Genomic DNA, 56,797 nt, shown 5'->3' with positions numbered 1-56,797 from the left:
GCCGAGCACGGTGACCTTGCGGATGTCGATGCTCATTGTCATTGCCTCCCTAGGGATGTGAAGAATCCAGCGATTATCTGTGCGATCTGCGCCCGCAGATCCGCCATGGCGTCGTGGCCGGGATGCGCCCCGGTGGACGGTTGCACCAGCGCCAGGTGCAGGACCGCGAAGATGCTGCGCCCCGCCAGCCTGGCCTGCTCTTCCCAACGCGCCGAAGTGGTTTCGTCGCCGGGCGGTGTGCCGATCCCGTCGCGGCGCGCGTCGGCGATGAGCCGCTCGGCGATCATGGACTCCAGCCCGGCCACCAGGGCCAGGCCCTCGGCGCGGTAGGTGTCGGTGGGTGAGCCGAACAGCAGCTCACGCTGGTAGACGATGGTGTTCTCGGGCCGCTGCTCGGCCGCGCGCAGGAGCGGGCGCAGCAGGGCCGTCACCGCCTCGACGGCATCGGTCTGCGTGCGGGCCGCGGCGGCGCCGTCCGCCAGCGCGGTGCGTAATTCCTCGTTGTAGACCATCAGCAACAACTCACCCTTGCTGGCGGCGTAGCGGAACAGTGTCCCGGCGGCGATATCCGCCCGATCGGAGATTTGCTGAGTGGTAACTCTATCGAATCCGTGCTCGGCGAACAGGGCGGCGGCGGCCTCGAAGATGCGTGACTGCTTGTCGTGCATCTTGCGCTGGCGTCGGCCGACCTCCAGTGGCCTGACCTGCGTGACCATCGGACACCTCCAACCCGGATCGGAAAACTGAGTGGACTCAAAAATGAGCGTACTCCGAGTTATCGATTGCGCAACCCGGCTGGGCCGCTGGATCTGTGTGGACCGCCCGCCGGATCTGCGTGGACCGCCCGCGAGTAGTCGCGGTACGGCTCATCGGCCGCGTAATCCGTTACCGCGCAGTGTTTTCGACATGGCTGTGCAGCTGTTCCCGAGCCGCACCGGGGCGTCGCCGAACGAGCCGGCCGGGTCTGCCGGGCGTATGTTGGTCGAATGGCCACGCATCTCACCCACTGGGGCGTTTTCGAGGCGAGCAGCGATGGGAACCGGCTCACCGCGGTGCGACCCTGGCGAGGTGATCCGGAACCCACCCCGCTGATCGAGAATGTGGCCTCGGCCCAACATCATCCGGCGCGCATCTCGCAGCCCTACGTACGGAAGGGCTGGCTCGAGAACGGTCCTGGACCCGCGGCGCGCGGCGCCGACGAGTTCGTGCCGGTGTCCTGGGACACCGCGCTGGATCTGCTGGCCGGTGAATTGTCCAGGGTGTACCGCGAATTCGGACCGACGGCGGTGTACGGCGGTTCCTACGGCTGGGCCAGTGCCGGGCGATTCCATCACGCGCAGAGCCAGGTTCACCGCTTCCTGAACTGCCTCGGCGGGTATGTCTCGCACCGCAACAGCTACAGCCTGGGCGCGTCGACGGTGTTGCTGCCGCACATCCTCGCGGATATGGGCACGATCATGTCGCGCGCAACGACGAAATCGGTGCTGGCGGAGCATTCGAGGCTGGTGGTCTCGTTCGGGGGACTGTCGCCGAAGAACACAGCGGTGTCGCCGGGCGGAGTCTCGCGGCACAACGGTCGCGGCTGGATCGAGACGGCGCGGAAGAACGGCTGCCGGTTCGTCACCGTCTCGCCGCTGCGCGACGATATTCCGGCCGAAGCGGACGCCGAATGGATCGCCGCCCGGCCCGGCAGCGATACCGCCCTGATGCTCGCGCTCGCCCAGGTGCTGGATGCGGAAGGCTTGGCGGACAACGCGTTCCTGGACCGCTACACCGTCGGCTACGAGCGCTTCGCCGGCTATCTGCGCGGTGCGGTCGACGGCGTCGTCAAGGATCCGGAGTGGGCCGAGCCGATCACCGGCATTGCCGCGGAACGGATTCGCACGCTGGCGCGGGAGATGGCGGGCACGCGCACGCTGGTCACGGTGAGCTGGTCGCTGCAACGCGCCCGATACGGCGAGCAACCGCTGTGGCTCGGTGTGGTCCTGGCCGCCATGCTCGGCCAGATCGGTTTGCCCGGAGGCGGATTCGGCCACGGCTACGGGTCGGCCGCGAATGTCGGTCTGGCCGTGCGACTCACGTCGCCGCCGCGCCTGCCCCAGGGCGTCAACGGCGTCGATGACTTCATTCCGGTCGCGCGTATCGCGGACATGCTGCTGAATCCGGGCGCGCCTTACGAATACAACGGCGAGCACCGGACGTATCCGACCATCCGGCTGGTCTACTGGGCCGGCGGCAATCCTTTCCATCACCACCAGAACTTGGCCCGGCTGCGCACCGCGTTCGGCCGTCCGGACACCGTGGTGGTGCACGATCCGTTCTGGACGGCCACCGCCCGGCACGCCGACATCGTGCTCCCGTCGACCATGACGATCGAACGCGACGACTACGGCTCCGGCGAGGGCGACCGCTTCCTGTTCCCGATGCCGGCCCTGACCCGTCCGCACGGCGAGGCCCGTGACGACTACTGGATGTTCGGCGAGCTGGCCGAAAGATTGGGCTTCGGAAAGGAATTCACCGAGGGGCGGACAACGCGGGAGTGGCTGCGCCACCTCTACGACGAATGGCGCGAGCGGCTGTACGACCGCGGTCACGAGGTGCCGGACTACGACTCGTTCTGGGCCGGGGAGTCGATAGACCTGCCCATCGAGGCCGAGGAGCACATCGCGTTCGCGGACTTCCGGGCCGACCCGTCGGCGCACCCGCTCCGCACCCCGAGCGGCCGGATCGAGATCTTCTCCTCGACCATCGCGGGCTTCGGCTACGACGATTGCCCGGGACATCCGGTCTGGCTCGAGCCCGACGAGTGGCTGGGCAGCCCGCTGGCGGCGCGGTTCCCGCTGCAGCTGGTGGCCAACCAGCCCCGCACCAAGCTGCACAGTCAGCTGGATATCGGCGCGCACAGCCAGTCCACGAAAATCTCCGGCCGCGAACCGGTCCGGCTGCATCCCGACGACGCCGCCGCCCGCGGACTCGCCGCGGGTGGCATCGTCCGGATCTTCAACGACCGCGGCAGTTGTCTGGCTGGACTGGTTATCAGCGATGCGGTACGTCCCGGCGTCGCACAGCTGTCGACCGGCGCCTGGTACGACCCCGACCCGGCCGACCCGGCCTGCTGCCGCCACGGAAACCCGAACGCGCTGACCGATGATCGCGGCACCTCCCGCCTGAGTCAGGGCTGCACCGGTCAGCTGTGCCTGGTGGAGATCGAGCCCCATACCGGCCCGGTCCCGCCGCTGACCGTCACCGGCCCGCCCGCGATCGCCGGTTCCTGAGTCCATCGTCCGTGAGGGCCTCGATCACGGTGCGAGCCGCATTGGACGGCGTGCGCTGGGCGGCATGGCCGACACACAGTTTCCAGGGCAGCGGCCGGGGTGCGAATTCGGAGTGGGGCACGCCGGGGGAGAGCAGCGCGACGGATTTCGGGATGAGGACCATCCCGAAGTCCTTGGCGGCCAATTCCAGTGCGAAGGCCTGGTCGGCCACCTCGATCACGGGAACGCGGCCCGGAAACAGCTCGTCGGCGATGGTGCGGATGCCCCAGCCCGGAGGGAAATCGATGTAGCGCACGCCGTCCAGGTCGGCGGCCCGGAACGGACGCCCCGCCAGCGGATGGTCCGGCCCGGTGCAGAGCACGAGGGTCTCCTCGGCGATGAGATGCGTGGTGATGCCCGGAAATTCGCTGCTCATGCCGGCCAGCAGCGCCAGCTCGAGCGAATTGTCGCGCAGCCCGGCCACATTGCCCGCGACACCGGAGATGCTCTGCCGCATCTGCAGGGTCACTGCCGGAAACCGCTGGTGCAGTTGGGCGATGATGCCCGCCAGGTCGAAATTGTGGATGTTCATGAGATTGCCGACGACCACCTCGCCGCGGATCTCGCCGCGGGCGGCGTCGATGGCGTCCACGATGTCGCGCCGGGCGCGCAGCAGCGTCCGGGCGGGAGCGACCATGGCCCGGCCCGCCTCGGTGAGCTCGAGGGTGCGCGGCGTGCGGTCGAACAGGCGCACCCCGAGTTCGTGTTCGAGCTTGCCGACGCTGGTGGAGACCGCCGATTGGACCAGGCTGAGAGCGCGGGCCGCGGCGGTGAAGGACCGATGGTCGCAGCAGGCCAGGAAGCATTCGATCTGACGCAACTCCATACTCCGAGCCTACCGATGCCATCTATCTCAGAGATGACAGTATCGAAAACCATCGCTTTTGTTGATCCATCGCCGCACCCACCATGGACTGGTGACTGATTCGATGACCGTGGCCCCCACCCGGCCCGCGCCCGGCACCGCGACCACACCCGGCGCGGCGCTGACCCGGACGACCGTGCTGGTGTTCGCCGTGACCGCGGGCTCCTCCGCGGCCGGCAACTACTATCTGCAACCCCTGCTGCACCAGGTCGCCGGGGATCTGAGCATCTCCACCGCGACGGCGGCCCTGCTGGTCAGCGCCGCGCAGATCGGCTACCTGTGCGGCCTGGCCCTGCTGGTGCCGCTGGGTGACTTCCTGCGCCGCCACCGTATGGTCCCGGTGCTGCTGCTGGCCTCGGTTGCGGCCCTGCTGGTTTCGGCCTTCGCACCCAATTTCGCGGTGCTGTTCGCGGGGGTGGTGGCCACCGGTGTCGCGGCCTCGGCCGCGCAGGTGGTGGTGCCGTGGGCCTCGGCGCTGGCCGATCCGGCCCGGCGCGGGCAGGTGGTCGGCACGGTGATGAGCGGACTGCTGCTGGGAATCCTGTTGTCGCGGGTTTTGTCCGGGGCGGTGGCGCAGCTGGGCGGCTGGCGGGCGGTGCTGCTGGTGGCGGCCGGACTGCAGGTGGTGATGGCGGTGAGCGTGTACCTGCTCGCGCCCGCCACGCCGCGGGCGGCCACGGGCGAGAGCTACCCGCAGGTGCTGGCCTCGATCCTGGGTCTGATCCGCCGGCACGCGGTGCTGCGGCAGCGCATGATGCTGGGTTTCATCCTCATGGCCTGCTTCTCGGCGGTGTGGACGGCCATCGCGTTCCTGCTGTCCGGGTCGCACGGAAGTGATTACCACTACGGCGAATTCACCATCGGTCTGTTCGGTCTGGCGGGTGTGGTCGGGGCGCTGGGCGCGCCGGTGGTCGGGCGGATGGCCGATCGCGGGCACCTGCGCCGCGTCACCACGCTGACCTGGCTGGTGCTGCTGGCGAGCTGGGCGCTGATGGCCTGGGGCGGGCACAACGTGGTCGCGTTGATCGCCGCGCTGGTGATCTTCGACTTCGGCATCCAGGGTGCGCATCTGACCAATCAGAGCGCCATCTACACCCTCGATCCCGCCGCGCGCAGCCGCCTGACGACCGCGTACATGGTCACCTACTTCCTGGGCGGTGTGGCCGGTTCGGTGACCGCCGGGGTGGCCTACGAGGCGGGCGGCTGGGCGCTGGTGTGCGAGATCGGTGTCGCCGCAACCATGCTGGGCCTGCTGCTGTGGGCGGTGTTCGCACTCCGCCCACAGCGCGCCGGTGTGCGTCAGCCCATTATGTCGGCGGGCAGCTGACCGGACATGGCAATCGCCTCGGCGAGCAGGTCGGCCGTCGAGAGCAGTTGCTGCCGAGTGTGTTCCGAGGTGATGAAGAAGCGGAGCCGCTCCTTGCCCACCGGGACCGCCGGGGCCGAGATGGCCCCGGCGTACACGCCGTGCTGGAGCAGGTGGGCCGAGACGAATCCGGCCCGGATCTCGCCCGGCACGATCACCGGCAGGATCGGGGTGCCCTGGGAGTCACCGAGATTCAGCCCCCGCTCCCGCAGCGCGGCATCGAACAGGCGCGCGTTCTCCCACAGCCGGGTGACCCGCTCCGGCTCGGCCTCCAGCACCTCCAGCCCGGCCAGCGCCGCGGCGATGCCCGAGGGCACGGGCCCGCCGGTCAGCATGGCCACGCCGGGCGCGCTCGACTTCATCGCCCCGATGAGATCGGCGTCGGCGGCGATGAACCCGCCGACGCTGCCCAGCGCCTTGGACAGCGTGCCCATCCAGATGTCCACATCCGCGCCGGCCATGCCGTAGTGCTCGCGAATGCCGTGCCCGGTGGATCCGAGGACGCCGAGCGAATGGGCCTCGTCCACCATGACCGCACAGTCGAATTCCCGTGCGACGGCGGCCAGTTCGGCAACGCGGCCGACGGTGCCGTCCATGGAGTAGTGGCCTTCGATGACCACCAGCGCCCGGTCGAATCCGGTGCGCGACATCTTCAGCACCGACCGCAGCGAGTCCGGGTCATTGTGCCGGAAGTTGATCCGGCGGCAACCCGCCCACTGCGTGCCCGACACCACGCTGCCGTGAATCAGGCTGTCGCAGAAGGCCACATCGCCCTCGCGCAGCAGGAAGCCGATGACCCCGGCATTGGTGAGATAGCCGCTGGTGGTCACCATGGCGTCGCCCACGTCGTAGATCCCGGCCAGCCGCTGTTCGAGTTCGCCGTAGAGCGGGATCTCGCCGGAGACGATCCGGCTGGCCGACGCGGACGCGCCGTACTGGTCGAGCGCGTCCTTGGCGGCCCGCACCACCCGGGGGTGGCTGGACAACCCGAGGTAGTTGTAGGCGCTGAAATTCACCAGGTCGGTGTCCAGAGCCCGGATCACGGTGTCGTTCGGGCTGGTTCGCGGCAGGAACACCGGGTTCGGCATCCCCGACTGCCCGTAGAGCGCGCCGATGGCGGCGCGCTTCACCACGGCAGCGGCGACGTCCGGGTGATCGGCGAACTGACGGCCGGGACCGCGTGGGGTGCGCGCGGCCGCGGCCCGGCCCGGCGGTGCGATCCCGGTGGACACCGGGTGCGGTGCCGCGGTACCCGTGGCCGTCGTCTCCTTGATCCCATTGCCCGCCAGGAGTTTCCGGGCCAGATCGCGTGCGGACTCGGTCATGCCGGCACCGCCTGTCCGCTGGCCGCCGCGTCGCCGCCGATCAAGAGTTCGGCCGCGCGGGCGCCGGCCTGCTGGAGGGTGAAGGACCGGCCGACCTTCATCGACATCAGGTCCACGCCGAGCGTCTTGCTCACCAGCGCACCGAATTCCACCGCCATCAGCGAGTCCAGGCCCAGTTCCGGCACCGGTACGGTCAGATCGATGGAGTCGGCGTCGACGCCCATGACCACCGCCAGCTGTTCGGCCAGCATGTGCGCCACCACGTCGGCGCGCTTCTGCTCGTCGAGCTCGCGCAGCGCCGCCACCAGATGCGACGCGGCCGAATTGTCCTCGACCGCGGCGGCGATGCGCTCGGCGGTGCGCCCGGTCATGGCGTACCAGGACACCGTGGCGGCCACGCGGGACCAGTCGATGGGAATGATGGAGGCGTGGTGGTGGATGCCGAGTTCCAGTGCCTTCTCCAGGTATTCGGCACCCTCCTCCATGCTGATCGGATCGAATCCGGCGGTGCGCAGGTAGCGGGACACGTACTCGTCCTCGGCCATCCCGCCGCCGGACATGTGGCCCCAGCCGACCGACAGCGCGGTGCCGCCCCGCCGCGCCACCACGTCCGCGGTGGCATCGAGCGCGAGATTGGCGGCGGTGTAGGCGTATTGGCCGATGCTGCCGAAAATGGAGCTGCCGGAGGAGAACAGCACGAACATGTCGAGCTCGGCCCCGGCGGCCTCGATGCCGCGCCGCAGCGCGATCACGCCCTCGGCCTTGGGCCGATACACGGTGGCGAGGCTGTCCCGGCTCATATCGGGTACGCGCTTGTCGTCGAGGCTGCCCGCGGTGTGGAAGACGCCGCGCAGCGGGTGCTCGGCGGTGTGCGCCCGCGCGATCACCGCGGTCATCGCGTAGGCGTCGGTGACGTCCACCCGTTCCTCGACCACCTCGACGCCCTGTTCCCGCCAGAGTGCGAGCTGGGTCCGGGCGGCCTCGGTCCGCGGGCCGCCGCGCCCGAGCAGGGTGAGCCGCCGGGCGCCCAGCCCGACCAGCCAGCGGCCCATGGCCAGGCCGAAGGCGCCGAAGCCGCCGGTGATCAGGTACTGCGCCGCCGGATCCACGGTGACCGCCGGAATCATCGGGCGCACCTGCGGCGCTTCGGATTCCAGACTCACCGCGATGCGGCCGAAGTGCGCCGACCGGGCCACGTCCTCGAAGGCCTTGGCCACGTCGGCGCTGTCGTACAGCTCGTAGGGCAGATACCGGTAGATCCCGGCGGCCAGCTTCTCGTGCACGCCCTGCACGAGTTCTCCGGTGAGCCTGCGCTTGAACGCGAGCATGCGGTCCAGGTCGAAGGAGTGGTAGGAGAGGTTCTTGTCGAAGTACCCCAGGTCGAGCACGCCGCCGGTGTAGATGTCGGCCTTGCCGATCTCCACGATGCGCCCGAACTCGGCCACCGCCTTGAAGTTCCGGCGCAGGATCTCCCCGGGCGCGGTGCTGATCACCACGTCCACGCCGCGGCCGTCGGTGAGGCCGAGGACGTCGTCGGCGAAGTTCAGCGACCGGGAGTCCAGCGCGTGGTCCGCGCCCTGCGACAGGACGTAGGCCCGGCGCTCGTCACTGCCCGCGGTGCCGATCACGGTGGCCCCGTGCAGTTTCGCGATCTGCACCGCCGCCGAGCCGACGCCGCCCGCCGCGCCGTGCACCAGCACCACATCGCCGGCCCGCACCCGCGCCAGCTCCAGCAGCGAGTGCTCGGCGGTGGCGAAGGCCACGGTGCTCGTGCACTGGCCGACCTCGGTGCTGTCGGAAACCGGGGTGATCAGGTCCGCGTCGGTGGTGTGGAAGCGGGAGATCATGGCCTTGGAGGTCAGGAACACCCGATCGCCGACGGCCACATTGTCGACCTCCGCACCGACGCGGACGACGACGGCGTCGGCCTCCATGCCGGGTTCGGTGCCGTAGAAGGTGCCCGCCATCTCGCGCTCGCCGAGCACGCCGATGACCTTGAGCGGGTCCTTGTAGCCCAGGCCGATGGCCAGGATCCGCACCTCGACCTCGGTCGGCCCCGGGGCGCGCCGGTCGCAGCGCCGCCACGCCAGCCGGGACAGCACCCGCGACTTCGGCAGCTCCAGACGGAAATTCGCCTCCGGATCGGTGAGCGGTTCGGCCCGGTCCAGGGCTTCGAGCCGGTCCGGCAGGGTGGCGGCGACCACCGTCACCCAGCGCAGGCCATTGCGCAGCACCACCTCGTCGGAATGGTCGTAGGTGAAGGCGCCCGCGATGGCGAGCTCGGCGGCCAGATCCGCCTCGGCCACCTCGGGATCCACATCGATCAGCCGCCAGCGCAGCCGCGACTGCTCATTGAGCAGCACCCGGCGGGCGCCGGCGAGGGCGGCGTGGGACGGGTCGGGCGCGGCATCCTCGTCCGGGTGCGCGAAGGCGCGCTCGGTGACCAGGGAGACGTGGATGGAACCGTCACCGGTCATGGGGATTTCGTCGCCGCGCTGCTGCAGCCAGTCCTCGAGGAAGCCCTCGATCGTCACCGCGATCCGGCGCAGCGTCCAGAGCGCGTCCAGGTCGGTGTATTCCGAACCCGCCACCAGCACGACGTGCGTGCGCTCGACGCCGCTCAGCGCCACGATCTGCTGAAGCCGTTCGCGCACCACGGCTTCCAGGTCCTCGCGGGTCGGATCCCCGACCGCGAGCACCTCACCGTGGGCCGTCGTGCCCGCGATGAAACCGGCGCGCGGACCGGCCTCGGTGGCGAGGTCGATGGCCAGGGTGTACGCCGTCTCCGGGGACGGCAGCGCGCTGGTGTCCACGGGTTCCCGCATGTCCCAGCGGTCTTCGTAGAAGTAGTCCGTGAGCCGTTGCAGCGCACCGCGATCCGGGTTGATGGCACCCAGCCGCAGCCCGATGATCCGCATGACCACGTTCCGCTCGGCGTCGAGCAGGTCGTAGTCGCAGGTCAGATTGTCACCACTGTGCAGCCGCGCCACCACGGTCACCTGGTCGGGGATGGGCGCGAACACCCGCACCCCCTCCACCGCGACCGGAACCAGCGCGCCCCGGTCGGTATTCGGCGCGGCGGCGAGGACCGCGCCGAAGCACTGCACGGCCGCGTCGACCACGGCCGGGTGGGCGAGGTGGCCGCTGTCGCGGGCGATGGCGCCGTCCAGGGTGGCGACCACGGTATTGCCGGACACCCGCAGCTCGGTGGCGCGGCGGAAGGCCGGGCCGTAGTCCAGGCCGCGTGCGGCGAAGGCGGTGTAATAGGCGTCCGGGTCGATGGCGAGCATCTCCTCGAGCGCCGGCAGGTCGGCCTTGCTCGGCTCGTACACGCCCTCGACCAGCCGGCCGGTGGCATTGATGGTCCAGTTGAGGCTAGCGGGCTCGCGGGAGCGAATCGTGAACCGCCGCGTGGATTCCTCCACGTGCAGCTCCACCACCGGCGCCATGCCCTCGTCCACCACCAGCGGCGCGAGGAAGCGGACATCCTCGACGGCCACCCGGGTGGACTCGGTGCGCAGCGCCGCCGCGCTCAGCGCCGCGTCCAGATAGGCCGCGCCGGGCAGGATCCGGGAGCCGCCCACCACGTGGTCGGCCAGCCACGGCAGATCGCCCACGCTGAGCTGGATGCGCCAGGCCGTGGTCGGGTCCTCGAGCGTCGGATCGCCGAGCATGCGGTAGCCGCCGGGGGTGCCGTACTTGAGCTGTTGCACGCCCAGCAGTTCGACGCGCAGCCGGGTGCGCTGCCACGGATAGCGCGGCAGGTCCACGTGCGGGGTGACGACCGCGCCGAATAGGGCGTCGATATCCAGCACGCCCGCGGTGTAGAGGCCCGCGACGGTCTGCCGGACGCTCTCGTAGTCGGCCTGCTTGCGATTGAGGGTGGCGACGGTGGTCCCGGTCTCGCCCGCCCCGATGAGGATCTCGCGAATGTTGGCTCCCAGCACCGGATGCGGGCCGACCTCCAGGAACACCCGGCTGCCCGCGCCCACCAGCTCGGTGACGGCGTCGGCGAAGCGCACCGGCTGCCGCACATTGGCGCACCAATACTCGGCATCCCAGTCACCCGCGCCGACGCGGGTCCCGGTCACGGTGGACCACAGGGGAATTCGCGGATCGGCGAGCGCCAGATCGGCCAGCGCCGTGCGCAGCTCATCGAGGATGGGGTCCATCAGATAGCTGTGGTAGGGCACCTCGACCTGTAGTCTGCGCGCGAAAATGCCCTGCTCGGTGAGGGATTCGGCGATCTCGTCGAGCCGTTGCTCATTGCCCGCCAGGGTCACCGCGCTCGGGCTGTTGACCGCCGCGATGCTGACCAGCTCATCACCCTCGATCAGCTCCAGGGCCGCGGCCCGCGGCAGGCCGATGGCGAGCATGCCGCCCGAACCGGCCGTGGTGGCCTGCAATCGCGCCCGGTGATAGCTGACCAGCAGCGCGTCCCGCAGCGAGAGCATCCCGGTGACGTAGGCGGCCGATACCTCGCCGACACTGTGGCCGACCACGGCGGCGGGCCGGATGCCGAGCTCGTCGAGCAGCGCGACCAGTGCCACCTGGATCAGGAAGTTGGCGGGCTGGGCGACCGCGGTCGAGGTGACCCGCGATTCCTCCTCTGGTCGCAGCAGTTCCCCGACGATGGACCAGCCCGAGATCTCCCGGAACACGGCGTCGATCCGTTCGGCCGCGGCGGCGAAAGTGCCACCGGCGGTGAGCAGTTGGCGGCCCATGGCCCACCACTGCGGTCCCATGCCGGTGAAGACGAAGACCGGCTCGGGCACCTTGCGGGTGATCACCTTGGCGGTGCGGCCCTCGCCATTGGCGAAGTCCACCAGGGCCCGCACCAGCTCGGCGTCGTCACCGAAGGTCAGGCCGGCGCGCACGGGGTGATGGTGGCGGCGCGTCCACGCCGCCTCGGCCAGCCGGGCGGGGTCGGCGCCCGCCGCGATCAGTTCGGCGAAGCCGCGTGCCAGGGCGCGAGCGGCCGCGTCGTTGCGGGCCGAAATCGGCAGTACGCCATGGTGTCCGGGCTCATGGACGGGCGCCTCCGCCGGGATGTACTCCTGGAGGATGGCGTGCGCGTTGGTGCCGCCGTATCCGAAGCCGTTGACCGCGATGGTCATTCGCGTCTCCGGCGCGACCGGCTGTGCCTCCAGCTGCAGCGCCAGGCCGAGCTCGTCGAAGGGGATGTCGGGGTTGGGCTCGTCGAGCCAGCCCTGCGGGGCGATCGTGCGATGGGTGATGGCCAGCGCCGACTTGATGACACTGGCGATGCCCGAGGCCGCCTCGGTGTGCCCGAGCTGCGCCTTCACCGAGCCCACGCCCAGCGGACCGGTGCGCTCCGCGACCCGTCCGTAGGCGCGGCCGATGGCCCGCAGCTCGAGCGGATCACCGACCGGCGTGCCGGTCCCGTGCGCCTCCACGTAGGTGACCTCGTGCGGTGCGATGCCCGCCCGCTCGGTCACCGACTTCGCCAGGGCCTCCTGCAAATCGGCATTGGGCACGGTGATGGCGGTGGTGCGCCCGTCCTGATTGGACCCGGTAGCCTTGACCACCGCGTAGATCCGGTCCGCGTCCCGCTCGGCGTCTTCGAGCCGCTTCAGGACCACCATGCCCGAGCCCTCGCCGCGCCCGTAGCCGTCCGCGCTCGCGTCGAAGGGCTTGCTGCGGCCGTCGGCGGCCAGGAAGCCGCCCTTGCACATGGACACGAACGTCTCGGGCTGCAGCATCAGGGTGACGCCGCCGGCCAGCGCCACGGTGCAGTCGCCGTTCTCCAGCGCCTGGCAGGCCAGGTGGAAGGCCACCAGCGAAGACGAGCACGCGGTGTCCACCGTCAGGGCGGGGCCGATCATGTTGAGCGCGTACGCGATCCGGTTGGAGATCATGGTGTACGACGCGCCCGCGGGGGTGTGCATGTCCACCCAGGGCAGCGTCGCATTGGTCAGGGACGTGCCCATCTGGTCGAGGGTGAAGGCCCCGACGTAGACGCCGATGGGCGCACCCGAGACGTGACCGGCGATGCCCGCGTCGTCCAGTGCCTCCCAGGCGACCTCGAGCACCAGCCGCTGCTGGGGGTCCATGGCGGCGGCTTCGCGCGGTGAGATGCCGAAGAACTCGGGGTCGAAGGCCCACGGATCGCCGGTCATGAAGGCGGCGCGCTTGGTGTACATGCGCCCCGGCGTGCGCTTGTCCGGGTCGTAGAAGCGGCGGTAGTCCCACCGATCGGACGGGATCTCCACGACCCCGTCGCCCTTGTTGATGATGAAGTCCCAGAACGATTCCGGTGAATCGATACCACCGGCGTAGCGGCACCCGATTCCGACAATGGCAATGTCAGACACTACGTCTCCTCGGCAAAACTGAAACGAACCTGGCGATCCCCCCGAGGCAATGCGGAGCCGCCCGGGTCGTGATCCACGATCCGGGCGTCCGCTGCCCACGTCAGCCGGCGCTGACGCGCGTCGGCTGACGCAGCACGAAGTTCATGTCCGGACCACTACTCCCGATTCGGGTCCGGCTGACCTGCTCGAAATTGATCGCCTCGTAGTAGGCGACGTTCTCGTCCTTGCAGATTCCGCACAGCGCGCGCCCGTGCGCGTCGGATTCGGCGGTGAGCCGCGCCAGTAGCGCGCGCCCCACACCCGCCCGCTGCGCCTGGGGTTCCGCGCCCAGATAGACCAGATAGTTGTGCGGTTCGACGGGTGCGGTACGGGCGATGGCGGCATCCACCTCGATACCGCGCTTGGTCGCGCCGACGCCCATGGCCCACAGCAGCTGGGGGCCCGAAATGGCTTCCCGCCATGCCGAATTGCGGTAGCCGTCCGGAATCCACAGCGACACGCCGACGATCCGGTCGTCCACCTCCGCCACCAGCGCGCCGTCGGCGGGCAGGTAGCGGTGTTTGATCAGAACGCGAAGCATGCCGGGCGCGCGCCGACGGCGGACCACGGGATCGGGGAAGACATAATCCTCGATCGGATCGTCGGACTCGAAGGCCAGGGCGAGCACCCGGACCATGTCCTCGATGTCGGCTTCGGTGGCGCGGCGAACGACCGGTGCATCCGACTGAACCAAAACAGTCCCTTACATTTTCATGCCCGTCGGCGCCCGACCCCGATGATGGACAGTCTGCTGGTGTCCAGTGGTGCCTGCGTGTCCCCTACTGGACGATAGCCCCGCAGGCTACTGTCGAGTAGGGTACTCGTAAGTTACTGATCATGCGACCGATTCGTGTTGTGGCATAAAACGATTCACCGGGGTATGGCCTGACGCTGTGACATGTCCTAAGGTTCGCGCGCGTAAAAGCGATATCGCTTCGTTTCGCCCGGGTGACCCATGGTTCCCATAAAGTGGGAGCGTGGCCGCACTTCTAACCCAAGGGCAGACAGGTGAACTGGGCGTCGCGGATATCACCGTGACGGTGCACTTCAGCGCGGGTATCGATCTGGCCGCGCTGCTTCTCACCGATCTGGGCGCCGTCCGAGACGACAACGACCTGATCTTCTACAACCAACCCGCGGGCCCCGGCATCCAGCTGGTGCCCGGGCAGAACGCCGTCGCCGTCAGCCTGGCGTCGGTACCGCAGGGGGTGGCGCACATTCGCATCGTGGTCACCCTGGACGACCGCGACGGCCGCCTCGGCGACTATCCCGCACCGCACATAGGCATCGCCGACGAACGCGGAATCCCGTTGTACGAGTACGTGATCGACGGCCTCGGCAACGAGTCGACGGTGGCCGCAGTGGATCTGGACCGCGGCGCCGACGGCTGGTACGCCCGGGCGGTCGGCTTCGGCCATCCCGGCGGCTTCGCGGCACTGCTCGCCGATCACGGCGTGTCGATCAGCACCTCGCCGCAGCCGGTGCGCTCGGCCGCACCCGTCATCGCGCCGGTGCTGCGGGTCGGCGACACCGTCGCGCTGCGGCGGCAGGGCGCCGACCTGAGCTTCGTCAAGATGGGGCTGGGCTGGGATCCCGTCCATGTGCAGCACAAATGGGGTTCGCGCCCGGTCGAGATCGATCTGGACGCCTCGGCCCTGGTGTACGCCGGGCATGATCTGGTGGACGCGGCGTACTACGGTCAGCTGGTGACCAAGGACGGCGCCATCCGGCACTCCGGCGACAATCTCACCGGTGAGGGCAAGGGCGACGACGAGGTCATCACGGTCGACCTGACCCGGGTCGGCTCGCACGTCACCGCCATCGTCTTCGTCATCACCTCCTATGCGGGGCACACCTTCGAGCGGGTGCGCAATGCCTTCTGGCGCTTGATCGACGGCACCAACAGCGCCGAGCTCACCCGTTCCAACCTGAGCTCGGGCGGCCCGCACACCGGCATGGTGGTGGCGAAAGTGCACCGCGAGGACGGCATCTGGAAGGTGCAGGCGCTCGGTCACCCGATCCAGGCCGGACATCCGGTCGAGGCGGCGTCACAGGTCGGTAAGTTCCTCTGAGTTCCGGACCTCGGCCGGTTCGCCCGGCCGAGTTTTCCGGCGAGTCGCCGGTGTGCCGCGGGTGAACAGGTTCATCCGGGGGGCGCAGGGCGACAACTTCGTGGTGCTGCGTTACGGCGCCTGATTCCCGGTTCGGTTCGGGCGGGGCGCGTCCAATCCGGGCGCGCCCCGTTTCCGGCGGGCGTTGTGCTCTCAGGAGATGGTGATGAACCGGCCCAGCTGCGGGACGGCCTCGCCCGGATGCTTGGCCTGGAAGCCCTCTCCGATGGCCTGCAGGGCCCACTCGCCGTTCGCGCGGAACACCTTGGCCATGGCGATCGCTGTGAACGGCATGCCACCCGCCAGCGCGTACCGGGCCAGCTCGGCCTGCGTGGTGTCGTCCACCAGCCGGCAGTAGGCATTGCTGACCTGCTCGAAGGTGTGGCCCTGGTACGAGGTGACGATGAACAGCAGGGTGTTCACCTGGCGTGGCACCCGGCTCAGGTCGACCAGGATCACCTCGTCGTCCCCGGCGGCGCCCTCACCGGTCAGGTTGTCGCCCGAGTGCCGGATGGAGCCGTCCTTGGACGTCAGCTGCCCGTAGTAGGCCACGTCCACCAGGTGCCGGTCGGCGAACATGGCCACCCAGGCGTCCAGGTCGATGTTCACCGGTCGCCGCCCGAACAGACCGCCCTGCCGGGCGGGATCCCAGCCGAGCCCCATCCGAATCCGGGTCAGCGCGACACCGCCGTCCTTGCGCAAGGTGACGCGCTGGCCCTTGGACAGATTCACCGGTCGCCCGCGTGAGAGTCCGCCGTCACCGGCCGGCGGTGCGGGGTTCGGGGGCGGCGGGACCTGATAAGCCGAATTCTGCTGGGGCTGAGCGGGATACGGTGAATGTGGTGGCGGTTGAGTGCTATATGCCGAGTTCGGCGGCGGCTGAGTGGGATACGGCGAGTTCGGCGTGACATAGGTCGGCTCGACCGGCGGCGGGTAGGCCGTGGGGGACGGCGGCGGGGGCGGGGGAGCGGTGCGGGTCTCGGCGGGCGGCGCTTCCTCGACGGTGACCCCGTGATCGGTGACCAGGGCCGCGAAGCCGCCCGCATAGCCCTGGCCGACCGCGCGCACCTTCCAGGTGCCGTAGCGCCGGTACAGCTCGACCGCGATCACGATCGATTCGCTCTGCAGATCCTCGATCTTGTACTCGTACAGCGGGTTTCCGTGTTCATCGGAGACCAGCGCGATCGGCGGCGCGATGCGGCCGAAGGTGGACCCGGCCTCGTCGAGGGTGATCACCGCTCGGATCTGGGTGATGTCGGCGGGCACCTGGGTCAGGGCCACCGACAGTTCGGCGGGCTGCCCCGCCTCCCCGTTCCGCAGCCGCACCCCGGGCCCGGCCGGTTGGTTGTAGAACACGAAATCCGCGTCCGAGCGCACCTTCCCGTGCTCGGTCACCAGCAGCGCGGACAGCGCGGCGGCCGCCGCGACCCGGACGGAAACCACCAACTCCGGCGCGGTGAGCGGTCCGTTCTGACCCTTCACAAGCGTTGTTGACAAGGCCGATCCTCCCGTATCGAGACGCCCACTTGCCACTGTAGGAGACCGGGGTGCCCTCAGCAGCCGAGCTGATCGGCCAGGTCGAGGAAATCCACTGCATTGATATCGAATTCATCCGAGAACTCCGCATCGCCGAGCTCGGGATCGCCGTACTCCAGGGGACGCGTGATGAACGCCGTCCGGAATCCGAGCTCGCCGGCCGCCCGGATGTCGTACTTGTGGCTGGCCACCATCATGATCTCGGCGGGTTCCAGCCCCAGATACCGTGCCGCGAGGCGGTAGGTCCGCGGATCCGGCTTGAACACCCCGGCCATCTCCGCCGCGAACACGGCATGCCACGGCAGCTCCCCGTGCCGCGAAATCTCCACCACGGCACTGACATCCGCATTCGACAGCGTCGCCAGCGTGAACCGCTCCCGCAAGCGCCGCAGCCCCGCCACCGTATCCGGCCACGGGTCGAGCCGAGCCCAGGCCCGGGCCAGCTCGTCCCGCTCCGGCGCCCCGATCGAGATCGCCCTCGCCTCGAGCAGCGGGTCCAGCGTCTGCCGGTACACCGAGGCCACGCTCACCCAGGGCCCGTGCTCCGGCCGCTGCGACGTCGCCGCGAAATACGCGGCCCGCCACTCGTTCACGAACGCGCCCCAGTCCTCTCCCGGCCGCTCACCCCCGAGCGCGGCCTCGGCCGCCCGCCGGATGGTCGAATGGAAATCGGTAGCGGTCCCCTGTACGTCGAACAACAGCGCCTTCGGGCTCGATACGTCCACAGCCGAAGACTAGGCGAGTTGTTTGTCATAGTTCCGACGGCCGGGGACGGTTCTAGGCTGAGCCCATGGAGACGGGTAGGGCGAGTAGGACGGCGTTGGCCACCGCGTATGCGCGGGCCCATCACCAGCTTTCGGGGGAACCTCGGGTGTTCACCGATCCGCTGGCTGCGCGAATTCTGGGGATGACGGCGGATCGGATCGGGGATCTGGATACCGCGACCCTGGATCGGCCGGGCGGTAACGATCCGCGGCAGCGGGTGCGCCGGTATTTCCTGGCGGCTCGGGCTCGATTCGCCGAGGACGTGGTGGCCGCGGCGGTGGCCGACGGGACCACGCAGGTGGTGATTCTGGGGGCGGGGCTGGATACGTTCGGGTATCGGAATCCGTATCCCGGTTTGCGGGTGTTCGAGGTCGACCATCCGGACACGCAGGAGTGGAAGCGTGAGATGCTCGCGCAGGCCGGGATCGAGATTCCGGAGTCGCTCACGTTCGTGCCGGTGGATTTCGAAACCGGCACGCTGGCAGGGGGATTGGCTGCCGCCGGGTTCGATCGGGAGCGGTCGGCGGTGTTCGTCTGGCTCGGTGTGGTCATGTATCTGACCCGGGCCGCCATCGAGGAGACCCTGCGGTTCATCGCGGGTCAGGGGCAGCCGGTGCATGTCGTGCTCGACTACCTGAGCGGGGGGAACACGGACGAGGAGCGCGCGGAGGTGCGGGCGCGGGCCGAGCGGATCGCGGCGCTGAACGAGCCGTGGCTGAGTTTCTTCGAACCCGAGGAGATCGAGAACCTGCTGCGCTCAGTGGGTTTCGATACGGTCGAATTGCGGTCGCTGTCGGGATTGTTCGAGGAGTACCTCGGCGAACCGCTGGCCGATCTGCCGCCCGGGAGGGGTCGCGCGCCGCTGCTGCACGCGGTTCGCGGGCCGGCCGGGGACTGAAGATTGCCTGAAACTCCGCGCCGGGCCCGCCGAGCGGGCGCTCGATACCCGGGGACATTGGGCAAGTCTGCGGAGTGGCCTGTCCGGCCTGTGGCGCGACCGCACCCTCGCCATTGTGCGCGGGGTCGGGTATCCAGAACCCGACCACAGCCACTTCCGTTCCATGGACATCTGGCAGACGGCCTGAAGGACCTCGCCACGCATCCGCGCGGCCGCGATGTGGTGCTGATGGCCTACAGCGAGTTCGGCCGCCGGGTGGCCGCCAATGCTTCGCAGGGCACCGATCACGGCACCGCCGGACCCGTCTTCCTGGCCGGGGCGTCGGTGGCGGGCGGCTTCCACGGCGACGAGCCCAGCCTCACTGATCTCGACACCCGTACGTGTTGCCGACCGGCCCGGAACGCGGTATTCACTTCGCTCGTGTGGGAAGGCGAATCGAGGCTGAGAGTAGGAACCGGTGCGCGCCGATGTTTCTGCGGTGGGCCGGGCGAGAAACACGCATGGCCGCCGCCACCCACGGATCCGACTGCTGTCCCAGCTGCTGGCCGCAGCGGCGGAGGGTAATCCGTCCGGGATCGCACTGCGCGCGGGCGCGCAGTCGCTGACCTATGCCGAGCTCGACGAGCGATCCACCCGCCTGGCGCGGGTGCTGGTGGCTCGGGGGCTGGGTCCGGGCGATCGGGTGGTGCTGGCGCTGCCGCGTTCGCCCGAGGCGGTGGTCGCGGTCTGGGCGGTGGCCAAATCGGGGGCGGCCTTCGTACCGGTCGACCCCGGCTATCCGCCGGATCGGGTGGCGCACATGCTCGCCGACGCGGGCGCGCGCTGCGGGCTCACCCTGGCCGCACTGCGCGACCGGCTCGGCGCTGCCCTCGACTGGCTCGAACTCGACGCGCCCGACTGCGCCACGCTCGTGGCCGACGCCTCGGCGGAATCCCTGCACTTCACCGAACGCACCCGCCGCCTGCACGGCGGGGACATCGCGTATGTCATCTACACCTCCGGCTCGACCGGGGCCCCGAAAGGCGTGGCCGTCACACATTCCGGCCTCGCCGGGCTCTGCGCCGAGCAGTCCCGCCGCTTCGCCGTCACCGCCGAGTCCCGCACCCTGCACTTCGCCTCCCCGAGCTTCGACGCCGCCGTGCTCGAACTGCTGCTGGCGGTCGGAGCCGGCGCGACCATGGTGCTCGCGCCCGCGGACTGCTACGGCGGTGGCGAACTCGCGGACCTGCTGCGCGCCGAGCGGGTGACGCACGCCTTCCTGACCCCGGCCGCCCTGGCGGGATTGGAGGCGAGCGGGCTGCCCGATCTGGCGGTGGTGATCGCGGGCGGCGAGGAGTGCCCGCCGGATCTGGTCGCACGCTGGTCGCCGGGACGGTCGTTCTTCAATCTCTACGGCCCGACCGAAACCACCGTCGCCGCGACCATCAGCGCCGCGCTGACCACCGCGGATACCGTCGATATCGGCGGCCCGATCGCCGGGGGGACCGCGCTCGTCCTGGACGCCCGGCTCCGGCCGGTGCCGACGGCGGTGGCCGGTGAGTTGTACCTGGCCGGGCCGGGTCTGGCACGCGGGTATCACGAGCGTCCCGGGCTGACCGCCGCACGCTTCGTGGCGCACCCGAATGGCAAGGGGGAGCGCCTCTATCGGACCGGTGATGTGGTGCGGTGGATCAGCGGCCGTGCCGGTGTCCCGGTGCTGCAATACCTGGGCCGCAACGATTCGCAGGTGCAGCTCCGGGGCATCCGGGTGGAGCTCGATGAGATCGACGCCGTCCTGTCGGCACACCAATCCGTGGCCTTCGCAATCACTCTCGTGCGCCGGCTGCGCAGCGGGGCCGATGGTGTGGTGTCGTACGTGGTGCCCGCATCGGACGCGGTCGTGGATACCGCGAGCCTGGCCGAGTATGCGCGGCAACAGCTTCCACGTCACGCCGTCCCCGCCGCCCTCACCGTGATCGACGCCGTTCCGCTGACTCCGTCCGGCAAGCTGGATCGGGCCGCCCTGCCCGAGCCCACCGTCGCCGCGCGCCCGTACCGGCCGTCGTCGACCGCCACCGAACGTGCCGTGGCCGCCGCCTTCACGGAACTGCTCGGGGTGGGCCGGATCGGCGCGGCCGACGACTTCTTCGAACTCGGCGCAAACTCCCTGCTCGCCATCCGATTGGCCGGACGCCTGGGTGCGGATCGGGGCACCCGGGTGCCCGTGCAGTTGATCTTCGAGTATTCGACGGTGGCCGAGCTGGCGGCGGCCGTCGACGGGCTCGACGCCGGCGACCGGCGGCCGCTGACGGTGCGGTCGAACCGCGCGACCCGGGCGCCGCTGTCGCCGGCACAGCAGCGCCTGTGGTTCCTGGCGCGCCTGGACCCGGGATCGGCGACCTACAACATCCCGTTCGCACTGCGCCTGTCCGGCGAACTCGACACGGCGGCTCTGGAACTCGCCATGCGTGATCTACTCGACCGGCACGAGGCGCTGCGGACGAGCTATCCCGAGCACCACGGCACCGGCCATCAGGACATCCGGCCCGCCGCCACGGTCCAGTGGGATCTGGCGCCGGTCGACATCGTCGAGTCCGAGGTACGGCGGCGGCTGATCGCGTTGGCGGGCACGGGATTCGACGTCGCCGCCGAGGTCCCGGTGCGTGTGCGGCTGTTCCGGATCGCCGACCACGAGCATGTGCTGGCCGTCGTGATCCACCACCTGTCCGCGGACGGCTCCTCCATGGTCCCGCTCACCCGCGACCTCATGACCGCCTACGCCGCCCGTACCCGCGGTACGGCGCCCGGCTGGCCGCCACTGCGCGTGCAGTACGCGGACTACGCGATCTGGCAGTGCGAATTGCTGGGCGTGGCATCGGATCCCGGCTCACTGCTGGCGACTCGACTGCGGTACTGGCGCGAGGCGCTGGCGGGCCTGCCCCCACTGCTGGACCTGCCCACCGATCGCCCGCGCCCGCCGGTGGCGTCGCATCACGGTGCGGCCCAGCACTTCCGGGTGGATGCCACCCTGCACCGGGCGCTGGAGGAACTGGCCCGTGCGCGCGGCGCCTCGGTGTTCATGCTGCTGCACGCGGCGCTGGCGGTCGTGCTGGCCCGGCTGGCCGGGACCACGGATGTGGCGGTGGGCACGCCGGTCGCGGGCCGCGGCGAACCCGAACTCGACGATGTGGTCGGCATGTTCGTCAATACCCTGGTCCTGCGCACCCGAATCGACCCGGCGGAGAGCTTCGCCCGCCTGCTCGACCGGGTGCGCGACATCGACCTGGCCGCCCTCGCCCATGCCGAACTGCCCTTCGAACGGCTGGTGGCCGACCTGGACCCGCCGCGCAGCCGGGCGCATCACCCGCTGTTCCAAGTGGCTCTGTCCTTCCAGGAATTCGGCGCTCAGGTGCTGCGGCTGCCCGGTCTGACGGTCACCGCGGCCGATCTCGGTGAGACCTTCTCACCTGTCGATCTGCAATTGACCGTCGTTCCGCAGCGCGACGCCGAAGGCGCTGCGGGACTGAACTGTTCGTGGCGGTACGCCGTCGATCTGTTCGACGATCCGACCATCGTCCGGCTCGGCCGGCGGTTGACCGTGCTGCTCGCCGCGGTCGCCGCCGACCCGGAGCGGGCAGTCGGGGACCTGCCGCTCACCGAGGCTGCCGAACTCGCGACCTTCGCGACGGCCGGGCCCAATCACGCAGTGCCACACAGGTTCATGTTCGACCGGTTCACCGACCAGGCCCACCGAACACCCGACGCGATTGCGGTGACCGGAGACGGTGTGGCACTGACCTACCGTGAGCTTGCCGAGCGGTCGAATCGCCTGGCACGCAAGCTGATCGGGCTGGGCGTCGGTCCCGGCGCCAGGGTCGGCGCGGCGCTGGATCCCGGCCCCGATCTGGTGGTATGCCTCTACGCCATCGCGCAGGCCGGTGGCGCGTTCATGCCGATCGACCCGGGCCAGCCCGCCGACCGGATCGAGGCCATGCTGGCCGCGGCCGCGCCGGTGTGCACGGTGACCGCCGATATTCTGAATTCCGCTGAACTGTCCGAGTTCTCCGCCGATCCGGTGACCGACGCCGACCGGTTGCGGCCGCTGCGCGATCAGGACCTCGCCTATGTGATCTTCACATCCGGGTCCACCGGCCGCCCGAAGGCCGTCGGCGTCCCGCATGCCGCCCTCACCGGCTACATGGCGTTCTTCACTGCCGAGTACCAGCTGACCGAACGCGATACCTATCTCCAGTTGGTGCCCGCCACCTTCGACGCCTCTCTGATCGGTGCCACGGTCCCGCTCGCCGTGGGCGCGCACCTGGTGATCCCGTCGGGTCCGGGCCGCACCGATCCCGAGCACCTGGCCGATCTCATGGCACGCCACCGGGTGTCGGCCTTCCTCGCCGTGCCGTCTCTGCTGCGCGCGCTGCTGGACCATGCTCCGGCGGGAGCCTTCGCGGCACTGCGTGTGGTGTGGGCCGGTGGGGAAGCCCTGCCCGCCGAGCTGATCGCGCGGTTCACCGCCGCCGGCCCGGCCCGGCTGCACAACCTGTACGGGCCCACCGAGGCCACCATCTGCGTGACCGGCGCCGAAGTCACACACGTGGGCGACGCACCGGTGTCCATCGGTGCGCCGCACTGGAATTCGCGCGCCTACGTCCTCGATTCCCGGCTGCACCCCGTGCCCGTGGGCACGCCCGGGGAGCTGTACGTGGCGGGTGCTCAACTCGCCCGCGGTTACCTCGGACAGGCCGGCACCACGGCGGATCACTTCGTGGCCGATCCCTTCACCACGGCGGGCGAGCGCATGTACCGGACCGGCGATCTGGTCCGGCGTACCCATCGCGGTGGCCTGGAATACCTGGGCCGCACGGACTTCCAGCTCACGCTGCGCGGCCTGCGCATCGAACCCGGTGAGGTGGAGGCCGCACTGCGCGCGCACCCCACCGTCGTCGAGGCCGTTGTGGCGATCCGCCGTGACCGGCTGGTGGGATACTTGCGCACCGGCGGGGTCGCCCCCGACCTCGCCGACGTGCTCGCGACGGCCCGAAAGCTGCTGCCCGGCTACATGATTCCGGCCCAGCTCACCGTGGTCCAAGCCTTTCCCTTCGGACCGACGGGCAAGCTGGACCGAGCCGCGCTGCCCGATCCCATACTCCCGGTGCGGGAATACCGTGCGCCCGAGACACCCGAAGAACTGGTCATTGCGGATGTGCTCAGTGCGGAACTGGGCATCGATCGGGTCGGTCGCGAGGACGACTTTTTCGCCCTGGGTGGAAACTCCCTGTCCGCCATCCGGGTTCGCGCCGCCCTGGCCGACCGGCTCGGCCTTCCCGTGCCGCTCGCTCACCTCTTCGCCCATCCACAGGTCCGGGAACTCGCCGCCGCGCTGCGGCCGGACTCGGCCCCGACCGGCGAAGAACCCGACCCCTCGGCCGACACGGCCCTGGTCCCGGAGATCACCGCCGCGGGCCTCTCCGCGCCGCGTCCCGGCGAGCCCGCCGCCATTCTGCTCACCGGCACAACAGGATTCCTCGGCATCTTCCTGCTGCGGGAGCTGCTCGACCGAACCTCCGCCATCATCTACTGCCTGACACGCGCCCGCGATGCCTCCGCCGCCCGCGATCGGATCTCCGCGAACGCCACCCGCTTCGGCATCGACATCTCCGCCGATATCGATCGAATCGCCGCTGTCCCCGGCGATCTCGCCCGACCCTGGCTCGGCCTGACCCCGGCGGACTTCACCGAACTGACCCTGCGGATCGACGTGATCTACCACAACGCCGCCCTCGTCAACCACCTCGAGCCGTATAGCCGCATGCGCGACGCCAACGTCGGCGGCACCGTCGAGGTCCTCCGGCTGGCCACCACGGGTCGCTGCAAGCCGGTCCACTACATCTCGACCGCCTCGGTCGCCGCCGCCCCGCTCCCGCACGGTCTGCCGGGCTACGTCGCTACGAAATGGGTTGCCGAACACCTCGTCCGGACCGCCGCCGACCGTGGCCTGCCCGCTCGCGTCTACCGCCCCGGCCTGATCACGGGCGATTCCCGCACCGGCGCCGCCGGCACCGACGACGCCTGGTGGACCATGCTGCGCGCCATGCTGGTTCTCGGCCTCGCACCCGAGCTGCCGGACGCCGAGGTCGCCATGCTGCCCGTCGACCAGGCGGCCGCTGCCATCGTGGCCGCGGCCGCGGAGCCCTCGGGGCCCGGCACCGTCGGCTTGCTGCCCAGAAGGACCTTGTCCCTCAAAGCCATTCGCGACGAACTCCTGGGCCGGGGCTATCGGATCGACCTCGTCGACCCGGCGGAATTCGCGACCGCGCTGCTGACCGCGGCCGAGCAACCCGGAGCCGATGACCTGCTGGTGCGGGCGGCCGCACTCACCTTGAACTATTCGGCCGAGGTGACCGGGGCCCCGAGCGATCCGGACTCCCCCTGTCCCGGCGCCGACCGTGTGACGCTGAAGCGCTACCTCGACTACTACGTCGCCACCGGCTTCCTCCCGCCGCCGCTGTGACCCGGATCGCGCGCTCGGAATCAAAGCCCGCCGCCTGCGTTGGCACTGACCATGACTGCGGCACTGCGGGCGATCCGCTTCTCCGTCCTGGACCGCTCCCGGGTGCGCCTGGACCAGCCGCACCCGGAGGCCCTGCGCGAGACCGTCGAGTTCGCCCGGCTCGCCGAGGAGTGGGGCTACCACCGCTTCTGGGTCTCCGAACACCACAGCGTGCCCGGCGTGGCCGGGTCCGCGCCGACGGTCCTGGCCGCCGCCATTGCCGCGGCCACCTCCCGCATCCGCGTCGGCACCGGCGGCGTCATGCTGCCCAATCATCAGCCGCTGATCGTCGCCGAACAGTTCGGTGTCCTGGAATCGCTGTACCCCGGCCGCATCGATATGGGCCTGGGCCGGTCGGTCGGCTTCACCGGCGGCGTGCGCCGCGCCCTCGGCCACGATCGGCGCGACGCCGAGGACTTCGACGCCCAATTGTCCGAGCTGCTGGCCTATTTCGCGGGCGGTCGCCAGGGCGTGCACGCCTGGCCCGCGGAGGGCCTGCGGGTGCCCGCCTTCCTGCTCGTCACCGGTTCCGGGGCCGCGCGTGCCGCGCGCTTCGGCCTGCCCCTGGTCATTGCGCCCGTGTCCGGTGCGGATGCCATGGTCGAGGCGATCGAGCGGTACCGCACCGGCTTCCGCCCGGGCCCCGGCGGCGACGAACCGTATGTCGTCCTCTCCGGCTCGGTCGTCATCGCCGACACCACCGAGCAGGCCCACCGCCTGCTCCTGCCCGAGGCATGGTCGGCGGCCTGGTCCCGCACCCGCGGCGAATTCCCGCCCCTGACCCCGCCCGAGCTCATCGAGCGCGAACCCATGACCGATCGTGAGCGCGAGCTGTTCCAGGAAGCCCTGCGCGGCCACATCCACGGCACCGAATCCGAGGTCCTCGCCGACCTCGACCGCCTGGTGCGCCGCACCGGGGCCGACGAATTCCTGGTCCACACCAGCACTTACGACCGCATCGCCCGCCTGGAGTCGCACCGCCGGCTCGCGGACGCGGTAGGACTGCGCGCCGATGCGGAAGGTCGGCGCGCCTCAGCGTGAGCCGTGCCAGACGCCGTCATGCTCGCGGTGGGTGGACAGGTAGGCCGTGTCGGTGAGCAGCGTGTCGTAGAAGTCCAGGTCGATGTGCTGGGCCTGGAGGTAGTTCATGATCCAGACCGTGGGCACCGTGCCCGGGAACTTCCCGAAGGTCTCGTCGATGTAAGTCGCTTGGAGAGAGACGAATTCGCGGAAGCGGCGGTCCCACGGCGCGGCGGCGCCGCGGACGCCCGGGGTGTCGGCGAAGGGCCCCGGCGTCGCGGGGTGGTACGGCCCGCCCGGCCCGAACTTGCGCTCGGCGAGCGCCTCGACCGCGGCGGCCATGGACTCGTGGTGTGGACGGCAGAACGCCTCGAACACCCCGGGCAGCCCGGTGGGATTGGGGAACGGCCAGTCCGGATCGGCGTCATAGCGGAACCCCAGGCCCGGGACCTCCGGATCGCCGGACGCCCCCAGCACGGTGAGCCGGTCGATGCCGTCGAAGGCCCACCCGCCCAGACCCATCGCACCGAGCAGCAGATGGCCGTTCACCACCGCCGCCATGAGTTCCGCGGTGGCCTCGGTCAGCGAGTACTGCTCGACGAAGCTGAGCGGAATCGGATCGGTGAAACGTAAACGGTCCCGGTACTTTTCGATGCCCGGAATCTCCCGCTTGTTGATGTCGTCGTACAGCGCGAACCCGTTCTGGACGAAGAACCCGATATTGGCCAGCAGCTGCTGGGCCACATCCGCGACCGGTATCACCAGCAGCGAGCCGGGGTGATTGGCGATCCAGGTGTTGTGGCCCTCCAGGTACGGCTCCTCGCGCGGAATGTGGATGCGCTTGTCCGACAACCGGATCACCCGCGCCAGCAGCGCGTTCAGCTGGGTCTCGGCGGCACCCTCGCCCTCGGCGTAGGTCGCCGTCGGCGGGGCGTCGCGGGTCGGCAGGAAATAGATCCCGGAGTCGTCGGTGAAAAAGAACTCGCTGGTGTGGAATCCGGCCGCCGAGGCGAAGGTTCGTCCCGTCGCCGACCCGCTGTAGTTCGGCCACGCGGGCGCGTATCCGGGATGGTGGCTGATCCCGAAATGCCAGCCGGTCCAGCCCGCGACGGTATTGAGCACGACCGCTCGCTCCAGCTCGCTCAGCGCGCGCGGCGCGTGCTTGCTGGTGAACGCCAGCGGGCCCGCCGGGATACTCCCGCCCAGCGGAAAGCGCCGGGAGCGCCGTCCGTAGATGGCATCCAGGAGCGGGAACCGCGCCAGTTCGCGCAGCGCGTTCCGTTCGCCATCCCCAAGAGTCAAGGGCGGCAATCCCACAGAGCTCGTATCCGGCATAGTTCTCCCAAGGTAAACGGAAGGTGAACAGAACTTGACCAAAAGGTCGATAGTGGGCCATAATTGCCGATCTGTGCCTCGCAACCCGCGAGGTTTGTGCAATCGGTATTACGCCGGCGCAACTCCGGAAGGAGGGCTGTCATGGCTTTCATCAACTTCTCTCGCAATCCGCTGACCGTGCTCTCGGTCCTCGCAGAGCGTTCCCGCTCGGCGCTGACCGCTCAGGAGCGGGCCAATCTGCGGTCCACGCGCGCCCGCGCCGCGATCTTCAACGCCGCGCTGGGCGCCCACAGCACCCGCTGAGCCCGGGCTGCGCAAAGTCGCCGGGCCGACGCCCGCTGTCCCGAATCATTCGGGGCGGCGGGCGTTTTCGTAATTCGGCCGGCCGCCGGCGGGCACCGCCGGAGTTCGAAACCAGGCTGGTGGTTTGGTTCGCGCGCTCCTCGGCGTGCCACCTGTCGACACCCAATCGACTGTCATAGCCGAAAGGTATCAGGCCGCGATCGGGAATTTGTGACCGGGCTCACGCTTGAAACCGACGTAGCGTCAGGTTTTAGCGTGGGTGGAGCACACCGAAAGGGAGGCGTGATGGGTGAGCGGACCTGGCGGGTCGGGGAATTGGCCCGGGAGACCGGGGTGACCGTGCGGACGCTGCATCACTACGACCGGCTCGGGCTGGTGACGGCGTCCTCGCGCACCGGTGGCGGACATCGCTGCTACGGCGAGCCGGACGTGCGGCGGCTGCATCGCGTGATCGCGTTGCGGGACTTCGGGTTCACGCTCGAGGAGATCGCGGGCGCACTCGCCGACGCCCCGGATCAGGACCCCCGGGACCTGGTCCGCCAGCAGCTCGAGGTGCTGGACCGCCGGATCGCACAGGCCCTGCGCCTGCGCGCCCGCCTACTCGGTGTGCGCGACGGCCTCGACCGCATGGCCGAGCCGTCGGCACTGGAGTTCCTGCGATTGATCGAGGAGATGGTGGCCATGAATCAGCCCATGACACTGGAGGAATTCACCCGTCTCGCCCAGCGGCGCGAGGCCCGCATGCGAGAGCTCACCGAGGAACAGCGCGCCGAGTTGTTCCAGCGCCGCGAGGCCGCCTTCGCCGCATTGAGCGCCGAAGACGTCGAGCGCATGCAGGAGGAGCGGCGACGCTACCTGCCGCCCGGCTTCGAACCCGATGGCGCGCAAGGGTAGTCACATCGGCGAGTGTGGCCCCGGTGTCCCGCCGGGCCACACTTGTGTCTGTGCCTCATTGATCAGCGGAGGGCGGCTCGGGCTCCAGCGGCCTCGAGCCTGATCCGGGCCGCCTCGGCGGCATCCTTGTCGACCTTCTCCAGGACCGCCTTGGGGGCCGCCTCGACCAGGTCCTTGGCCTCCTTGAGGCCGAGGCCGGGAATGATCTCCCGCATGGCCTTGATGACCTGAATCTTCTTGTCCCCGAAGGATTCCAGGACGAGATCGAATTCGCTCTGCTCGTCCGCGGCCTCGGCCGGCGGCGCGTCCGCCACGGCCTGGACGGCCACGGGCGGCGCGGCGGTGACACCGAACTCTTCCTCGAACGCCTTCAGGAACTCCGAAAGCTCCAGCAGCGTCATACCTTTGAAAACGTCGAGCAACTCGACAATGGTCATCTTGGCCATGATGTACCCCTTGCAACGCTGACCAGGCGATACGAACAAGTCTAAGCGTGCGGGGCCGCCAAGGTCATCAGATATTCGCGTTCCCCGCGTGTCAGCGGGCGTGGCGCGCCGTCGTCGATGGCGACCAGCGTGGAAGTGGCGGAGAGGTACAGGTATTCGGCGTCGCGGACCTCATGGGCCAGGGTGAACGAGGTGGTGCCGATACGCTCCACTGCCGAGGTCACGGTGACCGGCGCGGCCCGGAAGAGCAGCGGCATGCGATAGGACAGGCGCTGGCCCGCGACCACCACCCGCCACGGGGCGCCGCCGGATTCGTGTCTATCCGCAAGAGATTCGTGGCTACCCTGAAGAGATTCGTGGCTACCCGCGAGAGACTCGTAGCGGCCCAGCAGATCCGAGCGGGCCTCGTCCAGGTACTGGGCGAACACCACATTGTTGAGGTGCTGCTGCGCGTCGATGTCGGTGCGGCGCAGCTGGATGTCGTAGGTGTGCATCAGGCTTCCAGATCCTTCAGCAGGTGGCGCTGATCCTCGGGCAGTGGGCGCGACCTCTGGGTGGCCGGGTCGAAGGCGACCATGGTGCACACGGCCGTGGAGTACACCACGTCCTCGTCCCGGATCTCCTGCTGCAGCGCGAACGACGAGGTGCCGATCTTGGTCACCCAGGTCTCCACCCGCACCGGTTCCTGGCGGTAGCGCAGCGGCGTCAGGTAGTCGATGTCCATCTGCGCGACCACATTGGCGCCGCCGAAATCCCGCGTCCAGAACAGGTCGATCCGGGATTCCTCCAGGTAGCGCAGGTGCGCCGCATTGTGCACATGCCCGTCGGCGTCCATGTCGGACCACCGAAGGGGGCAGAGGAAAAGGTGTCGGGCCACCCCGCATTCATATCAAGCGGGCCGGGGTGATTCAGCTCATGCCATTCGGGGCGGCAACCTCCGGGGCTAGTGCCGGATGGCCGAATCTGCCAGAGTCGTGTCATTGACGCCATTGGGGCGGAGACCGCAGGCTGAAGTCATGCGGGTGGTGCTGATTGTGGTCTTCGACGGGTTCCAGCTGACCGATGTCGCCGGGCCCGCCGACGTGTTCGCCGGGGCGGCCGCGCTCGGCGCGACCCCGGGCTACCGGGTCGAACTGGCCGCCGCACAGGCCGGTCCGGTGCGTTCCTCGTGCGGCATCGAGGTGACCGCGGCGCACGGGCTCGACACCTGGGACGGACCGCTGGACACACTGCTCGTGGTGGGCGGGCTGACCGTTTGGGCCGCGGCCGGGGACGCCGAGTTGGTGACCGGCATCCGGCGGCTGGCCGCCGGCTCAGGTCGGGTGGGCTCGGTCTGCTCGGGCACCTTCCTGCTGGCCCGGGCCGGACTGCTGGACGGCCGCCGCGCCACCACGCACTGGGCGGGCGGCGAGCTGCTGGCCGAGCAGTTCCCGGCCATCACCACCGAACCCGACCGCATCTACGTGCGCGACGGGCCGATGTGGACCTCGGCCGGGGTGACCGCGGGCATCGACCTGGCGCTGGCCATCGTGGCCGCCGACCACGGCCCGGACCTGGCGCGCGAGGTGGCGCGCTGGATGGTGGTGTATCTGCATCGGCCGGGCGGGCAGAGCCAGTTCAGCGCGCCGCTCGCGGCCAACCCGCCCAAGCGGAATTCGCTGCGGGCGCTGCAGGTCTGGATGGAGGAGAATCCGGAGGCGGATCTCTCACTGCCCGCGCTGGCCGGGCAGGTCGGCATGAGCATCCGGCATTTCTCCCGAGTCTTCGCGGGCGAGACCGGGACCACCCCTGCCCGCTATGTCGAGCAGGTCCGCGTGGCCGCGGCCCGGCGCCTGCTGGAGACCACCGACCAGCCCATGGACCGGATCGCCGCCGCCGTCGGGCTCGGGAGCCCCGAGACCCTGTACCGAATCTTCCACCGTCAGCTGGGCATACCGCCGGGCGAGTACCGCGCCCGGTTCACCACATTCTGAAAGGGAGAGTGTCCCATGACATTCCAGATCGCCATCGTGCTCTACCCGGGCATGACCGTGCTGGACGCGATCGGGCCGTACGAGGTGCTGCGGATGATTCCGGACAGCGAATTGCGGTTCGTCTCCAATGAGGTCGGCCCGATCGTCTCCGACAGCGGAGTGCTGGCGCTGGGCGCGACCCACACCTTCGCCGAGACGCCCGCACCGGATCTGGTGCTGGTCGGCGGATCCGAGGCCGCGACCACCGAGGCCATGGCCAACCGCGAGCTCATCGACTGGCTGCGGGCCGTGCACCCGAGCACGCAGTGGACCACCTCGGTCTGTTCCGGTGCGCTGATCCTGGCCGCCGCCGACATCCTGCGCGGCCATCCCGCCACCACGCACTGGGCCGCCCAGTCCGCCCTGGCCGCGTTCGGGGCCGAATCGCGTCCGCACGACCGGATCGTGCACAGCGGCAAGATCGTCACCGCCGCCGGGGTTTCCGCCGGAATCGACCTCGGGCTGTGGCTGGTCGGCCGGATCGCGGGGGAGCAGGTCGCGCAGATGACCCAGCTCTACATCGAATACGACCCGCACCCGCCGTTCGACACCGGCCACCCGGACAAGGCGCCCGCCGAGATCATGCGCAAGGCCCGACTGGAGATGACCAAACGCGCCGCCACACCCCGCCTTCCGGTCGACCTGGCCACCACCTTCTGGCGGCTGACCCTCAACCGCATGCGAGAACGCGCCGCCGCCAAGCGCTGACCTCCCGTACCGTCGGAAGGGTGACCGGGCTGCTCTCGGCGAACGATCTGCTCGACGCCATGGCCGGGCACGAGACCACGGTGAACCTGGTCGGCAATGGCATGCTCGCCCTGCTGCGCGACCGTCCCTGGCTGGAACGGCTGCGCGACACCGCGTCGACCCACGGCCGACCGTACTGCCCACCTGGGCTTCGGGCTACGGCATCCACTACTGCGTCGGCGCGCCCCTGGCCCGCCTCGAGGGCCGGGTGGCCTTCACCGCACTGCTGCAACGCTTTCCGGACATCACGCTGGCCGTCGACGACTCCGAGCTGCGGTGGTATCCGAATGCCATGATCCACGGCTTGAAGCGATTGCCCGTGCGACTGCGTTCCTGACCTGGCTCCGGGGTGCGGAGATCCGGGAATCGAAATTCCCCGGCGACGAGCGATGACTTTTCGTCGGCGCGGCGGTCTATATACGTGAACTGACGTTCGAATTATCCGTCGAGTCAGAAGAGTTGATCTTTCATGACCGTATTCGCCATCTATGGGGCCACTGGTCACACCGGTCGCCTGGTCGCCGCCGATCTCACCGCACGAGGAAAGGAGGTGGTGGTGTCCGGGCGGGATCCGGATGCTTTGGCTGCTCTGGGTTATTCGCGGGTGATGCCCGCGGCGCTGGATGATCCGGGAGCATTGCGGGCGCTGGCGGAGGCCGCCGACGTGATCATCCACTGCGCGGGGCCCTTCGCCACCACCGGACTGCCGGTCGCCACCGCCGCCGTCGAGGGCGGTTGCCACTATGTCGATCACGCGGTGGAGGTGCACCACGTCAAGCGGCTCTTCGACAGCTTCACCGAACCCGCGCAGCGCGCCGGGATCACCATGCTGCCGAGCGTGAGTTTCTATGGGGGACTAGGTGATCTGCTGGCCGGTGCGGTCGCGCACGGGATCCCCGACATCGACCGGATCACGGTGGCCTACAACGTCACCAACTGGATGATGACCCACGGCGCGGTGGAGACCGCGCGGCTGCTGTTCGCCGACACCGATCGCATCGGCTACGAGGACGGCGAACAGCGGTACGGATTCGTGGAACCGCGACAGGCGATCTTCGCGTTCCCGCCGCCGGTCGGGCCGCGGCCCATGATCGCGCCGGTGCCGTTTCCGGAAGCGGTCACGGTGCCCCGGCACACCCGCACCAGAGCGGTGGAGGCGCAGCTGACCTCGCGCACCTTCGAGGAGGAGCAGGCCTTCGCCAGTGAGCAGGTGGACGCGGCCGCCCGCGCGGCGAGCGAATTCATGATCGCCGCACAGGTTCTCGCGCCCGGCGGATCCGTGGCCGGGACGCTGACGGGCCGGGACCTGTGGTCGGCGGCAGCGCTGGCTTCGGTGGAAGCCGCGGTGCGGCTCACCGACGGTGGCGTCAAGAGCGGAGTCGCCAGTCCCGGTGAGGCTTTCGACGCCGTGGACTTCCTGACCGGCCTCGCCGCGCGCGGGGCCTTCGAACTGCGGTTGCCGGCGACGGCGTGAGGAGCAGAGCAATGGAACCGATTCTCGTCACCGGCGCGGCCGGCGGAAGCCAGGGCGGCACCGGGAGACTGGTTGCCGAAACCCTGATGCGCGCGGGCATGCCGGTGCGTGCTTTCGTGCACAGCGATGACGGCCGTGCGGCCGAGCTGAAGGATCTCGGCGCGGAGGTCGTCGTCGGCGATCTGCGCGAGATCACCGCCGTGACACCCGCTCTGCAGGGTGTGCGCCGGGCCTATTTCACCTATCCGGTGACCGCCGGAATGATCGACGCCACCGCGGTTCTCGCGGCCGTCGGCCGTCAGGCCGGGCTGCAGCGCGTGGTCGCGACGTCACAGCTCGGCTCCGATCCGCAGGCGGGCACCCCGCACATGCGGCGGCACTGGGTGGCCGAACAGGTGCTCGACACCGCCGGCATCGGCGCGGTGCACCTGCGCGCGGCGGTGTTCTACGAGAACCTGCGGGTGGCCATCGGCGACCGCGGCGAGTTGGCGCTGCCGCTCGGCTCGCCGGACACCGTGCTGCCGCTCATCGCGGGCGCGGATGTGGCGGGGGTCGGGGCGGGCGTGCTGCGTACCGAGGGCCCGGTGGATCCGGTGCTGTGGCTGGCGGGCGAGATCATGACCGTCGGCGAGGCCGCCGAGTTGTTCGGCGTCCCCTACCGGAACGTCGATCCGGCGGAGTGGTCGGCGTGGGCCATGACCGTCTACCGCGACGCGGTGGCCGTCGAGCACCTGACCCACCTGTGGACCATGTTCGCCGCCATCGGATCCGGTCACGAACTCTTCCGCGTGACCGAATCCATCGAGCGGTTCACCGGCCACCCGCCGATCACCCTGCGCGAGTTCGTCACTTCGGCGTGAGGAAGTCCTCCAGGAAGTTGCCCAGGCGCTCGGCGCGCGCGGCGATGCTGCGGTTGGACTGCACGTAGTCGTCGATGCCCTGCTCCTGGGCGTCCTTCAGGTACCCGGGCAGCGGCTGCTGGATCTCGGTGTCGATGGCCTGCGCCAGCAGCTGTGCCATGGTGTCCCGCAGTGGATTTCCGCTCGCCGCCTGATTGTCGAGCTCCAGGTGGCCGTTCTCGGTGGAGTAGTCGTAGAGCTCGAACTCCTGCTCGGCCGACGCGTCGATCTGGATGCGGCCGTCCAGCCACTTCGAGTAGGAGGCGAACTTGGCGTCGGCCGTGCGCACCATGGCCACGTGGCCGGGTGCGTTGTGGTCGAACAGGATCGCCGCCTCCTCGATGGTGGACTCGTCGGTGGTGTGCGCGATCCACGGGCGTCCGGCAGCGGAGGCATTGCGGCACAGGGCAGCCAGGTCCAGGCGGCCGCGCAGATGCTCGTAGCGGTCCACGGCCCGCCAGTCCGCGCCGCCGGTGGCGATGGTCAGCAACAGGGGCGCGAGGTCCACGCTGGAGGTGAGTTGCATGCGGGCGCTGGTGGAATCGGTGGGGCTGAGGTATCCGCGCGGGTCGTGCACGTACAGCGGCACCCGGATCGCCTCGTCGTAGGCGCCACCGCCCTTGCCGTGCAACCCGTGCGATCCGGCGTAATCGCCGTGGTCGGAGGTGAACACGATGACCGTGTTGGCGGCGACGTCCGGGCGCGAGTACAGCGTGTCGAGTACGCGGCCGATCTGCCCGTCGACCTGCTGCTGCAGCCATAGGTACAGGTTGCGCATATCGATCCAGGCCTGGGTGGCCTCGGGCGTGCCGTAGGGCGCGAGCCCGAACGCCACCACCGACGCCTGCACCAGTGCCATCTGCAGTCGCGGCTTGGCCGAAAGCTGTTCCAGCGATTCGAAATTCCCGGGCAGCTGGTCCATCCAGCGCGGCAGGTCGAGGTTGGCCTGGTCCCGGCGGGTCCAGCGCGGCCAGTACTGGATGTCGTGCGGATTCACCAGCGACACCGTGGTGCACCACGGCGAACCGCCGGAATCGTGCTCGAACCAGTCCACGAAGTCGTCGACGATCTTCGGATCGGCCTGCAACCCCTGCCCCGGCGCGCCGTTCGGCGACGGGTAGGTGCCGCCGCCGAACCCGTAGGCGTCCAGCGCGCCCGGCGTGCGGTCCGGGTAGTGGCCCAGATGCCACTTGCCCCACCAGGTCGTCTCGTAGCCGTGCTCGCGCAGCATGGAGCCCCAGGTCGGGAAGCGCGGGGAGAGTGTGGATTCCGAGACCACCATGCAGCCGGTCTGATGGCTGTAGAGCCCGGTCACCAGCGCGCCGCGGGAGGCGGTGCAGTCGTTGGCGGCGGTGTAGTGCTGCTCGAACGAGACGCTGCCGTGCCGGATGCGGGCCAGGTTGGGCAGCAGCTGATCCAGGGTCTGCTGATCGGGGAACCAGGCGGGTGCGCGCATCTCGTCGACGATGACGACGAGGATGTTCGGTTTGCCCGGGTCCACATCGGCCCGGGCCCGGGGTGCCGGTCCGGTCGCCGTGGCGGCCACCGCCGCCGTCACCGATGCCGCTGCTCCCGTCAGGAATCCGCGTCTGCCGAACAAGGGGCCTCCTACTGCCGAAGTGGCGATTCCCGGGCAGCGTAGGACAGTTCCGCGAGCCGATCGTCACGCCTGCGCGGGACCCGCCATCCCCCGTCCGGGGGACAGGACGCGGAGGTAGTGCTCGACCTCGTGCTGAATCGCGGTCCGGCCGGGGCCCAGATATCGGCGCGGGTCGGAGAGGTCCGGGTGTGTCGCGAGGGTCGACCGGACCGATTCGGCCAGTGCGATATTCAGGCGGGTCGCGATATTGATCTTCGCCATGCCGTGCCGGACGGCCGCGCCCAGGTCGGCGTCGGAGACCCCCGACGATCCGTGCAGTACCAGGGGGACCTGGAGTTTCGCGGCCAGGGCGGCGATCAGCTCGGTGTCCAGCACGGCATCGCGGGTGCGCATGGCGTGGGCGGAGCCGACCGCCACGGCCAGGGCGTCCACCCCGGTCGACGAGACGAAGGCGACGGCCTCGTCGGGATCGGTGCGCACGCCGGGGGTGTGGGCGCCGTCCTTGCCACCGATCGCGCCCAGCTCGGCCTCCACGTGCACGCCCCGGTCGTGGCACCAGCGGGTGATGGCCGCGGTGGCCTCGACATTGGCGGAGTAGTCGAGGGCCGAGCCGTCGTACATGACCGAGGTGATGCCGAGTTCCACCGCCTGCGTGATCAATTCGCGGGAGGTGGCGTGGTCCAGGTGGACCGCGAGGGCGGCGGCGCTGTCGGCGGCCAGGTGCAGGCAGGCGTGCGCGAGCGGCTTCAGGCCCCGGTGGTAGTGGACGGTGTTCTCCGAAATCTGGAGCACCGCAGGACGATTCACGGACTCGGCCGCGGCGGTGATGGCCTGCGCGTGCTCCAGGGTGATGACATTGAACGCGCCCAGCCCGCCGGGACGGGCGGCCGCGAGCAGCTCGGGGAGCGGGACCAGTGTCACGGGTGGGACTCCGGGATCAGAGCGGTGACCTGGACGGTGGGGGCGAGGCGGTCGCGGAGCGTCAGGTCGATCTCGCCCGCCACCGGGATCACCACGGCCGCCGCGGAGGTCGCGACGGCATCGGTCAGCAGGGCGGGCCAATCCGGCTCGCCCGGGGCGGCCAGCGCGCGGATCACCGCCGCCGCGGCGGCATCGCCCGCGCCGGTCGGATTGCCCGCCAACGGTTCCGGCAGCGTCGCGGACCAGGCCCCGGACGCCGTCACCGCGACCACGCCGGCCGGGCCGCGGGTGGCGACCACGGCGCGGACACCGGCCGCCACCAGTGGACCGGCGGCGGCCGCCACGGCCCGCGGGGTCTCGGCGACCACGCCGGTGAGACGTTCCAGCTCATCCTGATTGGGGGTGAGCACGACGCCGGGGACGGTGGCCGCGAGCTTCAGGGCCGGACCGTCGACATCGCAGACGGCCGGCACGCCGGCCGCGACGGCCGTGCGCACCAGCTCGGCGGGCACCGCGTCGTCGACCCCGCCGGGCAGCGATCCGGAGATCACCAGCCCGCGCAGCTCGGGCAGCAGGAACGCGACGCGATCCAGCAGCCGGTCCACGGCATGCGGCTCGTGCACGTACGCGCCCGGCTCCCACAGGCCGGTGGCGGTGCCGTCGCGGGATTCGCTGACCACCAGGGTGCGCCGGACCCACGGCAGGGCGGGCACGAACTCGGCGGGGAATTCCGCGGCGGCCGCCGCGGCGAAGGTGTGGTCGGCGAATCCCGTTGCCCGCACACAGCCGCCGAGCTGGCACAGGATCCTGGTGACATTGATGCCCTTGCCGCCCAGGCGCTGCTCGACCGACAGCACCCGCTGGGCGCGCCCGCGTTCCAGGCGTTCGAGCCGGTAGGTCAGGTCGTAGGCGGGATTCATGGTGACGGTGAGGATCACGCCAGCCACCGTCCCCGCCGCAGCACCCGCCGCAGGTTCAGGTCGTCGTCGAGCACCACGGCGTCGGCGTACAGGCCCGGCCGCAGGTCGCCGACCTGATCCAGCCCGGTGGCGTCGGCGGGGGTGGAGGTGACGGCCGCGACGGCGTCGTACAGCGGGACGCCGCACTCGCGCACCGCCCAGCGCAGGCAGTGCAGCAGCGTCGCGGTGCCGCCCGCCAGCGAGCCGCCCGGCACCCGGGCCACACCGTCGGTCACGGTGACGGGCCGCGGTCCCAGCCGGTACTGTCCGTCCGGCATGCCCGCGGCCTGCATGGCGTCGGTGACCAGCACCACGCGGTCGGAGGCGGCAGCGAAAACCAGTGCGCCGAAACCGGAATCGACGTGCACCCCGTCCCCGATGACCTCCACGAAGGCTTGCCGCTGGGCCGCCGCGACCAGGCCCGCCGCCACCGGCCCGGCCGCCCGATGATGCAGCGGCGGCATGCCGTTGGCGAGATGGGTAACCAGGGTGGCGGACCCCTCCGGGCTCAACGCCGCCCGGAAGCGGGCGAAGGTCGAATCGCTGTGGCCGACGGCGACCACCACGCCGCTGTCGGCCAATTGTTTGGCGGCGGTGTCGAATCCGGCACGTTCCGGGGCCAGGGTCATCACCCGCAGGCTGCCCTCGGCGGCCCGCAGCAGACGGTCGATCAGCGCGGGATCGGGATCGATGAGACAGCCGAGATCGTGTGCCCCGCAGCGGGTCCGGGACAGGAACGGGCCCTCGATGTGGATACCGGCGATGGCCCCGTCGGCGGCCAGCGTACGCAGCACGGCGGCCTGGGCCACCATGGTGTCGGGCGCCGCGGTCACCAGGCTGGCGAGCACGCTGGTCGAGCCGTGCCGGTGATGGAAGGCCGCGGCCGCGCGCGCCTCCGCCGGATCCTCGGTGTCGAAACGATGGCCGAAACCGCCGTGGGTGTGGATGTCCACCAGGCCGGGGACGATCGTGCCCGCGTATTCGGGCGGTAGTTCGCGGTGGGTCGTGGCCCATTCGGTGGCCGGACGCACCGTGGCCACCCGCTCGCCCCGGATCGAGACGACACCGTCCTCCAGCACCCCCGCCCGGGTCACCACCCGGCCGCGCAATTCGAGTCCGCGCCGGCCGCTCATCGCAGTTCACCCGTCCGCGCCAGGTGGGCCGCGCCGATCAGGCCGGCGCGAATGCCGAACTCGCCCAGTGTGACCCGGGGAACGGGCGCCACCCGCAGCAGGGCGGTGAGCCGGGCGTGCAGGCCGTCGGTGAGGACCGCGCCCGCGCGGGCCAGGCCGCCGCCGAGCACGATCAGCTCGGGGCAGCTCGCGTGCACGACACCCAGCAGGCCCGCTGCCAGCGCGTCGATGGCGTCGTCTATGACCGCCCGGGCCGCCGGATCGGTATCGACGGCGGTGAAAACGGTTTCCGCGCCGGTGATTTCGCGGCCGGTGCGCGCGGCGTAGGCGCGGGCGATGGCCGGTCCCGACGCGACGGTCTCGACGCAGCCGGTATTGCCGCACGGGCAGGGCAGCCCGTCGCGGTAGCGCACGGGGATGTGGCCGTATTCCCCTGCCTGCGCGAGGCCGAGCTGCCCGGCGGGGGCACGTACCAGGTGGCCGCCCACCGACAGCGTGCCGCTGATGCCGGTGCCGAGGACCAGCACGCACACATCGTCGAGTCCGCGGCCCGCGCCGAAGCGCCATTCGGCCCAGCCCGCGACGGTCACGTCGTGGTCGATGAGCACCGGCAGGCCCCAGCCGTCGGCGAAACGATGGCCCACCTTCACATTCCGCCAGCCGAGATTGCTACTGAACACCGCGATGCCGCGGTCGGAGTCGACCAGCCCGGGCAGGACCACCGCCGCCCGCGCCACTCGCTGCCGGTCGCCCGGCGGCAGGGCCGCCAGCAGCTCACGGCCGAGTCGTTCGATGGCGTCGAAGGCGGCCTCGCCGTGCGGTGTCCCGACGGTTGCCGCGCATCGGACGGCGCCGCCCGCATCGGTGATCTCGGCCTTGGTGGTGCCGCCCCCGACGTCCACGGCGAGCACCAGATCCGTTGCTGCGTCAGCCATCACGGCACACCCATCAGCTCAGGATGACCGATCGCGTCAGGTTGCGCGGGTGATCGGGGTCCAAACCCAGGTCGGCGGCCCGCAGCAGGCACAGCCGGTGCACCCGCACCAGCTCCGCCATAGGGTCGATGTCACGCTGCTCGACATGCGCTCCGGTGGCGCGGATGTCGTCCGTGAGCCCGAGCGGCTGCGGGCCCAGCGCCCACACCGCGCGGCCGGGTCCGGCGATGCTGATGGGGCCGTGCCGGTACTCGGTGGACAGGTAGGACTCGGTCCAGGAGCGGCAGGATTCGCGCAGCTTCAGCGCGGCCTCGTCGGCGAGCGCGGCGGCGAAATCCATTCCCACGAAAGTGATCTGCTCGGCATGGCGGATAACGTTCAGCGCATCGGGGTCGTGATCGGCCAGCACGGCCCTGGCCTGCGCGATCACCGGGCGCAGATCCTCACCGAGGTGCCAGCGCAGCAGCGCGAGCGTCGTTGTGGCGAACCGGGTTTGGACCACCGATCGCTCGTCCACCTCGTCGATGAGGATGGGGTCGGCCAGCTCCAGCGCCGGCGTGGCGGGGCTGGAGCTGATGACCGTGCGCGGAATCTCCTCGGGCAGTGCGGAGATGGCGTCCAGCACCTCGGTAGTGGTGCCGGAGCGGCAGATCACCAGATAGCGGTCATAGCCGCGGCCGATCCCCGCGAGATCGCGCAACCGCGGATCGCCCGCCGGCCAGGCGTCGGTGAGTCCCTGCCCGGCGGATTCGCGCAGTGCGGCGAAGGCGCGGGCCATGAACAGCGAGGTGCCGCAGCCGAGTACGGCGACCCGTTCGCCCGAGACGGGCAGCAGGTGGCGGTGCGCGGCGGCGGTGGCTGCGGCGCGGGCCCAGTCGTCGGGCTGGGTGGCCACCTCGCGGGCGAGATGGGATCCGGCGGCCAGATGGCTTGCGGGGATGGAGATTCGATTCGCCTCGGGCAGCACGTACCCAGGATCAACCCAGTGATCGTTCCTGTCAATTTTCCCGGTCAAACGATCACATTCGAGCAGATTTCGCGTTAGATTCGGACATACCGAATCGTTCGCTTCATTCATCATCCGCGATTCGCGTCGCAGGGTGTGCAGATTGAGGAGCCCTTGTCGTGAAACGTCCACTGCGTGGCGCACTTTCCTCGGTGGCGCTGCTGACCGGCCTGGTGCTGACGGTGTCCTCCTGCGGTTTCGGCGGGAGCAAATCCGACGACTCGGACCCCAATACCCTCACTTTCCTCGCGCCGACCTACAGCGACGGGACCAAGGCCGAGTGGGACGCCATCATCGCGGATTTCCAGCGGGCGAATCCGGACGTCAAGGTCAAACTCTCGATGGAGTCCTGGGATTCGATCAATGACGTGGTGCGCACCAAACTGCAGTCCAAGGGCACCACACCCGACATCCTGAACATCGACGCCTATTCGACCTACGCCACCGACGGCCAGCTGTACCCGGCCACCGATATCGCCGACCCGGCGGTGATCGCCGACATCCAGCCCGGCTTCGCGAAGAACGCGTCCATCGACGGAAACCAATGGGCTCTACCGCTTTTCGCCTCCACCCGCACGCTGTTCTACAACACCGAGCTGTTCGCCAAGGCGGGCATCGGCGCACCGCCCCGGACCTGGACGGAGCTCACCGACGACGCCAAGAAGATCCAGGCTCTCGGCGGCGTCTCCGGGTACGGGCTGCCGCTGGGCAGTGAGGAAGCCCAGGGCGAGACCTCCATCTGGACCTTCGGCGCGGGCGGCACCTGGTCCGACGGCGACAAGGTCACCGTCGACACCCCGCAGAACCTCGAGGGTGTGCGGGCCATGAAGGCCATCGCGGACGCCGGTGCGACCGAACCGAATCCGGGCGCCACCAATCGGCTCGACGTCATCAACGCGTTCATCCAGGGCAAGATCGGCATGATCGAGGGGCTGCCGCCGACCATCAGTCAGATCGCCGCCAAGAATCCGAGCCTGAAGTACGCCACCGCGCCCTCGCCGACCAAGACCGGCGACCCGTCCACCCTCGGTGTGGCCGACCACCTGATGGCCTTCAAGAAGGACGGCACCAAGGCCGCGGCCATCAAGAAGTTCCTCAGCTACTTCTACTCCGCGGCCGTCTACGCCAAGTTCGTCAGCGGCGAGCACTTCATCCCCATCACCACCAGCGGTGCGGCGGCGCTCACCGACGATCCCGTCACCAAGGCGTTCGCCGCCACCCTGCCGGTCGCCAAGTTCTACCCGAGCAACAACCCGAAATGGGGTGCCGCACAGGGCGCCATCCGGCAGCAGATGGGCACGATCGCGCAGGGCAGCGACCCGGCCTCGGTGCTGCAGAAGATTCAGCAGGCGGCGAGTTGAGGGGCGTCGCCTGCCATCGATCCACGGCCACGCTGCGCGCGTTGCCGTGGATCGGCCCTGTGCTGGTCCTGATCGCGGCGGTGGTGGCGTACCCGGCGGGGTACATGATCTGGACTTCGACCCGCGACCTGAGCGCCTACGGGACCGACCGCGGCCCGGCCGGATTCGCCAACTTCCGCAGGCTGTTCGCCATCGACGAGCTGCCCGCGATCCTGGCGCACACCGTGGTGTGGGTGGTAGCGGTCGTGGTGATCACGCTGGTGCTCTCGGCGGGGCTGGCGCAGTTCCTGAACAAGGACTTCCCGGGGCGGACGGCGGTACGGCTGGCCATCCTCGTGCCGTGGGCGGCGTCGGTGGTCATGACGACCACCATCTTCGACTACATGCTGGATCCGGATGTGGGGATCGCCAACCGGTTCCTGGTCGATATCGGGCTGCTGGACCGGGGTTTCGGATTCACCAAGGAGCCGGGGCCGGCGTTCCTGGTGGCCATCGGGGTGGCGGTGTTCGTGTCCGTGCCGTTCACGACCTACACGATTCTAGCGGGGCTGCAATCGATTCCGGCCGATATCGACGAGGCGGGGCGGGTCGACGGGGCGAGCTCCTGGCAGCGGTACCTGTATCTGACACTGCCGCAACTGCGTCCGGCCATGGCGGTGGCGACGGTCATCAACATCATCAACTCGTTCAACTCGCTGCCGATCCTGCAGGTGTTGACAGGCAACATCGCGGGCTTCTCCGCGGACACCACGACCACGTTGACGTTCAAGCTGATTCGGCAGAATCAGCAGGTCGCGACGGCGGCCGCCATGAGCGTGCTGAACTTCGTGCTGATCCTGGTCATCATCGCGGTCTATGTGAAGCTGATCCGGCCCGCCGGTGAGGAGGCGCGATGACCCGGCGGCGGTGGGGTCTCACGGCCGTCGGCGCGGTGCTGGCGGTGGTGTTCCTGCTGCCGTATCTGGTGATGGTGCTCGGGTCGCTCGAGCCGCGTTCGGAAATCCTGCGGATCCCGCCGACCTACCTGCCGCGGCAGTGGCGGCCGGACAACTACGCCACCATGTGGCACACGCCGGAGACGCCGCTGCCGTTCAATCTGGTGAGCACGCTGGTGATCTCGGTGTTCGGGACGTTGCTGGTGCTGGTGGTGGCCATTCCGGCCGCGTATTACACCGCGCGGCGGCGGTTTCCGGGCAAGACGCTGTTCCTGGGTCTGGTACTGGTCACCCAGATGCTGCAACCGACCGTGCTGGTGACCGGCCTGCTGCGCGAGTTCTTCACCCTCGGCATCAATGACACCTGGCTCGCCATGATCCTGGTGAACGGCGCGTTCAATCTGTCGTTCGCGGTGTGGATCCTGCACAGCTTCTTCGCCGGGGTGCCGGTCGAGGTGGAGGAGGCCGCCCAGCTGGACGGGCTGAACCGCTGGCAGATCCTGACTCGGGTGAGCCTGCCGCTGGTATGGCCCGGCATCGTCACCGCCACCGTGTTCGCCTTCGTCTCGTGCTGGAACGAATTCGCCGCCAGCCTGGTCATTCTCACCACGCCGGAGAATCAGCCGCTGTCGGTGGCGCTCACCAAGTTCGTCGGGCAGTACGACGTGGCTTGGCAATATGTATTCGCCATCTCTACCGTCGGCATCGTGCCCGTCGTGATTCTGTTCGCGCTCATCGAGAAGCGCCTGGTCGCCGGCCTCACCGCCGGCAGCGTCAAATGACCGCTCCCGCAGACCGTTCCCGGCGCTGGAATCGCCTGCTGGAACTGCTCGCCGAGGCCGGCCGCCTCTCGGTCGAGGAGGCCGCCGCCCGCCTCGGCGCATCCCCCGCCACCATCCGGCGCGACTTCACCGCCCTTGCCGACCAGGGCCTGGCCACCCGCACCCATGGCGGCATCGTCGCCACCGCCGTCGCCTACGACCTCCCCGCCCGCTACCGCGGCAGCGCCGACGAGCCCAAACAGCGCGTCGCCGAACACGCTGCGGCCCTGATCGATCCGGCCGAAGTGGTGGCCCTCAACGGCGGCACCACCACCACGGCCGTGGCCCGCGCCCTGGCCGCCCGCCCCGACCTCCCCACCTCCACCGACCACGAACTCACCATCGTCACCAACGCCCTCAATATCGCCGCCGAACTGGTCCTGCGCCCCCACCTTCGCACCATCTGCCTCGGCGGCCTGGCCCGCCGCGAGTCCTACGAACTCCACGGCCCCCTGGCCGCCCTGGCCCTGGCCGAATTACGCCTGGACACCGTGATTCTCGGCGTCGGCGCGATCTCCGCCGAGGGCGGCGCCCAATGCCGCCACCTCGACGAGGCCGGCATCAATGCCGAAATGGTCCGCCGCGCCCACCGCGTCATCGCGGTCGCCACCGCCGACAAACTCAACCGCACCGCACTCGCCCGCATCTGCCCCATCGACGCCATCCACGTCCTGGTCATCGACCGCGAAGCCGCCCCCGCCGCCCTCACCCCCATCCGCGACGCGGGCGTCGAGGTCCGCCTCGTCTGAGCGCGACCGAATCAGTTCGGGCGCAGTACGACCAGGCCCGGGACTGTGGTGAGGTACTGGGTCAGGGGGGTGTCGACGACCTGGTTGTTGACGGTCAGGGAGGAGGCGTTGCGGAACATCGGGCCGTTCGGGGTGGTGGTGAAGATGCCTACGTGGGAGACGTCGAGGCCGGCGTCGGGGGTGTAGGCGCCGAGGTAGTCGCCGGTGTGGAGGGCGGTGATGACGGCGTTGTCGAAGGAGCGGCTGGGGATGTAGGTGATGTCGCGGTCCACCACGGGGATGCCCGGAAGGTAGTTGCCGCCATCGGCTTTCGCGTTGAGGTGTTTGGTGACGGTGACCGCGGCGGGGGTGAGGGTGCGGGTGATGTCGGTGGCGGCGATGCGGTTGACGGCGGCCCAGTCGGTGAAGAAGTGCTTGCGGCGGGTGAATTCGACCTGGCCGTCGGCGTAGCGGGTGGCCACCAGGTTCTGGATGAAGGCGGCGCGGGTGGTGGAGCGGCTCAGGGCCTCCACGTAGTCGAGGTAGGTGAAGCAGTCGACGCGGCGGAAGTCGATGACCAGCTGCTCGGGCTGGGTGACGGAGCCGACGAGCATGTTCGCGCCGTAGGGGGTGCCGAGGAAGCGGCTGGAGAGCTGGGCGATGGCGTCGGTCCGGGTGCCCGTGGTCGAGTTGCGCACGGCGAGCAACTCGTCCAGCTGTTGCGAGGTGGCCTCGTCGAGCGCGGGGGCGGCCATGGCCTGGGAAGGCAGCAGAGCCAGCGCGAAGACCAGTGTGACCAGCATCAGCAGGATTCGGGTGACTGTGCGCAAAACCCCTCCATCGGAACGAGACGTGCAGATCGAACCTAACAGCCGATTCCTGTCCCAGACAATCCTTTCGCCGCGTCGAATACCTGCGTAAGCTGCGCGGCATGATCGCGACCCAGTCGCCGCAGCAGCGCATCGTGGAACTGCTCCTCCCCGAATCTACCGTCGTCCACGGCTATCTCGATGTGCTCGGGGCGGAGACGCCTCCGGTCAGGGGCATCGGGCAGGCGGCCATGCGGGTGCCGCTGATCTCCCGCGTCTACGAGCCCATCTGGCGCGAGTTCTTCCGGCTCGCCATGGGACGCGATGCGGTCGGCGTGCGCCGGGAGAAGCAGCGGGCGGTGGACTTCGCTCGGGCTCGCCGAGGGCGCGCTGGTGCTCGATGTCGGTTGTGGGCCGGGGCTGTTCACCAGGGCTTTCGGCCGGGCGGCGGGGGATTCGGGCCTGGCCGTCGGGCTCGATGCCTCGGAGTCGATGCTGGCTGAGGCGGCGCGCACCAATGTCAGCCGAGCAGCCCGCCGAACATGCCGCCCGACTGCCCGGCCTCCTGGCCACCGCCGGTGCCGCCGATGAAACCGCCCGGCGGCAGCTCGGAGGGCTGCACGATGACGAAGCCGCGGCCCGAGAACGACAGGGTCAGGCCCTCGCCGGTGCTGCGGCCGATCAGGCGGCTGAAACCGAAGGAGTCATTGCGCTTGATGCCGGTCTGCAGGCTGGACGACCAGGCCACCGCGGCCTGCGGATCGGCGTAGGTCGGCTGGTCGACATTCAGGACCACGGGGGAGCCGTGGGTGGTGATGGCGATCCGGCCGCGACCGGTGAAGACGCAGTTGAAGAAGCCCGCATTGCTGGCGTAACCGGCCGCGCCCTGGACCCTTTGGATGTTGTAGGACAGCGTGGAGTCGAAGGCCAGTACGTTCGCGCCATTGATGGTCAGGCCGTCGGTGCCGTCCAGGTCCACGATGTGCACATCGGAGGCGGCATTGGCCAGGAACAGATCCCCGCGCCCGGACACCTGCATGAGCGGCACGCCCTCACCGGTGAGCCGCTGCTGGATCGCCCGCCCGATCCCACCCGACCCGAGCGCCTTGAAGTGCAGCTCGCCCTGATAGGCCACCATCGATCCGGCCCGGGCCAGGGTCTCCCCGTCGACTGCCACCCGGATCATCTTGCTGCCCTGCTTCTGAATGCCGTAACCGCTGACCTCGGCATGATTCGGATGGAACAGCTCGCTCTGCACGGACGGAACTCCTTGTGGCGCGGAATGATTCGAGACGGGAGCCGCGGGCGGATAGGGCGGCGGCACGAAAGACTGCGGGGCCATGGGCACCTGCTGCGGCGCGGCCGGCGGCTGGAATTGCTGGGCCGGCAGGGTGGGTGGCAATGGCATCGGCCGCGCGGCGGGATTGGGTTGGGTCGGCAGATATTGCGCGGGTTGCGGCTGCTGCTGGGGTGGCGCGACGGGTTGCGGCGGGAGGGCCTGCGCCGGAAGCGTAGGGGCGGGTGGGGCCTGCACCGGCGGCTCGGGGTCGTCGTCGATGGTCACGCCGAAGGCTTCGGCCAGTCCGGCCAGGCCGTTGTCGTAGCCCTGTCCGACCGCGCGCACCTTCCAGGCGTCGCCGCGGCGGTAGATCTCCACGCAGACGACGGCTGCCTCGCTGGTCAGGCCGTTCATCGGGAAAGTCAGTGTGCCCGCGGGGGATCCGATGGCGGCGGTGAGTGTCCCGGCGGCGGCGAAGGTGGCGGGCCCGCTGCCGTCGAGGCTGGCGGTGATGGCGACCCGATCCACGTCGGCGGGTAGAGCGGAGGTCTGGACGTCCACCATGTCCCCGGCGCCGCGGCCGTGCCGATAGACCACGCCGGGACCGACCGGTTGGTTGAAGAAAATGAAGTCCCCGTCCGACCGCACCCGCCCGTTCGCGCCCAGGAGCAGCGCGGACACATCGACTGCGACGGAGCAGGTTACGGTGACCGTCATCCGGTCGGCGGGCGCGGGCCGATTCTCCCCGCGGGCGAGCGCCGTCACCGCGGCCCCGCACCGGCGGCCCGGACCTGTTCGGGCAATAGGCGATTCACAGCCACCAGTGTCCCGAATGTCCGAATCAATGGCCATCCGGGTATTCCCCCAGATGTTTTCGCTGCGAATCGCGGCGGGCGTTGTCGTCCTGGATGCGGAACACGCGCCTTCGGCGTTCTGTCAGAATGCACCGCATGAGTGTGGAGCACGCGGGACTCATCGTGTGGGACGTTGACGGCACCCTCATTCCGGCTGACCTGCGCCTGCTCCGCAGGGCTATCGCGCGCACCTACAGAATCCCGGAAGCCGATGTTGTCTTCCCCAAGTCCCGCGTCCACGGCTACACAGATGAATCGATCGTCATTGATGCCGCTCTTGCCTCCGGAGTGCCGAATGACGCTGCGGAGTATGGAGTTGAAGTATTCCCGGAGCAATTGATGCAGGTCATGGCAGACGGAGAGGCCGAACTGGCGCGGGACCAGCCTGCGTATCCGGGCCCGGCAAAGACGATCGCGACCCTGAACAAGCGCGGTTTCGTTCAGACGGTTCTCACCGGTAATCTGCGCTGCGCGGCTGAGGTCAAGCTTCGGATCACTGGCCTGGATGCGTACCTGGACTTGGACATTGGCGCGTTCGGGTCCGATGCTCGCGAAAGGTCCGACCTCCCGGCGGTGATTGCCGAACTGTATCCAGCCAGGTACGGCGACGCGCTCGACCCTTCCCGAACTGTGGTCATCGGTGATGCGCCCAATGACATCGCTTGTGCACGTCACGCTGGATTCCATGTCATCATCGTGACCCACCGGACGGGCCGTGAAGAACTCGCCGAGTACTCGCCGGATGTGATAGTCGATGCGCTGGACCCGGATACGATCGCCACGGCCGTGGAGTCGCTGGTCACGGGTTGAGACCCGCGATCCTTTCCGCCAGTTCGCGAACGGGCCGTTCGGTCCTCCACGGGGCCAACCTCTCGATCGCGCGCTGGGCCCGTTCGATTCCGCGCTGATTACCCATCTCCTTCAGGCTCTCGTAGGTGTCGCAGATGACCTGGCATCCTTCCTCGAGCTCGCCGTTGAGCACATACGCGCTCGCGAGGTCCACACGCGCAGCCAACGCGACGTTATGGTCCCCCTGCCCGGTCTCTTGCACGGCCGCTTCGAGCGCCGCAATCGCCTTCGCGGGTTCGTTGAGAAAAAGCCGGCAGGTGCCTTCATGCACACGTAGGCGAGCGGTGTTCCAGTCGCTGAACAATCCGGTCCGGTCCGCCTCGCCGATCTGGTCGACCGCGCGGGTGCGCGGCCGTCAACGCTTTCCTGCATTCTCGGGGAAGTTCCAACACCGCGAACGCCTGCGCCTGCTCCGCTGCGATCCGCGCTTGAGCCGACGTGGGAAGTGCATGGCCGAATGCAGCCGCCTCTCTCAACATTCGCAGGCCAATCACGATGTCACCGTCGGCACCGATCAACGTGGCGGCATCGGATCGGAGATTGCTCTCGAAGATCCTCGCTATCCCGCTCAGCAGTGGGTCATGGAGCTTATCGGCGAGCTGTCGCGCATAGACACAGTTCGCCAGTGCCATCGGCCGATCGCCAACCGCACTCCACAACCGGCTCGCCACGATCGAGGTCTCTCCCAGCAGTGCACCCAGCAGACCTTTGATCCGATCGTCATGCGCGGCCCGGAACAGCTCGGCTACCGAATCACGGTGTGCTGCAATGAGACCGACCAGTGCATCCGGAGCGATGCTCTGCCGCTGGCTCGCCAGCAATCGCGTCACAGATGTGAAGCTGACGAGCGTTCGCTCCGTGATCGGACCTGAACGCGCCAGCGCCGCAACGGAATCGGGCTGCACGAGCTCAGATAGGTCGAATGCCGCCGATGAGGTTGGGAACGCCTGCTCGACGGAGAGATGCCCACTCGGCGCGGCTCCGGCCGTGGCAATCCGTGGATCGAGCAGCGCCGCCCGCAGCGAAGATTCGTCGACCACGGCGGGCCACGCCGCCGAAGGTTCGCGTGCCCTGTCCGCGCCCGCACCCGGTGGCGTGGGCCGTGATTGTCTGCGCTTGGTCGACTGCTCCGTCTTGGCCTGCGCGCGTAGTGCGATCAGTGCCCCACCCGCACCGAGCGCGCTATCGATGGCAGATATCAGATCCTCGGAGGGCAGAGTGGCGTCCTGCCACTCGGTCATCGATACGTACTGACGCGAGTACCCGGCCTTGGATGCCAACACGCGCTGGCTCATATCAGCCGCACGCCTCAACCTCCTGATTTCGCGCGCCAGTTCGTTGGCGACGGCTGCAGCCCGCCGCTCCGGTTCGATGGCCGGATCGGTCATCGCCACTCCCCGCACATGCCCTCATTCTGGCTGCTGGCAAGGGGTGGCAGGTCGGTTATCTGGCGACTTGCCACCTTCCCGAACGCATCGCTGCCGGGTTCTCTCGAAGTAGGTAGCCGTCACCACGAATTTGAGGGCAGTCATGAAGAGTGCGCTTCCGACAGCATTCGGCCATGTTGATGAAGAACGTTCAGGTCTTGGTGCTCAATGGAATCGAGCACAGGTTGCGCGCCTGGCGCGGCAGTTGGGATACGCCCTGATCTGGCCGTCCGACTCGTCGCCCCTGCCTCTGATCGACCAGGTGAGTGCCGCCGATGTGGATGCGGTACTTGTTCCATCCTTGCAGGACCTCGACGCACTCATTATCGATCGGCTGATGTGTATGTGCGATGTGGAGGTCGTAGCACCTCGACAGAGCTTCGCGCGGTATCTCGGAGGAGAGCGCGGATGCCAGGTCTGACTCCCTTGGCGTTGCCGGACTTCGCGGTGCTGGGTGCGCTCAACTTGGCAGGCAAGGCGTTGACGATCGAGGGTGTCGCGGCAGGGGTGTCGCTGCCTCCATCCGGGCCTGGCAATTCCCTCGGCCAAGAGTCGATTCGACGCATAATTGCGCGATTGGCGGCCCGGGGGTTGGTCGAATCCGGCACGGACGAAAGCTGGCAGCTCACCCAGCGCGGACGCGTCCTGTGGGCAGCCAAGGGGAAGCGATTCACCCTGTGATCACGCCTGATCGGGCGTGCTCGTCATCACCTGGCCAATCTACGCACCGCCGGATCGCTCGCGGGGCCGGTGATCGAGGAGACCCTGCGCTACCGGAATGTCCGCTAGTGCACCGCCGTTCAGGGCGGTGGTGACAGTGGACGTGGGAGGGCCGCCAAGGCCCGAGCGTGCCTTAAACCGGGCGGTTCTGCTGCTCGATGTACTGGCAGCGGACCGAAATTGGTGCGCCGCCGACCGATCCAGCGAAGTAGGAACCCGATCACAAGCGTTGCGCCCGCCAGCAGTGGCGGACCAGTTCTGGGAACTCTTGGCGCATTCGCCGCGACGAGATGCCTTTGAGGGATTTCACCAGCCGCGACAGGGCGACCTTGGGTGGGAAGTTCACCAGCAGGTGAACGTGGTCGGTTTCGCCGTTGAACTCGACAAGCTCGCATTCGAAGTCTTCGCAGACGGCCCGCATGATCTGCTCCATCCGCTCCAGGTGCCGATCGGTGAACACGCGATGCCGGTACTTGGTCACGAAAACCAAACGGCACGGAGAGCGGAAATGCAGTGCCTACCTTTTCTAACATCACCCATGTCTGCCGAACCAATACGATAATATCGAGATATGCAGTTGCGGTACAACTTTCGCGTCTATCCGACGCCGGGTCAGCGGGTCGCGCTGGCGCAGGCGTTCGGATGCGCGCGGGTGGTGTACAACGATGCATTGGCTGCGCGGGAGACCGCGCGCCGCGACGGGCAGCCGTATATCAAGGATGCGGAACTGTCGAAAGCGTTGACCGAAGCCAAGGGCACTCCGGAACGTGCGTGGCTTTCGGAGGTGTCGTCGGTGGTGTTGCAGCAGGCGCTCACCGATCTGAACACCGCCTACCGCAACTTCTTCGCCTCGATCACGGGGAAGCGGCGCGGCGCGCGGGTAGGTCCGCCTCGGTTCCGCTCGCGCAAGGACAATCGGCAATCGATCCGGTTCACCCGCAACGCGCGGTTCGCGGTCACTGCCGGCGGCAAGCTGCGGCTGCCGAAGGTTGGCGAACTGGCGGTGCGCTGGTCGCGGGAGCTGCCGTCGGAGCCGTCGTCGGTCACGATCATCAAGGACGCGTCGGGACGGTATTTCGCGTCGTTCGTCGTGCAGACCGACGATCAGCCGCTTGCGCCAGTTGCTTGCGAGGTTGGCATCGACCTGGGCTTGTCGACGTTCGCGGTCCTGTCGGACGGCAAGACGATCGCCTCCCCCCGTTTCCTCCGTCGCGCCGAGCGCAAGCTCCGCAAGGCTCAGCAGTCCTTGTCACGGAAGGAGAAAGGCTCGGCGAATCGGGCCAAAGCCCGGTTGAAGGTCGCCAAGGCTCACGCGAAAGTGTCGGATACGCACCGTGATTGGGCGCACAAACAGTCCACGACGATCATCCGCGACAACCAAGCGGTGTACGTCGAGGACTTGTGCGTGAAAGGTCTTGCGCGTACTCGGTTGGCGAAGTCGGTCCACGATGCCGGGTGGGGCATGTTCACCCGCATGTTGGAGGAGAAGGCCGACCGGTACGGGCGCACCTTCGCCAGGGTGGACCGCTGGTTCCCGTCCAGTCAGTTGTGTTCCGAATGCGGAGCGCTGAGCGGGAAGAAACCCCTGCACGTGCGTGAATGGACGTGCGCCTGCGGAGCCGTCCACGACCGCGATCTGAACGCGGCACGCAACATCCTCGCCGCCGGACGGGCGGAGAGGTTAAACGCCTGCGGAGGGACCGTCAGTCTTTCCGCCTAGCGGAAAGCAAGTCCCAGTGAAACAGGAACCCACCGAGAGCGCCCGACAGGGCGCTGGCAGGAATCTCCGGCTTTCAGGCCGGAGAGGACGTCAAGACCCGCCGGTACAACAACAACAACAACTGGGGTTTCCCGCGCATCGCCCGCGACCCGATTACCTTGCCGGGCATCGAGATCGCGGCGGGCGACATGATCGTCATGCTGCTCGCCGCCGCGAACCGTGATCCGGAGATTTTCGCGGAGCCCGGCCGCTTCGATCCGGCCCGCCAGAACCGGCATCTGGCCTTCGGTCTCGGCCAGCACTTCTGCCTGGGCGCACCGCTGGCCCGGCTGGAGGCCGATATCGCCGTGACCCGATTCGCGCGGCGCGTGCGCGAACCCCGGCTCGACTGCGAGCGTCCGCCGTATCGGGAACACGTCACGCTGCGCGGACCGGCCGCGATCCCGTTGTCCTACACCGAGATTCTGCCCGCTAGCGGCGATTCATGAGCGCGCTGAGGGCATCGGTGCCGGTGGTGCGGGAACCGCCCGCGAAGGCCAGTCCGGCCAGCGAGCGTTCGGCCGCCTCGGCATGGCCCGCTCCGCAGGCGTCGGTCACCACGATGGGCAGGTAGCCGAGGTCGGTGGCGTGCCGCACCGTGGGTTCGATGCCGACCTCCATGGCGATGCCCGCCACCGCGAAAGCGCCGATTCCCAAGTCCCGCAGGGCGATATCGAGCGGCGTCGCGGCGAAGGCGGACATGGTGATCTTGTCGAAGACGACCTCGTCGGGACCCGGGGACAGCTCGGGCACCAACTCGTACTGCGGCGAGCCCTGCGCGAAGGCGGACCGCACCTCGGCCGGATCGTCCACGTGCTGCCACTCCATGGCGGTGCGCAACTGCGAAATCCCCGCCGCCGCCGGAGGGATCGACATGTGGCGGGTGTAGAAGACGCGGAAACCGTTCGCCCGCGCCGCATCCCGCAACCGCACGCAGGATTTCACGATGCTCTCGCCGTCGGGCAGCTGCCCCACGATGCCGACCTGCATGTCGTAGATCAGCAGCGCCATGCGTTCCGGGTGGCAGGCGTCCTCGACGGTCTGCGGAATGGTCAGGCCGTAGGCTTGTCGCATGACGGCCTCACCGGGTGCGATCGTAGGGTTCCGCGACATCCACCGAGGCGTCCATCAGCGCCTCGATCGGCAGCGGCGCCGTGACCGGCACATACGTCCACTCCAGGAACCCCTTCCTGGTGAGCGGGAAGTCGTTGACGTATCGCTGCGCCTCCTCGACACTGTCGACCTCGAACACGATGACCACCCCCGGCTCGTCAACGCGGGCGTAGTTCTCCCGCACGATGCCCGCCTTCCACAGCCGCCACACATTGGCGACCTCCTCGGGCAGATACGGGGCGATGGTCTCCAGCGTGACGCCGGACTTGAATCGATCGAATGCGATGACCTTCATGGGAATTCATGAAAGTCCCCTGATTACAGTGTTACAAGAACGCACTTTTCGGTAAGTACCGGAGGCGAGATGCCGGCGAAGCGCTACCACTGCCCGGTCGAGGTGACCGTCGATCTGATCGGGGGCAAATGGAAGGCGGTCATTCTGGCGCACCTCAAGGAGGGGGTGCGGCGGTATGGGGAGTTGCGGCGGCTCATGCCGGACACCAGCGAGAAGATGCTGGTTCAGCAGTTGCGGGAGCTGGAGTCCGATGGGCTGGTGCGGCGCACGGTGTTTCCCGCCGTCCCGCCGCAGGTGGAGTACGACCTCACCGACGAGGGGTGGAGTCTGGTCCCGGTGCTGACCGCGCTCTACGAGTGGGGTGAGAAGCGCAGCGCGCGAACGGGTCTCGTCATCGAGACGCCGTGACGCGCCCCGCGTCCGGGTTCGTCAGGCGGCGCGGTCGGTGCGCTCGGTGTGGTCCGGTCCGATGCCCTCCGCCTCACACTGCGCCCGGTGCATGGCGCACCGGTACTTCGGCCCCGGCTTGATGTAGGCGGGGTCCAGCCGCTGGGCGAAGGTGAGGTTGTCACGCCGCCAGCAATCGATGCACACCGGCTCCTTCATGGCGTCCTCCTCGGTCATCGCTCGCGAAAGGTATGCGCGAGAGGGATTCCCATCCCCGGCCTGATTCGGATATACCCTCGGCAACTCTTTCATAACGGATGTGGGCCAATAGCCGACCGGTCGGTTGCCTATCTACGGTCGGGGGAGCGCCGGAGGCAGGCGATCAGGCCGCCCAGGATGACCACGTAGACGATGACATAGCAGTTCAGCAGGATCTGCGAGATCGGCCAGGACGGCGGGAACAGGAACCAGCCGACCACCACCCAGCGATCGGTCCAGTGGTAGGCCCAGGCGCCGGTGGTCAGGTAGAGGAAACCGGCCGCCGACCACCAACGCGGTTCCGACGCGGCACGGTTGATCAGGTAGACGAACAGCGGCAGGAACCAGACCCAGTGGTGGTTCCAGGAGAACGGGGAGACCGCGCACGAGGTCAGGCCCGCGGTGGTGACGGTGAGCAGTCTCTCGCCACGGCTGTAGAGCGCCGCCGCGAGCAGCAGGCCGCCGACCGCGACCGGCACCGCGATCAGCAGCCACAGCCACTGCGGCACCTGATGGCCCGAGAGATGAGCGATCACGCCTCGCAGTGACTGATTGGCCGGCTGAGTGTCGGGGGCGATGCGGTCCGACTGGAAGAACGTCCTGGTCCAGTACTGCTTCGAATCGGACGGAAGGACGGCGCCGGCGACCAGGATCGTCATGATGAAGGTGGTCGCGGCCACCACGGCCGCCCGCCACTGCCGCAGCACCAGCAACTGCGCCACGAAATACAGCGGCACCAGCTTGATGCCCGCGGCCAGCCCGGTGCCCACGCCGCGCAACCGGCTACCCTCCGGGCGCGAGAAGTCCCAGAGGATCAGCGCCATCAGTACGAGGTTGATCTGGCCGTAGTACAGCGTGGTGCGCACCGGCTCCAGGAACATGGCCGTCGCCGCCAGCAGGGCGCTGATCCCGGCGAGCCGCCAGGTGAGGCGGTGGCCGAGTACACGCCAGCACAACAGGACACAGCCGTAGAGCACGCAAATGTTCAGTGCCAGCCAGGAATTCGTGACGTAGCCCCACGGCACCATCAGGATCGGCAGGAACATCAGCGTGGAGAACGGCGTGTAGGTGTAGGACAGGCCGCGATGCGTCGTCTCGGTGTAGAGCGGATGGTCGTGGTAGATCTTCCACGCGCCGTCCCGGTAGACGTGGACGTCGAAGCCGCCCGCCAGAAAACCCACCTGGTCCAGCCACGGATCCACGGTCGCGAAGATCAGCACCAGCGACAGCACCGCACCGAAGGCCAGCACGATCAGCGTCGTCCTGGGCCACGCCGGTGGTGGCCCACCGGAATCCTCGATGACAGCACTGTCGTTCGTCCTTGCACCGATCAACACCAGACCCACCTCGGATGTGCGATACACACTGCTGGGCTCGAGAAATGCTGAACACGAACGCTTCAGCCCGCCCGCCTTGACGCTCCCGGCCAGCGGCCGGCCGATCCGCGCTCTGCGTAGCGCGAATTCGGATTCTCAGCACCCTACCGTCCACAGCGGACGGTGCGGTCACATGCCCGACCGACTGGTCTGGAGTGATAGGCGGCGCGCATTGGCGATGATGGCGTCGGCCAGCGCCTGCTCCGGATCCGCCAGCCGGGTGCGGCGGTGCATGAGAACGAAATCCAGTTCCCCCAATTCGGGGAGCCGGGGGTCGGTGAGCGGGACCAGCCCATCGGGCAGCACACCCGCCGCGTGCGCGATCACCCCGAGCCCGGCCAGGGCCGCCGCCCGCAGTCCGAGCAGGCTGTCGCTGACACACACGACCCGGCAGGTACGGCCCGCGTGCTCGAGCGCGCGCAGCGCCTGCTGCCGGGTCAGGCTCGGCTCCGGGTAGGTGACCAAGGGCACAGGATTCTCGAATTCCGTTGTGGCCGAACGCCCCGCCCACACCAGCCGGTCCCGCCACAGCAGCGTACCGTGCCGCTCGCCCGGCAGCCGCTTGCCGAAGACCAGGTCGAGTTCGCCTGCGGCCATGCGGGATTTGAGGGTCTCACTCAGGCCGACGGTGAGCTCGAGATCGACGCCCGGATGGGTGCGCTGGAACTCCACCAGGATGTCGGGGAGCGCGCGGGCCATCACATCGTCGGACGCGCCCAGCCGCACCAGGCCGGTGAGGGCGGAACCGGAGAAGTAGGCCTGGGCCTGGGCCTGCGCGTCGAGGATGGCGCGGGCGAAGCCGATCATGGCCGCGCCGTCGGCGGTGAGCGCCAGATTGCGGGTGTCGCGGCGGAACAGCTCCCGCCCGGCGGCCTGTTCCAAACGGGCGATATGGCCGCTCACGGTGGACTGGCGCAGGCCCAGCTGACGGCCCGCGGCGGTGAAGCCGCCGGCCCGCTCCACGGCCAGGAAGGTGCGTAGCAGCTCGGGTTCGAACATGCGGGTAATTATCACGTATCCCGATGAGAGATATCGGATCGAACGACTATC

Annotated in this window: 52 protein-coding genes and 2 pseudogenes (1 of these 54 running past the window's edge); 26 read left to right on the top strand and 28 right to left on the bottom strand. The window is 69.1% G+C overall.

Annotated features, from left to right (window positions below; genetic code table 11):
• Both AB0L60_RS33815 and AB0L60_RS33810 read right to left on the bottom strand, forming a co-directional pair.
• Nucleotides 1-36: the 5' end (the start) of a 3-hydroxyacyl-CoA dehydrogenase gene (locus AB0L60_RS33815; protein ID WP_364622584.1), read on the bottom strand. Its footprint begins 825 nt before the window's first position; 36 of the gene's 861 nt are visible here — the first part of the coding sequence; its start codon is at nt 34-36; its stop codon lies beyond the left edge, outside the window.
• Between the two features lie 2 nt (nt 37-38).
• Entirely contained in the window at nt 39-716 is a 678-nt protein-coding gene (locus tag AB0L60_RS33810) for a helix-turn-helix domain-containing protein (RefSeq protein ID WP_364622581.1), read from the bottom strand.
• Nucleotides 717-986: 270 nt separating this feature from the next.
• Here AB0L60_RS33810 and AB0L60_RS33805 point away from each other — a divergent pair, with 270 nt between their 5' ends.
• On the top strand, nt 987-3,275 hold the full coding sequence (locus AB0L60_RS33805; protein WP_364622578.1) for a molybdopterin-dependent oxidoreductase: 2,289 nt from the start codon (nt 987-989) through the stop codon (nt 3,273-3,275).
• Here AB0L60_RS33805 and AB0L60_RS33800 read toward each other — a convergent pair.
• A complete protein-coding gene (locus tag AB0L60_RS33800; protein ID WP_364622575.1) occupies nt 3,244-4,140 on the bottom strand; it encodes a LysR family transcriptional regulator in 897 nt (298 codons plus the stop codon). The genes AB0L60_RS33805 and AB0L60_RS33800 overlap by 32 nt on opposite strands.
• A 91-nt stretch (nt 4,141-4,231) precedes the next feature.
• On the opposite strand from AB0L60_RS33800, the gene AB0L60_RS33795 reads away from it, so the two are divergent.
• A complete protein-coding gene (locus AB0L60_RS33795; protein WP_364622572.1) occupies nt 4,232-5,506 on the top strand; it encodes an MFS transporter in 1,275 nt (424 codons plus the stop codon).
• Here AB0L60_RS33795 and AB0L60_RS33790 read toward each other — a convergent pair.
• From AB0L60_RS33790 to AB0L60_RS33780, 3 genes are all read right to left on the bottom strand, one after another.
• Nucleotides 5,479-6,870, bottom strand: coding sequence for an aminotransferase class I/II-fold pyridoxal phosphate-dependent enzyme (locus AB0L60_RS33790; protein WP_364622570.1), 1,392 nt, complete (start codon nt 6,868-6,870; stop codon nt 5,479-5,481). The two genes, AB0L60_RS33795 and AB0L60_RS33790, sit on opposite strands and share 28 nt — an antisense overlap.
• Nucleotides 6,867-13,205, bottom strand: coding sequence for a beta-ketoacyl synthase N-terminal-like domain-containing protein (locus tag AB0L60_RS33785; RefSeq protein WP_364622567.1), 6,339 nt, complete (start codon nt 13,203-13,205; stop codon nt 6,867-6,869). Before AB0L60_RS33785 ends, AB0L60_RS33790 begins: the two co-directional genes overlap by 4 nt.
• 100 nt (nt 13,206-13,305) lie before the next feature.
• Entirely contained in the window at nt 13,306-13,938 is a 633-nt protein-coding gene (locus AB0L60_RS33780; RefSeq protein ID WP_364622564.1) for a GNAT family N-acetyltransferase, read from the bottom strand.
• Between the two features lie 283 nt (nt 13,939-14,221).
• Between AB0L60_RS33780 and AB0L60_RS33775 the strand changes: the two genes are divergently transcribed.
• Nucleotides 14,222-15,316, top strand: a complete 1,095-nt coding sequence (locus AB0L60_RS33775; RefSeq protein WP_364622562.1) for a TerD family protein — start codon at nt 14,222-14,224, stop codon at nt 15,314-15,316.
• A 192-nt stretch (nt 15,317-15,508) separates the two neighbouring features.
• Here AB0L60_RS33775 and AB0L60_RS33770 read toward each other — a convergent pair whose 3' ends face one another.
• Nucleotides 15,509-16,852, bottom strand: a complete 1,344-nt coding sequence (locus AB0L60_RS33770; protein WP_364622560.1) for a TerD family protein — start codon at nt 16,850-16,852, stop codon at nt 15,509-15,511.
• Nucleotides 16,853-16,908: 56 nt separating this feature from the next.
• Nucleotides 16,909-17,616, bottom strand: a complete 708-nt coding sequence (locus AB0L60_RS33765; protein WP_364622558.1) for a haloacid dehalogenase type II — start codon at nt 17,614-17,616, stop codon at nt 16,909-16,911.
• A gap of 65 nt (nt 17,617-17,681) precedes the next feature.
• On the opposite strand from AB0L60_RS33765, the gene AB0L60_RS33760 reads away from it, so the two are divergent.
• From AB0L60_RS33760 to AB0L60_RS33745, 4 genes and pseudogenes are all read left to right on the top strand, one after another.
• Entirely contained in the window at nt 17,682-18,554 is an 873-nt protein-coding gene (locus tag AB0L60_RS33760) for a class I SAM-dependent methyltransferase (RefSeq protein WP_364622555.1), read from the top strand.
• Nucleotides 18,555-18,737: 183 nt separating this feature from the next.
• Nucleotides 18,738-18,926: pseudogene (locus AB0L60_RS33755) on the top strand (DUF1501 domain-containing protein); the annotation flags it as partial.
• 85 nt (nt 18,927-19,011) lie between these two features.
• Nucleotides 19,012-25,053: an amino acid adenylation domain-containing protein gene (locus AB0L60_RS33750; protein WP_364622552.1), complete on the top strand. Its 6,042-nt coding sequence runs from the start codon at nt 19,012-19,014 to the stop codon at nt 25,051-25,053.
• Nucleotides 25,054-25,104: 51 nt separating this feature from the next.
• Nucleotides 25,105-26,133: an LLM class flavin-dependent oxidoreductase gene (locus tag AB0L60_RS33745; RefSeq protein ID WP_364622549.1), complete on the top strand. Its 1,029-nt coding sequence runs from the start codon at nt 25,105-25,107 to the stop codon at nt 26,131-26,133.
• Here the strand turns inward: AB0L60_RS33745 and AB0L60_RS33740 are convergent.
• A complete protein-coding gene (locus AB0L60_RS33740) occupies nt 26,125-27,447 on the bottom strand; it encodes a hypothetical protein (RefSeq protein WP_364622546.1) in 1,323 nt (440 codons plus the stop codon). The genes AB0L60_RS33745 and AB0L60_RS33740 overlap by 9 nt on opposite strands.
• 141 nt (nt 27,448-27,588) lie before the next feature.
• Between AB0L60_RS33740 and AB0L60_RS33735 the strand changes: the two genes are divergently transcribed.
• Entirely contained in the window at nt 27,589-27,750 is a 162-nt protein-coding gene (locus tag AB0L60_RS33735) for a hypothetical protein (RefSeq protein WP_364622543.1), read from the top strand.
• Nucleotides 27,751-28,035: 285 nt separating this feature from the next.
• Nucleotides 28,036-28,644, top strand: a complete 609-nt coding sequence (locus tag AB0L60_RS33730) for a MerR family transcriptional regulator (RefSeq protein WP_364622541.1) — start codon at nt 28,036-28,038, stop codon at nt 28,642-28,644.
• 62 nt (nt 28,645-28,706) lie between these two features.
• Here the strand turns inward: AB0L60_RS33730 and rplL are convergent, their stop codons facing one another.
• From rplL to AB0L60_RS33715, 3 genes are read right to left on the bottom strand one after another with little or no spacing between them, the layout of a single operon-like run.
• Nucleotides 28,707-29,090 (bottom strand): 50S ribosomal protein L7/L12, encoded by a 384-nt coding sequence (gene rplL / locus AB0L60_RS33725; RefSeq protein ID WP_357001394.1) that lies wholly within the window; start codon nt 29,088-29,090, stop codon nt 28,707-28,709.
• Between the two features lie 41 nt (nt 29,091-29,131).
• Nucleotides 29,132-29,584, bottom strand: a complete 453-nt coding sequence (locus tag AB0L60_RS33720) for a thioesterase family protein (protein WP_364622537.1) — start codon at nt 29,582-29,584, stop codon at nt 29,132-29,134.
• The gene (locus tag AB0L60_RS33715) at nt 29,584-29,925 is read right to left on the bottom strand and encodes a thioesterase family protein (RefSeq protein WP_364622534.1); all 342 of its coding nucleotides are present in this window, start codon (nt 29,923-29,925) and stop codon (nt 29,584-29,586) included. The genes AB0L60_RS33720 and AB0L60_RS33715 overlap by 1 nt, the downstream gene beginning before the upstream one ends.
• 181 nt (nt 29,926-30,106) lie before the next feature.
• Between AB0L60_RS33715 and AB0L60_RS33710 the strand changes: the two genes are divergently transcribed.
• From AB0L60_RS33710 to AB0L60_RS33690, 5 genes are all read left to right on the top strand, one after another.
• Nucleotides 30,107-31,063 (top strand): GlxA family transcriptional regulator, encoded by a 957-nt coding sequence (locus AB0L60_RS33710; RefSeq protein ID WP_364622531.1) that lies wholly within the window; start codon nt 30,107-30,109, stop codon nt 31,061-31,063.
• Nucleotides 31,064-31,078: 15 nt separating this feature from the next.
• Complete coding sequence (locus AB0L60_RS33705) at nt 31,079-31,810, top strand: DJ-1/PfpI family protein (RefSeq protein ID WP_364622528.1); 732 nt, start codon at nt 31,079-31,081, stop codon at nt 31,808-31,810.
• A gap of 247 nt (nt 31,811-32,057) precedes the next feature.
• Entirely contained in the window at nt 32,058-32,186 is a 129-nt protein-coding gene (locus tag AB0L60_RS33700) for a hypothetical protein (protein ID WP_364622525.1), read from the top strand.
• A gap of 132 nt (nt 32,187-32,318) precedes the next feature.
• Entirely contained in the window at nt 32,319-33,323 is a 1,005-nt protein-coding gene (locus AB0L60_RS33695; protein WP_364622522.1) for a saccharopine dehydrogenase NADP-binding domain-containing protein, read from the top strand.
• Nucleotides 33,324-33,334: 11 nt separating this feature from the next.
• Nucleotides 33,335-34,183 carry an NAD(P)H-binding protein gene (locus tag AB0L60_RS33690; RefSeq protein ID WP_364622520.1) on the top strand — a complete coding sequence of 283 codons (849 nt, stop codon included), beginning with the start codon at nt 33,335-33,337 and terminating at the stop codon, nt 34,181-34,183.
• On the opposite strand, the gene AB0L60_RS33685 is transcribed toward AB0L60_RS33690, so the two are convergent.
• The 6 genes from AB0L60_RS33685 to AB0L60_RS33660 form a co-directional block, all read right to left on the bottom strand.
• The gene (locus AB0L60_RS33685; RefSeq protein WP_364622517.1) at nt 34,170-35,822 is read right to left on the bottom strand and encodes a sulfatase-like hydrolase/transferase; all 1,653 of its coding nucleotides are present in this window, start codon (nt 35,820-35,822) and stop codon (nt 34,170-34,172) included. The genes AB0L60_RS33690 and AB0L60_RS33685 overlap by 14 nt on opposite strands.
• Nucleotides 35,823-35,885: 63 nt before the next feature.
• On the bottom strand, nt 35,886-36,743 hold the full coding sequence (locus AB0L60_RS33680) for a class II fructose-bisphosphate aldolase (protein WP_364622514.1): 858 nt from the start codon (nt 36,741-36,743) through the stop codon (nt 35,886-35,888).
• Entirely contained in the window at nt 36,740-37,681 is a 942-nt protein-coding gene (locus AB0L60_RS33675) for a hexose kinase (RefSeq protein WP_364622511.1), read from the bottom strand. Before AB0L60_RS33675 ends, AB0L60_RS33680 begins: the two co-directional genes overlap by 4 nt.
• On the bottom strand, nt 37,678-38,835 hold the full coding sequence (locus AB0L60_RS33670) for an N-acetylglucosamine-6-phosphate deacetylase (RefSeq protein ID WP_364622508.1): 1,158 nt from the start codon (nt 38,833-38,835) through the stop codon (nt 37,678-37,680). Before AB0L60_RS33670 ends, AB0L60_RS33675 begins: the two co-directional genes overlap by 4 nt.
• Complete coding sequence (locus tag AB0L60_RS33665) at nt 38,832-39,770, bottom strand: ROK family protein (protein WP_364622505.1); 939 nt, start codon at nt 39,768-39,770, stop codon at nt 38,832-38,834. Before AB0L60_RS33665 ends, AB0L60_RS33670 begins: the two co-directional genes overlap by 4 nt.
• Before the next feature lie 13 nt (nt 39,771-39,783).
• Complete coding sequence (locus AB0L60_RS33660) at nt 39,784-40,737, bottom strand: sugar isomerase (protein ID WP_364622502.1); 954 nt, start codon at nt 40,735-40,737, stop codon at nt 39,784-39,786.
• A 158-nt stretch (nt 40,738-40,895) separates the two neighbouring features.
• Between AB0L60_RS33660 and AB0L60_RS33655 the strand changes: the two genes are divergently transcribed.
• The 4 genes from AB0L60_RS33655 to AB0L60_RS33640 are packed head-to-tail and all read left to right on the top strand — an operon-like array spanning nt 40,896 to nt 44,642.
• Nucleotides 40,896-42,137: an extracellular solute-binding protein gene (locus AB0L60_RS33655; protein ID WP_364622499.1), complete on the top strand. Its 1,242-nt coding sequence runs from the start codon at nt 40,896-40,898 to the stop codon at nt 42,135-42,137.
• Between the two features lie 59 nt (nt 42,138-42,196).
• Nucleotides 42,197-43,033, top strand: coding sequence for a sugar ABC transporter permease (locus AB0L60_RS33650; RefSeq protein WP_364622496.1), 837 nt, complete (start codon nt 42,197-42,199; stop codon nt 43,031-43,033).
• Entirely contained in the window at nt 43,030-43,854 is an 825-nt protein-coding gene (locus AB0L60_RS33645) for a carbohydrate ABC transporter permease (RefSeq protein WP_364622493.1), read from the top strand. The genes AB0L60_RS33650 and AB0L60_RS33645 overlap by 4 nt, the downstream gene beginning before the upstream one ends.
• On the top strand, nt 43,851-44,642 hold the full coding sequence (locus tag AB0L60_RS33640) for a DeoR/GlpR family DNA-binding transcription regulator (RefSeq protein WP_364622490.1): 792 nt from the start codon (nt 43,851-43,853) through the stop codon (nt 44,640-44,642). Before AB0L60_RS33645 ends, AB0L60_RS33640 begins: the two co-directional genes overlap by 4 nt.
• 11 nt (nt 44,643-44,653) lie before the next feature.
• Here the strand turns inward: AB0L60_RS33640 and AB0L60_RS33635 are convergent, their stop codons facing one another.
• Entirely contained in the window at nt 44,654-45,451 is a 798-nt protein-coding gene (locus tag AB0L60_RS33635) for a DUF1460 domain-containing protein (RefSeq protein WP_364622487.1), read from the bottom strand.
• A 101-nt stretch (nt 45,452-45,552) separates the two neighbouring features.
• Here AB0L60_RS33635 and AB0L60_RS33630 point away from each other — a divergent pair, with 101 nt between their 5' ends.
• The gene (locus AB0L60_RS33630) at nt 45,553-45,933 is read left to right on the top strand and encodes a hypothetical protein (RefSeq protein WP_364622635.1); all 381 of its coding nucleotides are present in this window, start codon (nt 45,553-45,555) and stop codon (nt 45,931-45,933) included.
• On the top strand, nt 45,851-46,021 hold the full coding sequence (locus AB0L60_RS33625) for a hypothetical protein (protein WP_364622630.1): 171 nt from the start codon (nt 45,851-45,853) through the stop codon (nt 46,019-46,021). Before AB0L60_RS33630 ends, AB0L60_RS33625 begins: the two co-directional genes overlap by 83 nt.
• On the opposite strand, the gene AB0L60_RS33620 is transcribed toward AB0L60_RS33625, so the two are convergent.
• Nucleotides 45,951-47,426 (bottom strand): AIM24 family protein, encoded by a 1,476-nt coding sequence (locus AB0L60_RS33620; RefSeq protein WP_364622627.1) that lies wholly within the window; start codon nt 47,424-47,426, stop codon nt 45,951-45,953. The genes AB0L60_RS33625 and AB0L60_RS33620 overlap by 71 nt on opposite strands.
• A 233-nt stretch (nt 47,427-47,659) precedes the next feature.
• Between AB0L60_RS33620 and AB0L60_RS33615 the strand changes: the two genes are divergently transcribed.
• Nucleotides 47,660-48,373 carry an HAD family hydrolase gene (locus AB0L60_RS33615; RefSeq protein ID WP_364622484.1) on the top strand — a complete coding sequence of 238 codons (714 nt, stop codon included), beginning with the start codon at nt 47,660-47,662 and terminating at the stop codon, nt 48,371-48,373.
• Here the strand turns inward: AB0L60_RS33615 and AB0L60_RS33610 are convergent.
• Both AB0L60_RS33610 and AB0L60_RS33605 read right to left on the bottom strand, forming a co-directional pair.
• Nucleotides 48,363-48,683, bottom strand: a complete 321-nt coding sequence (locus AB0L60_RS33610) for a hypothetical protein (protein ID WP_364622481.1) — start codon at nt 48,681-48,683, stop codon at nt 48,363-48,365. The genes AB0L60_RS33615 and AB0L60_RS33610 overlap by 11 nt on opposite strands.
• Entirely contained in the window at nt 48,676-49,800 is a 1,125-nt protein-coding gene (locus tag AB0L60_RS33605; protein ID WP_364622478.1) for a helix-turn-helix transcriptional regulator, read from the bottom strand. The genes AB0L60_RS33610 and AB0L60_RS33605 overlap by 8 nt, the downstream gene beginning before the upstream one ends.
• Before the next feature lie 142 nt (nt 49,801-49,942).
• On the opposite strand from AB0L60_RS33605, the gene AB0L60_RS33600 reads away from it, so the two are divergent.
• Nucleotides 49,943-50,260 carry a hypothetical protein gene (locus AB0L60_RS33600; protein ID WP_364622475.1) on the top strand — a complete coding sequence of 106 codons (318 nt, stop codon included), beginning with the start codon at nt 49,943-49,945 and terminating at the stop codon, nt 50,258-50,260.
• Nucleotides 50,248-50,520 carry a hypothetical protein gene (locus AB0L60_RS33595; RefSeq protein ID WP_364622472.1) on the top strand — a complete coding sequence of 91 codons (273 nt, stop codon included), beginning with the start codon at nt 50,248-50,250 and terminating at the stop codon, nt 50,518-50,520. The genes AB0L60_RS33600 and AB0L60_RS33595 overlap by 13 nt, the downstream gene beginning before the upstream one ends.
• 172 nt (nt 50,521-50,692) lie before the next feature.
• Here the strand turns inward: AB0L60_RS33595 and tnpA are convergent.
• Nucleotides 50,693-51,099 (bottom strand): annotated as a pseudogene (gene tnpA / locus AB0L60_RS33590) (IS200/IS605 family transposase).
• Between the two features lie 31 nt (nt 51,100-51,130).
• On the opposite strand from tnpA, the gene AB0L60_RS33585 reads away from it, so the two are divergent.
• On the top strand, nt 51,131-52,279 hold the full coding sequence (locus AB0L60_RS33585; protein ID WP_364622469.1) for a transposase: 1,149 nt from the start codon (nt 51,131-51,133) through the stop codon (nt 52,277-52,279).
• 53 nt (nt 52,280-52,332) lie between these two features.
• The gene (locus AB0L60_RS33580) at nt 52,333-52,767 is read left to right on the top strand and encodes a cytochrome P450 (RefSeq protein ID WP_364622625.1); all 435 of its coding nucleotides are present in this window, start codon (nt 52,333-52,335) and stop codon (nt 52,765-52,767) included.
• Here the strand turns inward: AB0L60_RS33580 and AB0L60_RS33575 are convergent.
• Nucleotides 52,751-53,392, bottom strand: a complete 642-nt coding sequence (locus tag AB0L60_RS33575; protein ID WP_364622465.1) for a cysteine hydrolase — start codon at nt 53,390-53,392, stop codon at nt 52,751-52,753. The genes AB0L60_RS33580 and AB0L60_RS33575 overlap by 17 nt on opposite strands.
• 7 nt (nt 53,393-53,399) lie before the next feature.
• Nucleotides 53,400-53,726 (bottom strand): hypothetical protein, encoded by a 327-nt coding sequence (locus AB0L60_RS33570; RefSeq protein ID WP_364622462.1) that lies wholly within the window; start codon nt 53,724-53,726, stop codon nt 53,400-53,402.
• Nucleotides 53,727-53,795: 69 nt separating this feature from the next.
• On the opposite strand from AB0L60_RS33570, the gene AB0L60_RS33565 reads away from it, so the two are divergent.
• Nucleotides 53,796-54,134: a helix-turn-helix domain-containing protein gene (locus tag AB0L60_RS33565; RefSeq protein ID WP_354841679.1), complete on the top strand. Its 339-nt coding sequence runs from the start codon at nt 53,796-53,798 to the stop codon at nt 54,132-54,134.
• 21 nt (nt 54,135-54,155) lie between these two features.
• Here AB0L60_RS33565 and AB0L60_RS33560 read toward each other — a convergent pair whose 3' ends face one another.
• The 3 genes from AB0L60_RS33560 to AB0L60_RS33550 all read right to left on the bottom strand — a co-directional run bounded on the left by AB0L60_RS33560 (nt 54,156) and on the right by AB0L60_RS33550 (nt 56,746).
• On the bottom strand, nt 54,156-54,350 hold the full coding sequence (locus AB0L60_RS33560) for a hypothetical protein (protein WP_364622458.1): 195 nt from the start codon (nt 54,348-54,350) through the stop codon (nt 54,156-54,158).
• Between the two features lie 110 nt (nt 54,351-54,460).
• Nucleotides 54,461-55,708: a glycosyltransferase 87 family protein gene (locus tag AB0L60_RS33555; protein ID WP_364622455.1), complete on the bottom strand. Its 1,248-nt coding sequence runs from the start codon at nt 55,706-55,708 to the stop codon at nt 54,461-54,463.
• Between the two features lie 168 nt (nt 55,709-55,876).
• Nucleotides 55,877-56,746: a LysR family transcriptional regulator gene (locus tag AB0L60_RS33550; protein ID WP_364622451.1), complete on the bottom strand. Its 870-nt coding sequence runs from the start codon at nt 56,744-56,746 to the stop codon at nt 55,877-55,879.
• Nucleotides 56,747-56,797 lie beyond the last annotated feature (51 nt).

The sequence above is a fragment of the Nocardia sp. NPDC051981 genome, assembly GCF_040680715.1.
GTDB lineage: Bacteria > Actinomycetota > Actinomycetes > Mycobacteriales > Mycobacteriaceae > Nocardia.
Note: the sequence above shows the minus strand (reverse complement) of the source record. Positions and strands in the feature narration are given on the sequence as shown.

Excerpts from the sequence above, each read along its gene's own strand:
- AB0L60_RS33810 (WP_364622581.1), bottom strand. The coding sequence starts at position 716 with ATGGTCACGCAGGTCAGGCCACTGGAGGTCGGCCGACGCCAGCGCAAG.
- AB0L60_RS33805 (WP_364622578.1), top strand. The coding sequence starts at position 987 with ATGGCCACGCATCTCACCCACTGGGGCGTTTTCGAGGCGAGCAGCGAT.
- AB0L60_RS33800 (WP_364622575.1), bottom strand. The coding sequence starts at position 4,140 with ATGGAGTTGCGTCAGATCGAATGCTTCCTGGCCTGCTGCGACCATCGG.
- AB0L60_RS33790 (WP_364622570.1), bottom strand. The coding sequence starts at position 6,870 with ATGACCGAGTCCGCACGCGATCTGGCCCGGAAACTCCTGGCGGGCAAT.
- AB0L60_RS33760 (WP_364622555.1), top strand. The coding sequence starts at position 17,682 with ATGGAGACGGGTAGGGCGAGTAGGACGGCGTTGGCCACCGCGTATGCG.
- AB0L60_RS33745 (WP_364622549.1), top strand. The coding sequence starts at position 25,105 with ATGACTGCGGCACTGCGGGCGATCCGCTTCTCCGTCCTGGACCGCTCC.
- AB0L60_RS33740 (WP_364622546.1), bottom strand. The coding sequence starts at position 27,447 with ATGCCGGATACGAGCTCTGTGGGATTGCCGCCCTTGACTCTTGGGGAT.
- AB0L60_RS33735 (WP_364622543.1), top strand. The coding sequence starts at position 27,589 with ATGGCTTTCATCAACTTCTCTCGCAATCCGCTGACCGTGCTCTCGGTC.
- AB0L60_RS33730 (WP_364622541.1), top strand. The coding sequence starts at position 28,036 with ATGGGTGAGCGGACCTGGCGGGTCGGGGAATTGGCCCGGGAGACCGGG.
- rplL (WP_357001394.1), bottom strand. The coding sequence starts at position 29,090 with ATGGCCAAGATGACCATTGTCGAGTTGCTCGACGTTTTCAAAGGTATG.
- AB0L60_RS33720 (WP_364622537.1), bottom strand. The coding sequence starts at position 29,584 with ATGCACACCTACGACATCCAGCTGCGCCGCACCGACATCGACGCGCAG.
- AB0L60_RS33715 (WP_364622534.1), bottom strand. The coding sequence starts at position 29,925 with ATGGACGCCGACGGGCATGTGCACAATGCGGCGCACCTGCGCTACCTG.
- AB0L60_RS33710 (WP_364622531.1), top strand. The coding sequence starts at position 30,107 with ATGCGGGTGGTGCTGATTGTGGTCTTCGACGGGTTCCAGCTGACCGAT.
- AB0L60_RS33705 (WP_364622528.1), top strand. The coding sequence starts at position 31,079 with ATGACATTCCAGATCGCCATCGTGCTCTACCCGGGCATGACCGTGCTG.
- AB0L60_RS33695 (WP_364622522.1), top strand. The coding sequence starts at position 32,319 with ATGACCGTATTCGCCATCTATGGGGCCACTGGTCACACCGGTCGCCTG.
- AB0L60_RS33690 (WP_364622520.1), top strand. The coding sequence starts at position 33,335 with ATGGAACCGATTCTCGTCACCGGCGCGGCCGGCGGAAGCCAGGGCGGC.
- AB0L60_RS33670 (WP_364622508.1), bottom strand. The coding sequence starts at position 38,835 with ATGAGCGGCCGGCGCGGACTCGAATTGCGCGGCCGGGTGGTGACCCGG.
- AB0L60_RS33665 (WP_364622505.1), bottom strand. The coding sequence starts at position 39,770 with ATGGCTGACGCAGCAACGGATCTGGTGCTCGCCGTGGACGTCGGGGGC.
- AB0L60_RS33645 (WP_364622493.1), top strand. The coding sequence starts at position 43,030 with ATGACCCGGCGGCGGTGGGGTCTCACGGCCGTCGGCGCGGTGCTGGCG.
- AB0L60_RS33640 (WP_364622490.1), top strand. The coding sequence starts at position 43,851 with ATGACCGCTCCCGCAGACCGTTCCCGGCGCTGGAATCGCCTGCTGGAA.
- AB0L60_RS33630 (WP_364622635.1), top strand. The coding sequence starts at position 45,553 with ATGATCGCGACCCAGTCGCCGCAGCAGCGCATCGTGGAACTGCTCCTC.
- AB0L60_RS33620 (WP_364622627.1), bottom strand. The coding sequence starts at position 47,426 with ATGACGGTCACCGTAACCTGCTCCGTCGCAGTCGATGTGTCCGCGCTG.
- AB0L60_RS33615 (WP_364622484.1), top strand. The coding sequence starts at position 47,660 with ATGAGTGTGGAGCACGCGGGACTCATCGTGTGGGACGTTGACGGCACC.
- AB0L60_RS33605 (WP_364622478.1), bottom strand. The coding sequence starts at position 49,800 with ATGACCGATCCGGCCATCGAACCGGAGCGGCGGGCTGCAGCCGTCGCC.
- AB0L60_RS33600 (WP_364622475.1), top strand. The coding sequence starts at position 49,943 with ATGAAGAGTGCGCTTCCGACAGCATTCGGCCATGTTGATGAAGAACGT.
- AB0L60_RS33595 (WP_364622472.1), top strand. The coding sequence starts at position 50,248 with ATGCCAGGTCTGACTCCCTTGGCGTTGCCGGACTTCGCGGTGCTGGGT.
- AB0L60_RS33585 (WP_364622469.1), top strand. The coding sequence starts at position 51,131 with ATGCAGTTGCGGTACAACTTTCGCGTCTATCCGACGCCGGGTCAGCGG.
- AB0L60_RS33575 (WP_364622465.1), bottom strand. The coding sequence starts at position 53,392 with ATGCGACAAGCCTACGGCCTGACCATTCCGCAGACCGTCGAGGACGCC.
- AB0L60_RS33570 (WP_364622462.1), bottom strand. The coding sequence starts at position 53,726 with ATGAAGGTCATCGCATTCGATCGATTCAAGTCCGGCGTCACGCTGGAG.
- AB0L60_RS33565 (WP_354841679.1), top strand. The coding sequence starts at position 53,796 with ATGCCGGCGAAGCGCTACCACTGCCCGGTCGAGGTGACCGTCGATCTG.
- AB0L60_RS33560 (WP_364622458.1), bottom strand. The coding sequence starts at position 54,350 with ATGACCGAGGAGGACGCCATGAAGGAGCCGGTGTGCATCGATTGCTGG.
- AB0L60_RS33550 (WP_364622451.1), bottom strand. The coding sequence starts at position 56,746 with ATGTTCGAACCCGAGCTGCTACGCACCTTCCTGGCCGTGGAGCGGGCC.